Genomic DNA, 55,899 nt, shown 5'->3' with positions numbered 1-55,899 from the left:
CTCAGGGAGAAGAAGGTCTCGAAGTGGTGGGCACCCTGCAGTCCCTTGACCTGGTCGATGAGGTCCTGCGAGGCCTTGCTCGGGTGGCCGCCGACCTGCAGCAGGGCGAGGACGAGGGAGGTGAACTCGTGGCCCATCGGGATGCCGGCGAAGCGGACGGAGACGCTCGGGTCGGACACCCGGGTGATCGCGAAGGAGGGGACGCGCTCGTCGCGCTCGCCCCCTTCGGCCACGCGGCGGGTGATCTGCGCGCTCATGCCCTCGATCTCGACGAGCAGCGCGTCGAGCTCCGCGGACTTGGCCCCGTCGTCGAGGGAGGCGACGAGCTCGATCGGCTCGCGGAGGTTCTCGAGGTAGGCCTTGAGCTGGGTGGCGAGGTTCGGGTCGAGGGCCATGGTGTGGAGCGACTCCTGTCGGGACGAAGGGGACGGCGCGAGGTGGTGCGCGGGTGCAGGGTAGGGGGCGACGGCAGGGCGCCGTCGCCCCCCTTCCGGATGCGGTGCCGGGCACAGCCCGGCGATCTGTCAGGGCTCGATCAGATCTTGCCGACGAGGTCCAGGCTCGGGGCGAGGGTCTCGGCGCCCTCTTCCCACTTGGCCGGGCAGACCTCGCCGGGGTTGTTGCGGACGTACTGGGCGGCCTTGACCTTGCGGACGAGCTCGGCGGCGTTGCGGCCGATGCCCTCGGCGGTGATCTCGAGGAACTGGATCACGCCGTCGGGGTCGACGAGGAAGGTGCCACGGTTGGCCAGGCCCTCGTCCTCACGCAGGATGTCGAAGTTGCGCGAGATGGTGGCGGTCGGGTCGCCGAGCATCGGGTAGGTGACCTTGCCGACGGCCTCGGAGGTCTCGTGCCACGCCTTGTGCGTGAAGTGCGTGTCGGTCGAGACGGAGAAGACCTCGACGCCCAGGCCCTTGAGCTCGGCGTCGTACTGGCCGGCCAGGTCCTCGAGCTCGGTCGGGCAGACGAAGGTGAAGTCCGCCGGGTAGAAGAAGAAGATCGCCCACTTGCCGGCGATGTCGGCCTCGGAGAAGTCCTTGAACTCACCGTTGATGTAGCCGGTGGCCTGGAAGGGCTTGATCTGGGTGTTGATGAGGGACATGCGTTGAGCTCCTGTGCATCTCGGGGTCAGTGGCTCCGACCCGCGTCGCGCTTGAGCGCTCCGTGGATTGGAACGATTCCAATCTAGCGGATGACCCCCGAGGGCGCAAACCGGGGCCGGGAAAATCCGGGTGAACTGCGCGGGGCGACTGGCGCGAAGTCCCCCGCGGGAGGTCAGCACGCGGCGTGCGCCGGCCTCGGATTCCGCCACCCGGCTCCGGATTCGGTCAGGTCCCGTGGCGCAGGTCACCCGGGGCGGCACCTTCGACTCACCGAGCCGGACACCCCCGGCCACACCAAGGAGACGCCATGACACTGCGCAGCACCCTGTCCCTCACCGGAGCCCTCGTCGGCGCCGGCGTCATGCTCACCCCGGCTGCGACCGCGGCCCCCGTGCCCGACGACGGGATCAACCGGGCCGACCCGATGACGTCGTACGTCATGCAGCGCGACGGCAGGACGCAGGCCGAGGCCAGGAGCTACCTCGCGACGAAGGAGCGCAAGCAGGCCTCCCTTCGCTCGCTCGAGGCGAAGGGGGTCGACGCCGACGGGGCATGGTTCGAGGGGACCCAGCTCGTCGTCGGCGTGGGCACCGCCCGGGACGCCGCCAGGGTGCGCGCCGCGGGGCTGCGCCCGAGCACGACCGTGAGCCAGAGGGCCCTCGACCGGGTCGCGGCCACCGTGCTCAGGCGGGCCGGGTCGCAGTCGGGACACGTCGTCACCGTCGGCCCGAACCTGCAGCGCGGCGTCGTCGAGGTGCGCATCGCCGAGGACGCGCCGACCGCGCTGCGCCAACGCATCGCCGCCATGGACCGGGTCACCGTCACCACCGCCGACGCGCTGAGCACCCAGGCCGATGTCGTGCCGGGCCGGATCATGGACCTCTCCCCCCGGCACCAACTGCAGCCTGGGCTACCCGGGCAGGACCTCCAGCGGCAACAACGTCCTGCTCACCGCCGGGCACTGCGTCGAGGGCCTGCCCGCCGTCCTCGACGCCAACGGCACCCACATCGGCAGGGGCACGCACAGCCGCTTCCGCGAGGGGTACAGCAGCGTCGACATGGGCCTGATGGACATCGACGCCGAGGACGTGGGCCAGCCCTACGTCGACAGCCGCGGCCACTCGGGCTACTACGCCGTGCAGGGCGCGAGCAAGAACGCCGTCGGCTCCGAGATCTGCAAGGCCGGCAACACCACGGGCTGGACCTGCGGCACGATCAAGGCCTACAACCGCACCGTCAACTACGGCGGCACCATCGTCTCCGGCCTCGCCGAGGCGAGCGTCTGCACCGAGGGCGGCGACTCCGGGGGCGCGTACATCGGCGTCGGCAACCTCGCCCAGGGCATGACCTCCGGCGGCCCGGTCGGCGTGGAGTGCGGGTACAACCGCGGCTACGCGGCCGGCTCGTACAGCTTCTACCAGCCGGTCGTCGACGCAGCGAGCTACTACGGCGTGCGGATCGACGTCGCCAACTGACCCCGGTCCGACGACGGCGAAGGGGGTGGGCCGCCCGGTCCACCCCCTTCGTCCTGCCCGGCGGTCAGGCGTCCTCGGCCAGCGGACCGCGGACGAGGCTGTCGCCCGAGTGCTCGGGACGGTCGTCGAAGGCCTCGTGGGAGATGTCGACGATCACGTAGCCCTCGTCGAGCAGCGACTGGGTGATGGGGAAGCCCGGAGACCTCCTGGACGGCGAGGTCCAGGTTGTCGTCCTCGGCGGAGCCCCACGCGTACACGATCGTGTTGGTGCCCTCCTTGAGCGTGACGTCGGCCGGGCCGATGACGACGTCGTCGGTGCCGGCGAGGACCACGTCGGCCGAGACGGTCCCGGCCGCGAGGTCGGTCGTGCCCTCCTTGGGGTTCGTCACGTCGGCGAAGGCGACCTCACCGTTGGCGCGGACGTCGACCGCCGGGGCCGCGGCGGTGTGCCGGACGGTCAGGCGGGCCTGCCCGGGCTCGGTGGCGGACACGTCGTTGGCGAAGGGGGTGAGGACAGGGGTGCCGTCGGCGTCCAGGTGGGCCGCGACGGTGATGTTGGTCCCGGCCTCGACCGCGACGTCGTCGGCCTGGATGACGGCGTCGCCGTCGGCGCCGGCACCGGCCGCGGTGACCTTGAGGTCGTACTCCCCCGCGGGCAGGGGCATGGGGTCGGTGATCGTGCCGGGCTCGAAGCCTTCGAGCAGGACGTCGCCGTTGGCGTAGACGTCCACCGTGGCGCCCGGCACCCCGTGCAGGATGCTCACGGTGGCGTCGCCGTCGGCGGCGAAGGCCGGGGCGCTCAGGGCGGTGACGAAGCCCGTGGACAGTGCGGCGATGGCGAGCGGTCGGGTGAGTCGCATCAGGGTGCTCCTGGTCTGGGTGGGGAGACGCTGCTTTGCGTCCTGCCCTTACTTCGCCCCACCCCCCTCGCAGGGATGCACTTCACCGGAAGTTTTTTTGGCGACGGCCGACCGGGGTCGTCGTCGCGGGTGCCCGCGGACCCTCAGCGGGCGCGGATCGTCTTGAGCGTCAAGGGTCTGCGCACCCGCTCGGCGAGCTCGGCCACCTGGGCGAGGTACAGCTCGGCGCAGCCCAGGGCGTCGGCGAGCGGGTCGTGGGGGCGGTAGCGAGGCAGGCCGAAACGCTCCCGCGAGGTCTGGAGCCGCAGCTCACCCGCCCGGGGCTCGGGGCCGGTGCCGAGTGCCCCAGCGAGGACCCGGCGCTGCAGGTCCAGGGTGTCGACGCACGTCGTGGCGAAGGGGGCCGCGAAGACCCGGTCGCAGGCAGCGGCGAGGAAGGTGGTCTCGATGGAGGCGTGGTGGGCGAGCAGGACCCGTCCGGTGAGCGCGGCGAGCAGCTCGGTGAGCGCGTCGGCCTCCGGTTGGCCGGCTGCGACCGCGTCGTCCGTCAGGCCGTGCACGGTCGCCGACTCCCCGACGCCGGCGTCCGCAGCCACGACGAGACGCCGCGCTCCCCCGAGGTCGACGGCCGGCCCGTCGACCGGCACCCAGGCCATCGCGACGATCCGGTCGCTGCCGGCGTCCAGGCCGGTCGTCTCCAGGTCGAGGGCGAGCAGGGGCAGCTCGGCCACCGGGGTGTCGGGCGAAGGGGGTGGCACCGCCAGGTGGTCCCGCAGCGGGCCGGCCGGGGCCCGGCGCGCGGCGGCCTCGCGCCGCCGGGCCGAGCCGCCGCCCGGGTCACGCCACCGGATCATGCGAGGTGCTGCCCGGGGTGACGCTGCGCCAGGCCCCGCTGGGCCTCGCGGACGATGTGGAAGGCCTCGCGCAGCGCGCGGCGCTCGAAGGTCGTCAGCTCGTCCGGGGAGAGCCAGGACGTCGGGCGGAGCCCGGCGACCTCCCTTCGGGACTGGTGGGCCAGACGCACGTGCGAGATGAACTCGAGCGCGTCGACGAGGCCCTCCGCCGTCTCCGGGGAGAGCCCGCCGGGCCCGGCCACGGCGCGCAGCCGGGCGCGAGTGTTGACGACGGTCAGGCCCGAGCCCAGCGCGTGGACGCGGGCGAGGTCGACGATCGCCCCGACGCCGCCGCGCTTGAGGTCGAGCATGTCCTTGTGCTCCCCGCTGCGGGCGAGGACGAAGCCGCGGAAGAACCCGAGCGGGGGTTCGTTGGCCACGGCCTGGGCGGCCAGGTGCGCGAGGAGGTTGCGGGCCTGCGGCACCCGGGCGGCGACCCCCTCGACGAGGCGGGCGTGCAGCTCGTGGTCGCCGGCCAGCGGTCGGGAGTCGAAGAAGATGCTGGCGCCGAGCACGGCATCGGGGACCGGTTCGTCGAGCCACTGGCGGAACTCGGCGCGCCAGCCCGAGAGTCGTTGGTGCCAGCGGGTGTTCGTCGCCATGACGTCACCGGGGCAGCGCGGGTGCCCGGCCGCCTCGAGCCCCGCCACCACCTGCGCGGCCAAGGCGGCGACGTACTCCTCGGCACCCTCCGGGGCGTCGTCGGCGATGATCACCGCGTGGTCCTGGTCGCTGCCGAGGGCCTGCTCGTGCCGGGCGCGGGAGCCGAGGACCATCCAGCACATCCGGGGCGCGGGGCCGAGCCCCCGAGAGGCGAGGTCCTCGTGGGCGAGGGCGATGAGGCGGCGCTCCACCGCGTCGCCGACCGAGGTGACGACCCGGGTGATGCCGTCGGCGCTCACGTCCTGCTCGAGCAGCTGCTGCACGAGCCTCGGTGTGCGGGCAGCGATCGCGACGACCCCGTCGACGTCGGGCTGCTTGGTCACCTCGCCGACGATGTGCACGGCGTTGGCGCGCTCGAGCCGCATGAGGTCGGTGGCGGTGACCACGCCGACCGGGCGGCGCCCCTCGACGACCGGCAGGTGGTGGACGTTGGCCCGCGTCATCGTCAGGAGCATCTCCAGCGCCGGGGCGTCGACGGGCGCGACGATCGGCTCGCGCGTCATCACCTCGCGCACCGGACGCGCCGGGTCGACCCCGGCGGCGACCACCCGGCGCCGCAGGTCCCGGTCGGTGAGGATGCCGACGAGCACGTCGTCGTCGACGACGAGGAGGCTGGAGACCCCTTCGTCCGTCATGACGCCCGCCGCCTGCGCGATGCCCGTCCCCGACCCGACGGTGATGGGGGCGCGGTGGACCAGGTCACGGGCGGAGGTGCGCATGATCGCCTCGCCGTGCCGACTCGTCGCGACCGCCGTGGCCGCTGCGCGCAGCAGGCCCGCCCGCTGCACCTCGAAGTGGTCGGCGAAGCGCGGCTGCTCACGGCGCAGCTCGTGGAAGACCTCCGCCGGCATGTGCAGGCCGAGCGTGTCCTCGATGGCAACGACGTCGAAGCGCGACGGGTTGCTGCCCACGAGGGTCGTCGAGCCGCTGGCCCACCCCTCGGCGCCGCGGCTGACGAGCCGTCCTTCCGCGTCGCGGGTCTCGACGGCTCCCGAGCGGATGATGATGAGCTCGTCGCTGTCCCGCCCCACGGTGATGAGGTGGCTGCCGCGGCGGTGGTAGCGGACCCTCAGGCGGCGCGCCAGGTCCCGGCGCACCCGGTCCGGCAGCGCGTCGAAGGGGGCGTGCTGCGCGAGGAAGTCGACGACCTCGGTCAGCTCGGTCTCGGCCATGCCCCCATGGTGGCAGCCCGGTCCCCCGCATTCCCCTAGGGCAATGCGCAGGTCGGCGACCGCTCGTCTGCATTGCCCTAGGGGAATGCAGCGTCTCGGGTCAGGGCGGGCGCCGCCGGATCAGGCGGAGTGGGTCAGGCGCCCGGCGACGAAGGTCGCGAGGACCCGGGTCGTGCGCAGCAGCGCGGCCTGCTCGGCGGTGCCGGACAGGCCGGCGGGGCGGGCGCCGTCGTCGACGAGCGCGAGGTCGGCCGGGCCCCCGACGGCCGGCTCGGCCACTCCGTCCGTCGAGGCGAGCAGGGCCTCGCGCGGGGTGATCGCCTGCTCGGGAGCCCACGGCTCGCGCTCGTCGGCGCTGCGGTGGACGGCGGCCGACATGGCCAGCCACGGGTCGAGCGGCGCGACGGGCGCGTCCGAGCCCAGGCGAAGGGGGATCCCCGCGTCCGCCATCGACCGCAGGGCGAAGCAGCGCTCCAGCCGGTCGGGCCACAGGGCCTCCGTCGAGTCGCGGTCGTCGAGCAGGTGGGCCGGCTGCACGCTGGCGACGATCCCGAGCTCGGCGAAGCGGCCGAGCGCCTCCATGCGCACGAGCTGGGCGTGCTCGATGCTGCCGCGCGCGCCGCTGGCCGCGTAGGCGTCGAGGGCGTCGAGCAGGGCCGCGTCGCCGATGGCGTGCACGGCCCCGTCGAGGCCGTGGGCATGTGCCCGGGCGAGCATCGCGGTCAGCTCCTCGGGGTCGACATTGCGCTTGCCCCGTGGGTCGCGGAGGTCGTCGTCGGTGACGAAGGGCTCGCAGCACCACGCAGTGCGGGTGTTGAGGGAGCCGTCCGTGATGACCTTGAGCGGACCCATCGTCACCAGGCCGGTGGCGTCGAGGACGTCACCGGTGCGGGCACCGGCGGCGATCGCGTCGTCGAGCCCCTCCGGGTACGTGCACGTGCGCACCCGCAGCAGGTCGAGTCCCGCCGCCGTGCGGGCCGGCCACTCCAGGCGACCGGTCTCGAACTCCATGTCGGCGACGCCGACGACCCCCTTCGCCGCGGCCGCTCGCATCGCGCCGTCGAGGCTGGCGCGCACGACGGCCGGGTCCTCCGGCAGGTCCGCGAGGCGCGAGTAGATGGGGAACCAGTCGTCCTCGTCGAGGTGGCCCTCGCGCACCGGCAACCCGAGCGCGCGGAAGGCGGCGCTGCTCAGCCAGCCCGCGTGGCAGTCACCGCTGATGAGGATGACCGGTCGGTCGCCGACGACGGCGTCCAGCTCCGCGGTGCTCGGGAGCCGGTCCCAGCCGGCCACCCGCCACCCGAAGCCCTGCACGACCGCGCCCGGCGCCGGACGCTCGATCGCGAGGTGTCGCGCGACCCTCGCGGTGACCTCGTCCGGGCTCTCGGTGTCCGAGACGTCCACCCTTCGCGCCATCGCGGCCCACTGGCCGAAGTGCACGTGACCGTCCCACAGACCCGGGATCACCATCGCTCCCCCGGCGTCGTGCACGGCCGCGCCGCGGGCGGCGAGACCGGGGCCGATCTCCACGATCCGCCCTGCGTCCATCCGGATGTCGACGGGCGGGGCGTCGGGTCGCAGCCGGGCGCCGGTGAGCAGCGCGTGCGGGGCGAAGGGGGTCATGCCCGGCACCCTACGACGGTTACCGTGGCGCCATGCACCTGCTCGTCGTCGCTGCGATCGCGGCCGAGGCCGCCCACGTCCCCGAGGACGTCGAGGTCCTCCTCACCGGCGTCGGCAAGAGCCTCGCGGCGGTCGCCGTGACCCGTGCGGTCTGCGAGCACCCGCACCGCGAAGACCTCGTCGTCGTCAACATCGGGACCGCCGGTGCGCTGCGCCCGGACGTCACCGGGCTCCACGAGATCGGCACGGTGCTCAACCACGACCTGTCGGCCGAGCCGATCCGCCGGCTCGGCCTCGACCCGCGGGAGCGGCTCGAGCTGGACCCCGCTCACCCGACGACGCTCGCGAGCGGGGACCTCTTCGTCACCGACCCCGCGGTCCGCGACCGGCTCGCCGAGCAGGCCCACCTCGTCGACATGGAGGGCTACGCGATCGCCCTCGCCTGCCAGGAGCTCGGCGTCCCGGTCCATCTCGTGAAGATGGTGAGCGACAACGCCGACGAGACCGCGCACGACTGGTCGGCGGCCGTCGACGGGTGCGCGCGCGAGCTCGCGGCGTGGCTGGCCGACTTCGCCGGGTGATGGGAATGGTTCTCGACTCGTCGGGGTTGAGCACCACATGATGACGCGCAACGACACCCTCTACGGCTTCGAGCGGTACGAGCGCGCGAAGCACGCCTTCGATGCCGCCCGGTACACCGATGCCGCTCGCGAGCTCGAGGACTTCCTCATCGACCTCGCCGCGGCGCGCGCCGGTGGCGACGCGGACCCGATCGGCCACGGCACGGCCGAGCTGCACCTGCTGCTCGCCCGCGCCTACTTCCACTCCGCGCAGCTCGGGCGGGCCGAGTCCGCCTGCCGCCAGGTCCTCGTCGAGGCCCCCGACGACGCCTACGCGCACCTGCTGCTCGGCCGCACCCTCCAGCGGGCCGGGCGCCACGACGAGGCGCGCGGCCCCCTTCGCCTCGCCGAGCTGCTCGGTGACTACGCAGCGCCTGCGGACGCTGCCGCCGAGGTGGCCGACGAGGGCTTCTGAGCTGGCGCCCCACGTGTCCCACGATTCTCGGGTGACCCGAGAATCCTCGGGTTTGCAAGAGTTTAAAACGCTTGCGAACCCCGGGAAAGTCGTGCTCAGCGGCGCACGTCGTCCGCGTGCGGTCGGTCAGGACGTCTGGGCCCGTCCACGACGAAGGGGAGGGGAGACGACGCGTCTCCCCTCCCCTTCGTGCTGCCGGCTGGGCGTCAGCCGGCGCTCGGGTGCGTCATGTCGGCCGGGACCACCCAGGCGTCGAAGTCCTCGCCGGAGATGTCCCCGGAGGCGAGTGCCGCCTCGCGCAGGCTCGTGCCCTCCTTGTGCGCCTTCTTGGCGATCGCCGCGGCCTTGTCGTAGCCGATGTGGCGGTTGAGGGCGGTGACGAGCATGAGGTTGCGGGCGAGGTTCTCCTCGATCTTCTCCGTCACCGGCTCGATGCCGACGGCGCAGTTGGTGTCGAAGGAGACGCACGCGTCGGAGATGATCCGGATCGACTCGAGGACCGCGTGGGCCATGACCGGCTTGTAGACGTTGAGCTGGAAGTTGCCCTGGCTGCCCGCGAAGCCGACCGTCGCGTCGTTGCCGAAGACCCGCGTGGCGACCATCGTCATCGCCTCGGCCTGGGTCGGGTTGACCTTGCCCGGCATGATCGAGGAGCCCGGCTCGTTCTCCGGGATGGCCAGCTCGCCGATGCCGTTGCGGGGGCCGGAGGCGTACCAGCGCACGTCGTTGGCGATCTTCATCAGGGCCCCGGCGAGTGTGCGCAGGGAGCCGCTCACCTCGACGAGCGCGTCGTGGGCGGACAGCGCGGCGAAGAGGTTGGGGGCCTGCACGAAGTCGTGCCCGGTCTCGGCCGCGATCTTGGCGGCGCAGAGCGCGCCGAACTGCGGGTGGGCGTTCAGGCCGGTGCCGACCGCGGTGCCGCCGATGGCCAGCTCGCGGGCCCGCTCGTCGGCGTGCCTGACGGCGTCGAGGGCGAAGTCGATCTGCGCGACCCAGCCATCGATGACCTGGCCGAGGGTGACCGGGGTGGCGTCCTGCAGGTGGGTGCGCCCGACCATGACGACGTCGGCGTACTGCGTGGCCTTGGCGGCGAAGGTCTCCCGCAGCTGCGTGACGGAGGGATAGAGGCGCTCGGCGAGGTCGAGGACGATCGCGATGTGCATCGCGGTCGGGAAGGTGTCGTTGCTCGACTGGCCGCGGTTGACGTGGTCGTTGGGGTGGACCGGGGTCTTGGATCCCATCTCGCCGCCGGCCATCTCGATGCCACGGTTGGAGATGACCTCGTTGGAGTTCATGTTGGACTGCGTGCCCGAGCCGGTCTGGAAGACGACGAGCGGGAAGTGCGCGTCGAGGTCACCGGCGATGACCTCGTCGGCGGCCCGGGTGACGAGGTCCGCGACGTCCTGCGGGAGCTCGCCGAGCTCGGCGTTGGCCAGGGCGGCCGACTTCTTCAGGACACCCAGGGCGCGGATCATCGAGCGGCCCCACACGAAGGTGTCCCGACCGATGTCGAAGTTGCCCAGCGAACGCTGCGTCTGCGCCCCCCAGTACTTGTCCGCGGCCACCTCGATGGTGCCCATGCTGTCCTTCTCCGCGCGCATCTCAGTCATGGAGCCAACGCTACTCGGAGCGCTCAGGTGAGCGACCGGAGCACCCGGGTCCCGACCCCGCGGGCCTCCAGCCCCTCGAGGGCGGAGTCCAGGTCGGTCGCCACGACGATGTCGTCCAGGCTCGCCGGCGACATGAACCCGGCCTGCGAGATGCCGCGGAGGGAGTCCAGCAGCGGCGTCCAGAAGCCGTCGACATCGAGGAAGCCCACCGGCTTGTCGAGCAGACCGATCTGCCGCCAGGTCCACACCTCGAAGATCTCCTCGAGCGTGCCCATGCCGCCCGGCAGCGCGAGGAAGGCGCTCGTCAGGTCCGCCATCAGCGCCTTGCGCTCGTGCATCGTCTCGACGACGTGTACCTCCGTGAGGTCGTCGCGGCCCCACTCGCGCTCCACCATGAAGGAGGGGATCACACCGATGACCTCTCCCCCCGCGTCGAGCGCACCCTGCGCGAGCGCGCCCATGAGGCCGGACCCGCCCGCGCCGTAGACCACGCCGATGCCGCGCCCAGCGAGGTCGGACCCGACCGCGTGCGCCAGCTCGACCCACCCGGGGTCGTTGCCGGGGGTGGAACCGCAGAAGCAGGTCAGTCGCTCGATCACCCGTCGACCCTATGCGGCCCTGTCTGCGCGCACGGCTACTCTCCGCTCATGCGCCGCTTCCTGAGCCTCGTCGTGCTGGTCCTCGTCGGCGCGCTCGCCCTGGTCCTGTGGCGGCCAGCGCTCAACCCCTTCACCCCTGAAGAGGAGCCGGCCAGCAGGACGGTCCTCCAGTCGTTGACCGACATGAGCGAGTTCCACGCCGTGAGCGGGTACTACGAGACCGTCGTCCTCCTCGAGGACGACTCGCGCGTCCCTGACTTCCTCACCGGCGACCGCCTCGTCTACGTGGGCAAGGGCAACGTCGACGTCGCCGTGGACTTCGGCGGCCTGGACGAGGACGCGATCACCACGACGGCAGACCGCACGTCGGCCACCATCCGTCTGCCGGAGCCGAGCCTGAGCAAGCCCTCTCTCGATCTCGAGGAGAGCAAGGTCTTCACGCACGAGCGAGGACTGATCACGAAGTTCAAGGGCTCCGACCGCGAGCGCAAAGCGCAGATCAAGGCCGTCGAGCAGATCACCGCCGCCGCCAGCGCGGAGGACAAGCTCGTCGAGCAGGCCAAGAAGAACACGAGCGCGATGCTCGACGACCTGCTCGGCGGGCTCGGCTACACCGACGTGACCGTCCTGTGGGGCGCGGAGCCGGCAGACGGTGAGTGACCTCGTTCGTCACGCTCGCACGAGTCGTCGCAGCGCCATCCGCGCGATCGGCGCATAGGCGAGCGCGAGCGGCCGCGGCGCCGCGATCTCGACCCACGCGCTGCTCCCCCTTCGCCCTGCGTCGACGCCGTGCCGCATCCGCACCCGGAGCGGGGCCGGCCCGGGCATCCAGACCCAGCGCATCTCCTCGTCGTCGACCGCCTCCACGACGAAGGGGACGCGGAGCCCGAGCGGGCCGCGCACGACCCCTTCCCCACCGGCGGTGATGCGTCCGGGCGGGTGGTCGACGCCCCGGATCTGCGGTGCCCAGCCGGCCCACAGGGCGGGCGTCGTGTACCTGCGCCACACCTCGTCGACGGCCGCGGAGCCGTCCGCCCGGACGCGAAGGGGGCGCCCCGGACCGCTCGTCATCGTCGACCTGCACGGGTGGCCATGCGCCCGACACTACGGCCGACCGGGCGACCGTAGGCTGAGCGAGTGGCCCCGGATCCCCGCACCCTCACCGCACGGACGGTCGGCGCTGCGCAGCGACGTCTGGCCACGGCGCTGCGCAGCCGGGTCGCGGGCCCCGACGCGCACGAGGCCGCAGCCCGCATCTGGGACACCCCCGGACCGCGCTGGTTCACCCGCGAGGACCCGATCTGGCGGGTCCACGGGGACGCGTCGATGTTCACCGGGGGCGTCGCCGCCCTGCTGCTGCAGTCGTTGCACCCCTCGGCGATGGCGGGCGTCGCCGGGCACAGCGGGTTCCGCGGCGACCCGTGGGGCCGGCTGCAGCGCACCAGCCACTACCTCGCGACGACCACGTACGGCACGGTCGAGCACGCCGAGCAGGCGATCGACGTCGTGCGGGCGGTCCACGCGCGCGTGCGCGGCACGAGCGACCTGGGCGTCCCGTACGCCGCGGACGACCCGCACCTGCTGCGCTGGGTGCACGTGGCGGAGGTGTGGTGCTTCCTGCGCGCGCACCAGCTCTTCGGGGCGCGGCCCCTCACCGTCGAGGAGGAGGACACCTACGTCGCCCAGACCGCGGTCCCGGCGCTCCGCCTCGGCGCCCGCGACCTGCCGATGTCGGTGGCCGAGCTCGAGGTCCAGCTCGCCGACTACCGGCCCGAGCTCGTCGTGACCGAGGCGGCCCGGGACGCGGCGACCTTCCTCCTGCGCGAGCCGCCGCTCCCGCTGGCCGCCCGCCCCGGCTACGCCCTCATCGCCGCCGGCGCCCTCTCGGTCCTGCCGCCCTGGGCGGGCGAGATGCTCGAGCTGCCGGCGACCCGCGGGGGTCGGCGCACGCTCGCCCGCGCCGCGGGCCACACCTCCACCCGCTTGGTGCGGTGGGGCATGGCCGGGAGCTGACCTAGGTCACCCCCGCAGCGTGACGACGGCCAGCAGTCGCGCGAGCCGCTCGGCCATGTCCTCGGCGGTGTGGTCCTCGTGCTCCTGCCACCACGTCACCGCGGCGTCGACGATCGACTCCCAGATGTGGTCGAGCAGGTCGTGGTCGAGTGGGTCCTCGAGCCCCGCCGCGGCGAGCACGTCGCGGGTGCCGACCGTGCCCATCGTGCGCAGCCGGACCCGGTGGTCCATGGCGAGCGCGGCGGCGGCGGAGCCGGCAGGCAGGGTCTCGTCGTTGATGAGGGCCCAGGCGTGCCGGTGCTCGGCCATCGCGGAGAAGATGGCGGTGAAGGTCTCCTGCGCCCGCCGGCCCGGGTCGCTGGCCGTCTGGGCCGCGGCGATCGAGGAGACGAGCGGGGGCCCGACCTCCTCGAGGCAGGCGGCCGCGAGGTCGGCCTTGGACCCGAAGACGTTGTGCACCATCGCCTTGGACACGCCGGCCCGCTCGGCGATGTCGGTCATCGAGGCGCCGTCGTAGCCCTTGCGGCCGAGCTCTTCGACGGCGGCCTGCACGAGCTGCCGCCTGCGCTCGGCGCGGGCGACCCCCTTCGTCCCGATCGTGCTCACCGGACCTCCTGTCGTGGTGCGGCACATCTTGTCACCGACCCGAACTGACTCTATGGTCAGTTCGTCCCGTCCCGAGGCGAAGGAGCCCCGACATGGCACGACCCGACCTCACCGTGCTCGCCATCCCGGCCTTCATCGGCGCGATGGGCGCCGAGCTGTGGTGGCAGCGCCGGCACCCGGCCGCACCGGGCGAGGAGCGTGCGGGCGACTACGAGCTGGGCGACACGATCGCCTCGCTGACGATGGGAGTCGGCAGCCTCGTCGCCCCCTTCGTCACCGGCCCGCTCCTGCGTCGCCTCACCCCCGGCAGCACGAAGGGGGGCACCGCCCTCCTCGCCCTCGGCGCCGCCGCGGGCGCGGCCACGACGGTCGGGGACGTCCTGCGCCGCCGCCGCGAGCACGGCGGCACCCTCCCGGAGGCCGGCACCCTGCCCTCCGACGCGGCACCACCGGTCACCGTGCGCTCCCGCGCCGACGCCCTCGGCCTCCTGACCGCTGGCTCGGCCGTCGCCGCGGTCGCCTCGACGGCCGTCGCCGCCGCCACCGTCTGGACCGCTCAGACCTCGGCCACGCGGCTGGCGCGGCTCGCCCCCTTCGGCCTGCGCACGGGTGCGGCGAGCTACCTGCTCGGGATCGCCGGCTGGGACTTCATCTACTACTGGAACCACCGCCTGTCCCACGAGTCGCGCTGGCTGTGGGCCGTGCACGTCGTGCACCACAGCAGCGAGCGCTACAACCTCTCGACCGCCCTGCGGCAGCCGGTCGCCGAGGGCTTCACGATGGCCGTGCCGTACGGGCTGCTCGCCCTCGCCGGCGTGCCGCCGAGGTACATCGAGGACGCGCGGGCGCTCAACCTCATCTACCAGTTCTGGATCCACACCGAGGCGGTGCGCTCGATCGGCTGGCTTGAGCGGGTGCTCAACACCCCGAGCCACCACCGGGCCCACCACGGCAGCCAGCGGCAGTACCTGGACATCAACCACGGCTCGATCCTCATCCTGTGGGACAAGCTCTTCGGGACCTTCGAGCCCGAGGTCGAACGCGTGCGCTACGGGCTGACCCGCAACATCGAGACCTTCGACGTCAGGACGATCGCCACGCACGAGTGGCGGGACATCGCCACGGACGTCGCCACGGCCCCGACCTGGGCCGACCGCTTCGGGTTCCTGCTGCGCGGACCCGGGTGGGCCTACGAGCGCCGTGCCGAGCTGGCCCCTGTCGCGGAGCCGGTCAGCCGGGTGTCGGAGCCGGTGGCGGGCTGAGCGGGCCGGCACGGCCTCACCCCAGGAGCAGGTCCCGCATCGACACCTCAGGGTCGGCGAGCCGGGTCCGGTCGAGCTGCTGCCCGTGGTGCAGGGCCCGCCGCCCGACCATGAAGTCGCGAGGCCGGTTGACCGTGGCGACCCCGCGGAAGCTCCCGTCCTCACGGAAGGCGAGGACCGCCAGGTCATCAGCGCCCTCGCGCACGACACAGTCGTCACCCGGACCGACGATCCCGGCCATCTGCAGGTGCAGATCGGCCTGGTCCGACCAGAAGAACGGCACGGTCGCGTACGGCTGCTGCTGCCCGAGGATGGACGCGGCGACCGTCTTGGCCTGGTCGATGGCGTTCTGGACCGACTCCATCCGACCGACGAACTCGACGTGCCCGCCGTTGGTGCAGTCGCCCGCGGCGTACACACCCGGCAGGGTGGTCCGGGCGAACTCGTCGACGACGATTCCCTGGTCGACCTCGGCGCCGATCGCCTCGGCGAGCTCGGTCCGCGGGGCAGCACCGACACCCACGACGACGAGGTCCGCCGGCAGGCTCGCGCCGTCCTCGAGCACCACCTCGAGCCCGCCGTCGGCCTGCCGCAGCCCGGCGATCCGCGCGTCGAGATGGAACTCGATCCCGCGAGCCTGATGGTGCTGCTGCACGAACGTCGAGATCTCCGGTGGTGCAGCCCGCCCGAGCAGCCGCGGCGCCGCCTCGAGCACGGTGACCGCACACCCACGGGCTCGAGCGACGGCGGCCGCCTCCAGCCCGATGAACCCGCCACCGACCACGACGACCCGCTGCGCGCTCGCCAGGCCCTCGGCGAGCCGGTCGGCGTCCTCGAGGTCCCGCAGGACGTGGACCGCGTCACCGGTGAACCCGGGCAGGGTGAGCGACCGGGGCGCTGCGCCGGTCGCCAGCACCAGGTGGGCGAAGGGGAGGTCCGCGCCACTGGCCGTCGTGGCGCGGCCCCCTTCGCCCGGGTCGAGGGTGAGCGTCTCGACCCGGTCACCGGTGATGACCGTGATGTCCTGCGCCTCGTAGTACGAGTCGTCCCGCAGGACCAGGCTCTCCCGGTCCGCCTCGCCGGCGAGGTAGGCCTTCGACAGCGGCGGGCGCTGGTACGGGGAGATCGCCTCCTCGCCGACGATGACGACCGGGTCGGGGTAGCCCCCTTCGCGCAGTGACTGCGCGACCTGGGCGCCCGCCTGGCCCCCGCCGATGATGACGACGCCGGCGCTCATTCCTGCTCCGGCGCGATCGTGACCGACAGTCCCTCGAGCTCTTCGCTCAACTTGATCTGGCAGGACAGGCGGCTCGTCGGCCGCCGCGGGGCGACGGCCTCCTCGAGCATCTCGTCCTCCCAGTCGTCCGCTCCGCCGACCTGCGTCGCGAACTCCTCGTCGACGTAGACGTGGCAGGTCGCGCAGGAGCAGGCTCCGCCGCACTCCGCGACGATGCCGGGCACCCCGTGCTTGACGGCCGTCTCCATGAGGGAGCTGCCGGGCCTGCCGACGACCTCGTGGAGCTCGCCCGAGGGGGACGTGAGCCGGACGGTGATCATGATCGTTCTCCTTGGTTGTGCGGGTCAGAACTTCTCGAAGTACTCGCGGTGCTCCCAGTCGGTCACGCCGTTGACGTCGGCCTCCCGGTCGGGGTTGCTCGCGACCCACTCCTCGTACCGCCCCACCTCGAAGCGCTTCATCGTCACCAGGTAGTCGATGAAGCTGCTGCCGAAGGCCTCCCGGAAGAAGGAGTCGCTCTCGAGGGCGTCGATCGCGCTGCCGAGCGACTGCGGCAGCTGCGGCACGTCGGCCGCGTAGGGGTCGATGCTCGCGGCGCCCGGGGCGGTCTTGCGGCGGATGCCGTCGAGGCCGGCGGCAACCTGCGAGGCGATGTAGAGGTACGGGTTCGCGCTCGGCTCCCCGACGCGGTTCTCCACGTGAGAGCTCGGGTCGCCGGGGTTGGAGATGACCCGCATGAGGGCGGCCCGGTTGTCGTTGCCCCAGGTGAGCCGGTCGGGGGCCAGGGAGTACGGACGGCGACGACGGTAGCCGTTGACGGTCGGCGTGGTGAAGACCGAGGCCGCCTGCGCGTGCGCGAGGGTCCCGCCGATGTAGTGCATGCCGACGTCCGAGAGTTCCTGGCCCTCCCCCGGGACGAAGGCGTTGGCGCCGGTGACATCGTTGAGCGAGGTGTGCAGGTGCCACCCGCTGGCGTAGAAGCCCGCGATCGCCGGGGTGCACATGAACGACGCCAGGTGCCCGTTGCGCTTGGCGACCTGCTTGACCGCCATCCGGAAGAGGGTCACCGAGTCGGCCGCCTCCAGACCGGGCAGCACGTCGAATGTCGACTCCACCTGGCTGGGTGCCCACTCGTCGTCGGTGGAGCGCAGCGGCAGCCCGAGCGCCTGGACCGCGCGACGGATCGGGCGCAGCTGCTCGTCGATCTCGTCGAGGTGGTCGTCGAGCAGGTAGCTGTACCCGCGGGCGACCGGCGCGACGATCGGGGCGTCGGCGGCGATGCCGGGTGCTCCGAGCGAACCGTTCACCACGTTGTCGTCGAGCAGCCGGGTGAGGTACCACTCGATCTCCAGACCGGTGACGAGGTCGTACCCCTCGCTCTTGAGGTCCGCGAGGGTGCGCTTGAGGATCGAGCGCGGCGAGAACGGGAACGGGGACCCGTGGCGGGAGTACAGGTCGCACATCACCCAGCCGGTGCCCTCGGCCCACGGCAGGACCCGGAAGGTCGGGATGTCGGGGACCATGACGACATTGGGTGAACCCGCCAGCTCGGGGATGCCGAAGCCACCGTCGGGCGAGAACGGGTTGAACACGATCCCGTTGGCCGTGTCGAAGAAGTACGGCGCCATGGTGATCTCGATGCCACCCTTGAGTGCGCTCTCGAAACCGTCGCGAGACATGCTCTTGCCGCGCAGCTGACCGTGCTGGTCGGGCCAGGTCATCCGGATCGCGTCGAGACCGAGCTCGTCGATCCGCGCGAGGAGCTCGCTCGCCGCGGCGCGCTGCTCCTCCGAGTAGATGCCGTGCCGCTCGATGAAGTTGCTGGTTGCACTCATGTGGGTCTTCTTTCGTGGGGAGATGGGTCGCCGTCCGGCCGCAGGTGGGCCGGCTACCGGTGGGTCGAAGGGGGGAGGTCCAGCCAGCCGCCGATGAGGGCGGCCGCCGCGGCGCGGGAGGTCGGGGCGGCGGCCTCTGCGTCGGCGAGCATGGCGTCGACGTCGAGCCCCGCCGCGCGCAGCTTGGGGCCCTCCCGGGCGATCAGGTCCCGGATGCCGTCCGGGGAGATCTCGGGATGGAACTGCACCGCCAGCGCGCTCCCGAGGGACCACGCCTGCGGGTAACGGTCGCTGGTGGCGAGGATGTCGACCCCCGGCGGAGGCTCGAAGGTGTCGCTGTGGAACGAGAAGAAGGTCCCGTCCATGGCATCGGACAGGGGGTGCTCGACGTCGGTGCGGCGCACCTGCGTCTGCCCGTACTCCAAACCCTGCGTGCCCGGCACCGCCGCCCCGCCGAGCACGTGCGCCAGGATCTGCGACCCGAGGCAGATGCCGAGGGTGGGGGCGCCCGCGTCGATCGCGGCGCGGATCCACTCCATCTCTGCGACGAAGGGAGGATTGTCCAGCTCGTCGTACACGCTGGTCGGCCCGCCCAGGACGACGACCCGCTGCGGGTCGTCGGGCAGGGTCTCGCCGCCGAAGGTGTGCACGATCCGGTGCGGCATCCCGCGAGCGTCGAGCTCCTCGATGATCCACGCGACGTCGGGGGTGTCGATGTGGCTGATGATGATCGTCTCGTCGGTCACCGGGTGTGCTCCACCGTGGTGTGCCAGGGGCGCCAGTGGTCGACCTCGGCGAGGGCGCCGAGCAGCCCGACGGCCTCGTCCCGGTCGACCGCCACGAAGCTCTCGTCGGGGACGACCTCGTAGACCGAGTGGTCCCAGAAGTGCATCGCCCGGACCTGGACGGCGAGCTCGTCGAGCGCGACGAGGCGCCGTCCCTGGCGCTCGACGACGGCTTCGAGCGCGGCGCACCGGTGGCGCAGACGTTCCGTCTCCGACCGCAGCTGTGCGATGGCGTCCTGCAGCTCGTCGGACATCACAGCACCAACGTGAGGTTCTCGTGGCCGTGCTCGGAGTCGAGCAGGTTGGTCTGCTTGAGCACGATCTCCCAGCCCTCCCCCTTCGGCCGCAGCACGTGGCCGCACCATCCGGAGTAGAGCTTGGTGACGCCGGCGCGGAACTCGGTGACCAGGACGTTGGAGCGGATGAACCGCAGCCCGCTGGTGGTGTCGTCGAGGACCTCGACGTTGGTGATCAGACGACGGGTGCGCGATCGCGGGATCTGGCAGTAGGCCAAGCCGGTGCGCAGCCAGTGCACCCGGTCGGTGAGCCGGCGGCGGTCGTCGAAGGCGTGGCTGACCTCGCGACGCGGGTCGCCGGAACCGGCGGTGATCGGCACCCAGTAGAGGCAGTCGTCCGAGAAGAGGTCGATCCACTCGTTGAACCGGCCCTCGTCGACGTACCGCGCCTCCCGGTGCAGGTAGGCCGCCGCTTCCGCGGTCGTCGTCGGGTCGGCGATCGGCCAGTCCTCGCCGAGGGTGGCGACGAACCCGGTGAGCCGCTCGTACCAGACCTCGTCGACGTGGTACGACCAGCGGGAGGTGTCCGAGTAGTCGGTGGCGGTCATCGGCCGGCTCCTTCCATGAGGCGGGTCCACTCGGCGTAGTACCCCCGCATGTGCAGCTCGTCGGTCACGGGGCTGAGTCGGCGACCGTGCTCGTCGGTACCGTCCCAACCATCGACACCGAGCCCGCGGTTCATGAGGATCCACTCGACCTCGCCGATCCCCAGGCCGATCTGGGCCTCCTCGAAGTTGGCCTGGTCGTCCGGCTCACCGAAGGCGGGGAAGTCCTCCTGGGTGCGCATGCGCATGGTGTTGACCAGCTCCGGGACACCCTCGACGGTGCTGGCCCACCAGACGAGCTCGGTCTGGTCGATCGCCAGCGGTTCGACGACCTGCACCTGGTTGCCGATGATCAGCAGGTTGGGGAAGATGCTGAGGTTGATCATCGAGCCCGAGCACAGGTCGAGGTACTGGTCGGCCTCGTCGGGGTACCGCTCCCGCAGGGTCTCCTCGATCCACTCGCGGCCCGGCTGGGGACGCTGGTTGCGCCAGATGTCGCCGGGGGCAGCGAAGTTGGTGCGCTGGTCGATGACGCTGTGCCCGTTGCCGAGCTGACGGACCGTCATCGTCCCCTCGTCGGGGCTCTTGCCGAAGTAGGCCATGTCCTTGCTGTCACCGAGGCGACCGGCCATGTCGAGCAGCGAGCGGTGCGAGAACGCAGGGTGGTACCCGTCGCCGGCGTTGTCGAAGGCCAGCTTCCAGTTGCCGCGGTAGGCCATCCGGTGGGCGGCGCTGCGCAGCTGGACCTGGCCGGTGGGCGCACGGTCGATCCAGTAGTCGAGCCATTCGGTCGCGCCGGCGAGGTGCTCGGTCAGCGACGGCGCGTCCATCGAGAGGGTGCCGAAGATGAAGCCGCGGTAGGACTCGACGCGCGGGACCGCCGTGAGACCGAGCTCGGACTTGTCGAAGTCCTCTCCATAGCCCCCGGGCCAGGGCACCCCGACCAGCTCGCCGGTGTTGCGGAAGGTCCAGCCGTGGTACGGGCACTGGAACTGCTTGGCGATGCCCGAGTCCTCGCGGCAGACGGTCGCGGCGCGGTGGGAGCACCTGTTGAACAGTGCCCGGATCTCGCCCTTGCGGTCGCGCGTGATGAGGAGCGGGCGGAGGCCGAGCTTCGCGCGGAAGAACGAGTTGGGCTCGGGGAGCTGGCTCTCGTGGGCGAGGTAGACCCAGGTCTGCCCGAAGATCACCGCCATCTCCCGGGCGAAGACGGTGGGGTCGGTGTACAGGTCCCGATGGACCCGGTCGGGCTTGACCAGGTTGGACCAGGACCTCGTCGAGGTCTCACGCGTGAGGGTCATGCAGGCTCCTTGTCAGGCTGACGACCGAAGGGGTTCGTCACGGCCGGTAGGCCTATGACGGTGTCCCACGTCCGGCCCGGCGTAAAGGAAGAAAACTTGCCGTAAGGGGGAGCGGAACGGTCGGGTGCCTGCCGGCCGGCACCGAGTAGCCTGCAGGCAGTCGTCTGGTGAGCGAGAGGTGGCTGCGCGATGATGCGCGGAACTGGCGAGGACCCGAGCTCCCCTGCGCCCCAGGGCAATTCGCCTCCCGTCGAAGTGCGCCCGCTCGACCCTCGACTCAACCGCAAGGTGCAGAGCGCGGTCCAGCAGATCTCGACCTTGCTGACGGAGTCCATCCTCGACGGCTCGTTGCGTCCCGGTGACCGGTTGCCCTCCGAGGACGTCATGGCCGAGAACCACGGAGTGAGCCGACCGACGATGCGCCTGGCGCTGCGAGCGCTGCGCGTCAAGGGGGCCATCCGGGTGGTCCGGGGGCCGAAGGGAGGGCACATCGTCGAGGACATCGACCCCGCCGTCATCGCGGACGGGTTGAGCGGTCGGATGAGCCTGGCGCTCGACGGGGCGGAGCTGACCTACGACCAGATCTCAGAGGTCCGCGACGAGCTGGAGCTGTTGTCGGCGCGGCTGGCCGCGCAACGCCGGACAGACACCCAGCTGGACGACCTGCTGGCACTGGACGAGCAGCTCGGGCTGTCTCCGGCGGACCGGGGGGGCGGCCTGGAAGATGCGGTGCGGTACGACATGCACTTCCACCGACGGTTGGCGGAGTGCAGCAACAACCCCCTGCTCGTCGCCTTCGCGAGCGGCTCGATCATCGCCTTCCAGGACCGCGACATCGCCCCTCTGGGCCTCGACGGCGAGAAGCTCCTGGTGCACCTGGACCTCGTCCGGGCGGCCGTGGTCGCCGGCGACCCGGTTGCTGCCGAGGCCGCGATGGGCCGCCACCTGGCCGACGCCCGTCCGCCGCGCGCGCGGTTCGAGGCATCCGAGTAGGCGCGAGGCGCCCCTGCCGGAGGGACCTGCCCGGCTGGCGGCGGGTGGTCTCAGCCGAGGCCTGTGGCCCGGGGAGAGACCGCGGCAGCGGCCTCACACAGCCGCTCGGCGGCGTCTGCCAGTTTCTTGCGCGTGAGGGACTGGGCGTTGACCGTGACGGACAGTGCCCCGACACCGGTGCCGGACCAGCCGCGGATCGGGCAGGCGATGGTGCGGGTCTGTGGACCGGCCTGGTCGGAGACCAGGTATCCCTGCTCGCGCGCCCGGGCGAGGAGCACCGCGAGTCCCGCACGAGCGTCTTCCGGCGCCTCGTCCGCCGCGAGGCGGGTCGCGTCGGCTGGGCAGAGGATGTCGTCGCACTCGGCGGCCGACATCGACGCCAGGACCACCTGGCCCTCGACACAGGTGTATGCGGGGCAGCGGGTACCCAAGCCGCCCACCCGGTGTGCCGTCACGTCCCCGGTGCGGTACAGGACGACGATCCATCCGCGCGGGACGTACTGGCTCACGCTGACGCAGGCGTAACCGGCCCGTTGGAGCTGGTCCACCTGCGCGCGCGTCGCCTCGACCAGCCCCATCCGCTCGAAGGCCTGCGCCCCGAGCCACGCCTGGGCCGAGCCGAGCTGGTAGCCGCCACCCGGCAACGCTTCCAGCATGGAGACATGCGCGAGGGTGGCGCAGAGCGAGTGACAGGTACTCCGTGGGATCCCCGACCGGGCGGCGATCTCGCGCACCGTGAGCGGGCCCGTGTTGGGTCCGAAGACCCTCAGCACCTGGTAGGCCCTCAGGACTGACTGCACAAGCTCTGCCATCTGGCGTCCTCCTGCATGTCGGCACCACGCTGTGCCGCTCCGGGACGGGCGCGAAGGGGGACGCGTCCATGCCGTAGGAAGCAGGGTAGGACTGCGCCCGAGGACTGGCCAAGGCCGTGTCCGGCTCTGGGGGACACGGCCTTGACCAGTCGGCCCGGGTCAGGCGCGCAGGTGCGCCGTCGCCGCCTCGTCGAGGCGGCCGTCGTCGGTCACCTCCACGCCGTAGTCGCGCCGGGCCGCCGCAGCGGAGATGTACCCGCGCCGGACCTCCAGGGCGACGAGCTCAGCCGAGCGCTGTCTCGGGTCGCCGTATCCGCCACCGCCCCCGGCCACCTGCCGGTAGATCGTGCCCTCGGGCAGATCGGAGACGAGATCCTTCAGCTCCGGCGTGATGACCGTGCCGTCGGGCAGGATCAGCTCCAGCTCGTTCGGCGAGCCGTTCAGGCCCCCTCGGAGACCGGCCGCAGCCGTCTCAGGCGTATCGCCGTCGCCGAAGACACTGGCCTGGATCCCGCCGGTGGTCAGCCGCATCCGGGTCTCGACTCCGAGGCCACCGCGCCACTGACCTGCGCCGGCCGAGTCCGGCACGTACTCGAACCGCTCGAGGAAGACCGGGTTGGTGTGCTCGAACATCTCGGGGTCCTGGGCACCGAGGGCTCCGCCAGAGGCGATGAGGCCGATGTGGTCGAACCCGTCGGCGTCCTGGGTCCCACCCCCGCCTCCCTTCAGGGCGTTGATGAGGATGTCGACGAAGGGCTGGTCACGACGCGGGTTCCAGCCGTTGATGATGGTGCCCAGCAGCGGGTTCCACCCGGCGGTGACCCGGGAGGGGAGGACCTCACTCAGGGCCGCCATGATGACCGAGCAGATCTGGTCCGAGAGGTGGTTGCCGAACCCGGAGGCCGCCGGGTACGAGCAGTTGAGGATGGTGCCCTCCGGGACGGACACGTCGATGCAGCGCATGATGGCGTCGTTGTGCGGGACATCACCCTCGACGAGCATGAAGAAGGTGATCATCACCGAGGACAGGGTCACGGCCAACGGCGCGTTGACGTACCCGGGACCCTGGGCGCTGGTGCCGGTGAAGTCGAACTTCATGTGGTCGCCGTCGACGGTGATCTCGACCACGATCTCCATCTCGGCCTCGTGGTCGAAGCCGTCGTCGTGGCAGATCCACGACGACGCGTACACACCGTCCGGGATCGAGGCGATCATCCGGCGGGTGAGCAGCTCCGTGGAGTCGAGGACCTCCTCGACGACGGTCTGGAAGGTCGGCAGGCCGTACTTCTCGACGAGCCGCTCCAGCTCCCGCTCACCGACGGTGCAGGCACCGATCATGGCGGTGACGTCCTCGGCGACGACGTCCAGACGCACATTGCCGAAGATCAGGTCCCACACATCCTCACGGATCTCACCTGCCTCCATGACCTTCACCGCAGGGATGCGCAGGGCCTCCTGCCACAGGTCCGTCGCCTTGGGGTTGTACGAGCCCGGGACGGCTCCACCCACATCCGCCTGGTGTGCCGAGATGACGACCCACGCGAAGTGCTCGCCCTCGTGGAAGACCGGCTTGAGGATCTTCCAGTCAGACGCCTGGTTGCCACCGGTGTAGGTGTCGTTGTGCAGGAGCGCGTCCCCGCGGGCGACGCGGCCCTTGAACTTCTGGGCGATGTGCCGCATGGCCGGGGCGGCGGCGTACCCGAGGATCGGGATGTACTCGGTCTGCTCCAGGAGCCGCCCCTCGATGTCGTAGATGCCGAGCGAGAAATCGCGGCCCTCGACCAGCAAGGGCGAACGTGCGCTGCGTTCGACGACGCGGCCCATGCGCTCACCAACGGCACGCAGCCGGCTGGAGATGACGGAGGTGAGGATCGGGTTGGTCTGTGTCGTTTCCATCGGTTTCACCGGGCCCCTTCCAGGCTCGCCGTCGCTCGCAGCTCGTCGAGCGAGCGACCCTTGCGGTACATCACATAGCTGCCGCTCGCGTGCAGCGCGAGGTTGTAGTCCTCAGGCACGAAGATCGTGGTCTGGGGCTCCTCGACGACGCACGGACCGGTGAGGTCAGCGCCGGGGACGAGACGGTCTCCGTCGTAGATGTCGACCTCGACCAGGCCCCCTTCGCTGCGCAGGTAGACGGCGCGCCTGCCGCGGTGGGCGTCGACCTCGTCGCCGCCGACGACCGGTGCCGCGGCGATTCCGTCTCTGCGACCGATGGCCGTCACGCGCAGGCTGAGCATCTCGATCTCGGCAGCCGGGTTGGCAAAACCGAAGAGCTCCTCGTGGCGGCGGTGGAAGGCCGTGCTGATCTCGGTTCGCGCGCTCTCGTTGCTCGCAAAGGCCGTTGCGGGGAAGCTGAGGATGATCTCGTGGTGCTGCCCGGCGTACCGCAGATCCGCGGACACGACGATCTCACGTCGGTCGTCGGGGGATCGTTCGTCATCGAGCAGCGCGTGCCCCTCCTCGACCATCTCTGCGATGAGGGCCGTGGCAGCCTCGTGGTCGAGATCGGACACCACCGCGTCGAAGCTGCGCACGAAGTCGTGGCGCAGGTCGGCCATCAGCATCCCTGACGCGCAGATGACCGAGGACAGCTTGGGGATGAGCAGGAAGGGGATGTCCAGCTCGTGGGCGATCATGCCGCTGTGCACGGGACCGGCCCCGCCGGCGACCACCATCGGGAACTCCCGCGGGTCGTGGCCGGCCTCGACAGAGACATTCTTCGTCCCAGCGGCCATCGCCAGGTTGACCATCTCGTACATACCCGCAGCCGCCTCGACCACGGTCAGACCGAGGGGCTCGGCGATGTGGGTGCGGATGGCGTCCTCGGCGAGGTCCTTGCGCAGCTTCATGCGACCGCCGAGGAAGGTGTCCGGGGCGAGGTAGCCAAGGACGAGATCGGCATCGGTCGTGGTCGGCGCAATGCCACCGCGGCCGTAGCAGGCCGGTCCGGGGTCGGCGCCGGCACTGGCCGGACCCATCCGGAGCAGGCCGCCGTCGTCGATCCAGCCGATCGAGCCGCCGCCGGCCCCGATGGTGTGCACCTGGGTGGTCGGAAGGGCGATGACGTGCCGGTTGATCTCCCCTTCGCGGGTCACCTGCACCTCACCGTCGGTGACGAGAGAGGCATCGAAGCTCGTGCCGCCCATGTCCACCACCGTGCAGTCCTCCATGCCGAAGGCGGAGACCGCTGCCAGGCCGGCGACCGGCCCGGCCGCGGGACCGGACATCGCGATCGACGCCGGCAGGCTCCCGACAGCGGCGGGCTGGGCGACGCCGCCGTTGGACTGCATGATCATCAGGGTGCCGACGAAGCCGCTGTCGGCGAGCTGGTCCACGAGGTGGGTCATGTACCGGGCGACGACCGGGCCCAGGTAGGCATTCATGGCGGTCGTGCTCACCCGCGGGTACAGCCGCATCTGGGGCAGCACCTCGGAGGAGACCGACAGGAAGGCATCGGGGAGCATCTCGCGGACGACCTCGGCCGCACGCCGCTCGTGCTCGTCGTTGCGGTAGGAGTGCATGAAGCACACCGCGACGGCATCCACTTCGGCCTCGGCGAGCTGCTGGACGGCCGACTTCAGGCTTTCCTCGTCCAGCGGGGTAACGACGCCACCGTCGACGTCGACCCGCTCGGTCACGGTGGCGCGCAGGTCACGGTGGATCAGCGGCGCGGGCGCGACGTACTTGTTGTCGTAGAGGTGGTCACGATCACGGATACCACGGCGCATCTCGAGGATGTCGCGGAATCCCTCGGTGGTGAGCAGACCCGTGCGCGCCCCGTTGTCGGTGAGGACGGCATTGGTGGCGACCGTCGTGCCGTGCACGATGACCTCGATCTCAGCGAAGAAGTCGTTGACCTCTCGACCCAGGAGCTCGGCCAGTTCGCTCAGTCCGGTGAGCACGCCGTCAGCTGGGTTGGCCGGGGTCGTGGGTGTCTTGTGCGGGGTGAGCTGTCCTGCGTCATCCGTGACGAGCAGGTCGGTGAAGGTTCCCCCCACGTCGATGCCGACGAAGTAGGTCATCAGATGGTCCTCTCGATGGGGCGGATCTCTTGCGAGATCTGCGAGATGGTCTCGGCTCCGTCGGGGCCGAGGATGTAGGTGTCCGCGACGCTGGCGCCGACGGTTTCGCTGGGGTCGGTGAGGTTCGGGTGAATGCTGATGACCATCCCTTCGGCCAGAGGGGTCTGATCACCGCGGGTGATGACCGGGGTGTCGTGGTCGATGCCGACCCCGTGGCCGTGCCAGATCCCGGGCAGAGCGCCCAGCTCGGCGGTCTCCGCCTCGAGTGCGGTGGCGACATCGGCGGCGGTGGCGCCGACGGTCAGCGCGTCCTTCGCGGCGGCGTGGGCGCGCAGGCAGGTCTCCCCATACTCCCGGCGCAGTCCGTCGACGGCGCCGACGGTGAAGAGCCCGGCGCGCTCGACCCAGCAGCCCGTCGGGCCGGTCGCCTCGACGTACACGCTGACCAGGTCCCCGCGCTGCAGGGGCTGCGCCGACGGCCAGTCGAGGAAGTACGGTCCGGTGCCGATGAAGATGAGCAGCTCACGGGCACCCGCGCTGCGGACCGCGCGGGCCATCTCGCCGTAGAGGTCCCATCCGCTGACGCCGGCAGCGGCGTGTGCCATGAAGGCCTCGATGCCCACATCGGCCACCCGTCCGGCCAGGCGCACATCGGCCAGCTCGGCCTCGGTGTGGATGGTCTTGATCTGCTGCAGCAGATCGGTGGCATCGCTCATCCGGGCCATCGGCAGAGCACCGCGCAGCGCGTCCCATTCGCCCGCTGGGATGATCTGCCCGACCCCGACCACGCCGATCCGGGCGCTGCCATGGCCCTGCTCGGTGAGGACCGCGGCAACGCTCGCGGGGACGACATTGCCCTCCCCCACGACATCGCCCTCGCCGGCGACACGGGTGTCGAAGCCGTTGGCCTGGCGGGAGAAGTAGGCATCGGACCGGGTCGACATGACCACGATCGGCTCACGGCCCGGCGTGACGACGGCATAGCCGTGACGCACGACCGGGCAGTAGCCCGTGAGGTATTCCAGGTATCCCCAGTGGGACACCAGCCCGCGCCCGGCCACGACGAGGGCGTCGATCCCCTGGTCGGCCATCGCCGCCCAGGTCGCCTGGAGGCGGTCGTCGAGGCGGCCAGCCAGCTCGTCGCCGCGGTGCGGGCCCGGCGAGCCGGAGCCATGGACTGAAGGTTTGCGAGTAGTCGTCGTTGACATGACCGGAACGTTAGGAACCAGCTCGGGGTAACCCAACAGCCGTGTCCGGGAGGACCGGACGTGGCGCTGTGAGCCGGTGACCGCCCGGCGCAACGCTACCCCGCATCCCGCTCCCTCCTGATCTCAGGACCGGAGCGTCCACCGGATGAATGGAGTCATCATGGATGAATCAACTGCCACTGCAGAGCGTGTCGTGCAGCGAGATCGCTCGCTGGTGGCGCGGACCGAGGACCACGCGCTGACAGCGGTGCCGGCCTCGGAGCGACGGGGCGGCTGGGCCTTTCGCATGAACGGTGTCGGGCTCGTGACCACGCTGCTGCAGATCTCGATCGGCGGGACGGTCACCCTGATCACCGGCGTGGGCTGGGGCCTGGTCGCGGGCGTCGTCGTCGTGCTCTTCGGCGGGACCCTGGGGTGGCTCGTCGGGCATGTCGCCTATGTCTCGGGCACGTCCAGCACCGTCACGACCCGGTTCTACGGACTCGGGGTGCGCGGCTCCGCGATCGCCTCGCTGATCTTCGCCTTCATGATCCTCGGCTTCCTCGCACTCGAGAACGCGATCCTCTACTACGGGACCCTCTTCATGCTGGGCTGGGACGCGACCGTCGGTAACGCCATCGCGATCTACGGGGCGTTCACCCTCGCGTGGATCCTCTTGGCCATGTTCGGGATGACGATCGTCCAGAGGACCTCGGTCATCTTGTTGCCGGCCTTCCTCGTCCTGGTGTTCGTGGTCGCCGGGATGGCTGTGGCTTCGTCAGACGTGTCCCTGGGCGAAGCCCTGTCCAGGGGACCGGTCGTCCCAGGCTTCGACGGCGGCTGGCAACGGTTCACCGCCGCCCTGTCGATCATGGCCGGCTCCGTCGGCGCTCTGGCCCTGGTCAACGCCGACTTCGCCCGCTACGCGCGCTCGACGAAGGATGTCGGCATCCTCGCCTTCGCTGGCGCCATCATGATGGACATCGTCCTCGTCGCTCTGGGATCGGTGGTCCTGGGCGCCGGCGGCCCGCTCGTCGCTGAGTACCTGGGCAGCCGCCCCGAGGTCGCCGGGAGCCAGGGCGGCGTCACCATCGCCGACAAGGTGGCGTGGATGGCGACCAACAATGCCGGCGCCTACTTCATCGTGCTGGCCGGCATCCTGGGGTTCGCGTTGATGTACGCAGCCCAGGTGAAGTCCCAGGTCATCAACACGTACTCGGGATCCCTGGCCCTGTCGAACCTGTTCGACGCTCTTCTTGGGCGCGGCGCGGGACGGTTCGCCATGGTGGTGATCGGCAACATCATCGGACTGCTCATGGTCGCCGGCAACATCCTCGGGCTGATCCACAGCTATCTCGGAGCCCTCGGCATCACCACGACCGCTGTCGCAGGTGTCATCATCGCTGACTTCTTCATCGTCCGGCGGGGTCGAGCCGCGAGCGACGGTCGGGTCGAGGCGGTGAACTGGGCAGGCGTGTCCTCAGTGACGGCCTCCGTCGTGATCGGGCTGTGGCTCACCTCCCAGGGCGTGACGCAGCTGGGCTTTCTCGTCAGCCTCGTGCTGGTCCTGGTCCTGTACCCGGCGATGCGGCTCTACGTGGTGCGAGAGGGCGTCGGGACCCACTTCATGTCGACCCACCAGACGATGGAGGAGGCCGGCTGAGCGCTGCTCGACCCCCGTCGAACATCGGATGGTCCGCAATGCCGTCCCCTCGCAAGGATTGTGGTCCCTTGCGAGGGGACGTTCCTCCTGCATCACGGGAGAGGCACACCGGTGGCCTCCCGACGCAGGTCACCTCCCCCGCGACTCAGTAGTACACGGCGAGAGGGCCGTTGGGCCCGGCGATCACCTGCACGTCGGTGTCGAAGACCCGCGTGAGCACCTCGTCGGTCATGATCTCCTCCGGCGTGCCGAACTCGACGACCCGCCCCTCCTTGACGGCGCAGATCCGGTCGGCGTAGTGCCCGGCGAAGTTGATGTCGTGGAGCACGACGATGATCGTGCGGCCCAGCTCGGTCGCTGCCCGACGCAGCAGGCGCATCATGTGCACCGAGTGCTGCATGTCGAGGTTGTTGAGCGGCTCGTCGAGCAGCACGTAGTCGGTGTCCTGCGACAGGACCATCGCGACATAGGCCCGCTGCCGCTGCCCGCCGGAGAGCTGGTCGAGGTAGCGGCCCTCGAGCTCGGTGAGGTCGAGGAAGTCGATCGAGCGGGAGATGACCTCCTCGTCCGCGACGGTCAGCCGGCCCTGCGAGTGCGGGAACCGTCCGAAGCCCACGAGCTGGCGCACCGTGAGCCGGGTGATGAAGTGGTTCTCCTGCCGCAGGATCGAGATGATCTTGGCCAGGTCCTTGGACGCGGTGCTCGCGATGTCGTAGCCGGCCACCTCGATGCTGCCCTCGTCGAGGTCGAGCAGGCGCCCGATCATCGTCAGCAGCGTCGACTTGCCCGCGCCGTTGGGCCCGACGAGCGCGGTGACGCCCCCGGCCGGGATCTCGAGGTCGACCGGGCCGATCGTCACCTCGCTCCCGTAGGTCTTGCGGACATCGGTCAGGGTGATCACAGGCGCCCCTTGCGGAGGATGACGACGAGGAAGACGGTGCCACCGACGAGCTCGATGATGATCGAGACGACGCCCTGCGCGTAGAACACGTGCTTCATGACGACGTAGGCCCCGCAGAGCACGACGAAGCCGGTGAGCACGGCGACGGGGAAGATCCGGCGGTGGTCGTAGGTGTCGGCGAACTGGTAGGCCAGCGTGGCGACGAGGAACCCGAGGAAGGTCATCGGCCCGACGAGCGCGGTCGAGACGGCCATGAGGACCGAGACGAGGAGGAGCGTCGTCATGAGCTCACGGCGGTGGTCGAGCCCGAGGTTGGTCGCGTCGTCGCGGCCGAGGGCGACGACGTCGAGCCGGTGGGACCGCCGCCACAGCAGCGCGGCCGCGACGACGCACAGCGGGATGGCGACGGGGAAGTACCCCGGGTCGGCATTGGCCATCGACCCGAACATCCGCGCGGTGAGGACGTCGAACTCGCTCGGGGTCAGCATCCGCCGCATGAAGGAGGACACCGACGCGAGCCCACCACCGATCACGATGCCGATGAGCAGCATGATCTGGACGTTGCCGTAGCGCCCGGAGAGCAGCCATCCGTAGAGCGCGAGCGAGAGCCCGACCATGACGGCGATCTGCAGGACGAACTGCGGCAGCCCCGTCAGCATCCCCAGCCCGGCGACGCCGAGGAAGTAGACGGCCGCGGTCTGCACCGCGACGTAGAGCGACTCGAACCCCATGATCGAGGGCGTGATGATCCGGTTGTTCGTCACCGTCTGGAAGCTCACCGTGGCGATCGCCTGGCAGACGGCGACGACGGCCATGGCCACGAGCGAGCTCGCCCGCAGCTCGGCGACGAGCCAGAAGCCCCGCGACCCGACCGGCATCGGGTTGTCCCACGCCAGGTGCCCGAAGGCGGAGCCGAGGGCGAGGACGACGAGCACGGCGAGGACGACCCGGTAGCGCCGGCGGGCGCGGACTGTGGGAAGGGGGCCGGACGCACGTCCGCCCCCGGTCACCACCGGCTCGGTGGTGACCGGGGTGACGCGGGCCCGTGCGGGTGCCTCAGCCACGACGGCGCTGCCTGAGCAGGAGGGCGATGAAGACGCCCGCCCCGACGACGCCCAGGATGAGCGAGACCGGCACCTCGAAGGGCGCGATGATCGTGCGGCCGACGAGGTCGCAGACCGTGACGATGCCGATGCCGAGCAGGCAGACCCACGGCAGGTTGCTGCGCAGGTCGTCCCCGCGGAACATCGAGACGATGTTGGGGACGATCAGCCCGAGGAAGGGCAGGTTGCCGACGACGACGGTGACGACCCCGGTGGCGACGGCGATGAGGCAGGTGCCGATCAGGATGACCCGGTCGTAGTCGAGCCCGACGTTGGTCGAGATCTCCTCGCCGAGCCCCGCGACGGTGAACCGGTCGGCGACGACGAAGATCGCGACGGCCACGAGGGCGACGACCCAGAGCACCTCGTACTGCCCACGCAGGACCGAGGTGAAGCTGCCCGCGAACCAGATGCCGAGGTTCTGCAGCATGTCGGTCTGCAGCGCGACGAAGGTCGAGACCGACCCCACGACTGCACCCAGCATGATCCCCACGATCGGGACGATGAGCGAGGACCGGAGGGTCACCCTGCGCAGGAAGAGGAAGAAGACCATCGTGCCGATGAAGGCCGCGACGACCGCCCCGACCATCCGCTCCATGAGGCTGGCGCCCGGGAAGAGGATCATCACCGTCAGCAGGCCCAGCCCGGCCCACTCCGTGGTGCCGGTGGTCGTCGGCTCGACGAAGCGGTTCTGCGTGAGCAGCTGCATCACCAGGCCAGACATCGCCATCGCGGCACCGGCGAGGACGAGCGCGACCGTGCGCGGGATGCGGGTGATGGCGAACATCTCACCGCCGCGCTCCCCGCCGAAGATGTCGTAGACGCCGGTGAAGAGGGACAGGACGAGGAGCCCGCCCACGGCGAGGGCGCCGAGGGCGAGCTTCGCGTCGAGGAGGCGCCCCTTGGTGACGGCGCGCCCGGCGGTCGTCGTGCTCAGCTCTTGTCCTCGAGCGCGTCGGCGAAGGTCGTGAAGAACTCGGTGAAGGTCTGGATGCCCTCGTTGGTGTAGCTGTCGGCGGGCATGAAGACGACCTGGCCCTCGGAGACCGCGGTGACGTCCCGCAGCGCCTCCGAGTCCTCGATGAGCTGCTTCGCGGGCGTGTAGCCCTCCTCGTCGGCGGCGACGGCGGCGTCCCGGTCCATGACGAGGATCCAGTCGGGGTCGGCCTTCGCGATCGCCTCGACGGAGACCTCGTCACCCTGGTGGTCGTCGCTCGCGCCCTCGACCTCGAGCGCCGGCTCCAGGTCGAAGAGGTCGAAGACCGGGCCGAGGGTCTGGCCGACGGTCGGCGCGATGTAGCCGAGCTCGCCACCCGAGGTGTTGATCGCCATGACGGTGTCGCCGGGCTGGTAGGCCGCCTCGACCCGGGCGACCTGCGCGTCGAGGTCCCGGCCGAGCTCCTCGGCCTCGCTCTCCTTGCCGAAGACCTCACCCAGGACCTCGGTCTGGCGCTTGAGCTCGGCGTCGAGCGGCTCGCCCTCGCGCGGGTCGAGGTTGAGGAAGGCGGCGTCGGGCGCGAGCTCCTTGAGCTTGGCCTCGTGCTGCGTGAAGCGCTGGCCGTTGATGACGAGGTCCGGCTCGGCCGCGACGATCGCCTCGAGGTCGGGCTCCCGGTGGGTACCCAGGTCGACGATGGCGTCGTCCTCGACGTACTCGATGGTGTCGGGCATCAGGCTCACGGCGGCGGCGGAGAGGTCGATGCCCCAGTCCGAGAGCGTCTCGAAGGTGCGGTTGTCCGTCGCGACGACCGAGGTCGGCGGCGCCGGGACCTGCTGGGTGCCGTGGTTGTCGGTCACCTCGATGGTCTCGCCGGAGCCTCCCCCGGCGGCGTCGGTCTGCCCGCCGCAGGCGGAGAGGGTGAGGGCGAGGCCGCCGACGAGGGCGAGCGAGCGGGTGCGCGTCAGCACGAAGGGAGGTCCTTCCGGAAGGGCGTCGCCGCACGGCCACGCCACGAGGCGATCAGGTTGTGTGAGGTTAGCCTAACCAATCCTCGCGCTCGCACCCCGGTCCCGCACTGCGGGACACCGGTCAGCCGATCGGGGCGCCCAGGATCGCCACGAGCCGCTCGTGGACGCCCTCGTCGCCGTCGACGGCGAGGGCGTCCTCGATGCCCCGGTGCCACAGCCACAGGTCGACCTGCTCGGCGCTGCCACGGACCGTCACGTCCGCGGAGCCCGTGTGCTCGTGCAGGGCGGGGTCGAGCACGGCGAGGTCGTCGACGTCGACGACCTCGCCCGAGCGCGGGTCGCGCCCGGCGAAGCGCCCGAGCCCGACGAGCAGTCGCCGTCCGACGTCGGTGAGCTCGATGACCACGCGCGTGCCGTCGGGCGTGAACCGCCCCCACCGGGGGTGGGAGCCGTACATGACGTCGAGGCACTCGAGCACCCCGTCGGCCGCGAGCGCCGGGTCGAGCGGGGTCCGCGCGCCCACCGTCAGCTCCGCGTCGACGCGGTGGACCAGCGCCTCGTGCGCCTGCCGACGCATCGTGAAGCCGACGGTGTGCAGCCGCGGGTCGGCACTCCAGGACCAGGCACCGTCGGCCGGGTCGGCGTTGCGCAGGCGCAGCAGCAGGTCCTCGTGCGCCTGGTCGTAGAAGGCGAGCACGCCCGCGTGGCCGCCCGGCCGGTGCGGCTCGGGGTAGGACTCGGGCCCCTCGGGTCGCTGGGCGATCACCCACGCCCAGAAGTGCTGCACGTCCCCGCCCAGGTGCCACAGCAGGTCCTCGGCGCTCCAGTCGGGGCAGCTCGGCACCCGCAGGTCCGGGTCGGCGTCGGCGAGGCACTCGCGGAACCGGCGGCTCTCCCGCTCGATCGCGTCCAGGTAGCGGTCGAAGGGGAGCCAGTGGGCCTGCACGTCGGCGTTCATGGGGCGAGACTTCCCCCCTTCGGGCTCGTCGGCAACCGGGGTGACGGCGCGCCGGTGCACGATGGTCCGGTGACGACCACCGTCTTCTTCCACGCCCATCCCGACGACGAGGCCAGCGGGACCGCCGGCTCGATGGCCCTCGCCTCGCGCGCGGGGGGCCGGGTGGTCGTCGTCTACGCGACCCACGGCGAGCACGGCACCGTCCCCGACGACCTGGGCGAAGGGGGGAGCCTCGCCGAGCACCGCCGGCGCGAGGCCGACGCGTCCGCGGCGATCACCGGCACGGCCCGCGTCGAGTGGCTCGGGTACGCCGACTCCGGGATGACCGGGTGGGAGCAGAACGGTCACGAGAGCGCCTTCCACTCCGCCGACCTCGACGAGGCCGCCGGGCGGCTGGCCGCGGTCCTCGACGAGGAGGACGCGGACGTGCTCGTCGGCTACGACTGGCACGGCGGCTACGGCCACCCCGACCACGTCAAGGTCCACCACGTCGCCCACCGCGCCGCCGAGCTCGCCGCCCGCCGGCCCCGTCTGCTCGAGGCGACCATCAACCGCGACCGCCTGCGCGAGCAGCTCGCCGCGGCCCGCTCGCTCGGCATCGACCCGGGGTTCGACGCCGACGCCCCCATGGACGACGGCAACCCGATCGGCCTGCCGCAGCACGAGATCCACCACGCCGTCGACGTCACCGAGGTCATCGACCTCAAGCGGGCCGCCCTGGCCGCCCACGGCTCGCAGTCCGACGTGCAGGAGATGCTGGCGATGCCGCCGGAGGTCTTCGCCGAGGCCTTCGGCGTCGAGCACTACGCCGAGCCGGGCCGCCCCGAGGGGATGGCGCGCGACCTCCCCTTCGTCTGAGCGGTCAGCGCAGGCGCACGCGCACGCGGCCGTCGACGACCTCGAAGGTCACGTCGGCCAGCGAGTCCACGACGAGGTCCGCGTCCGCGAGGGCGTCGGCGCCACTCGTCGTCGTCACCGCGAGGACCGCGCAGCCGGCCGCCCGGGCCGCGGCGACGCCGCTCGGGGCGTCCTCGCAGACGAGGCACTCGGTCGGGTCGACCCCCAGACGCTGCGCCGCGAGGAGGAAGGGGTCGGGGTGCGGCTTGCCGCGCTCCACGTCGTCGAAGGTCACCACCTCGTCGATGCCGATCTCGGCGGCGGTGAGGCGGACCCGGGCCAGCTCCCGGGTGGCGGAGGTCGCGACGGCGACCGGCACGTCGACGAGCGCCGCGAGCGCGTCGTGCACACCGGGGAGCGCGAGGACGTCCTCGACGTCGTCGACCTCGAGCCGCTCGATCCGCGCGAAGGCGTCGTCGGGGTCGAGGTGGGGCGCGACCGAGGCGATGATCGCCGGCGCGGGCATCCCGTGGTGACCGACGAGGGCCACCGGGTCGACGCCGTGCTCGATCGCCCACCTCACCCACGACCGCTCGACCGAGCCGGTGGAGTCGACGAGCGTGCCGTCGTTGTCGAAGATCACCGCGGCGAAGGTGCGGCCGTCGAAGGGGGTGGAGTCCATGGCACGACCTTAGGGAGACCCTAGGGTGGACCCGAACCACGGAGGTCACCATGTACGCGTCTTCATCCGGGTCGAGCGCCGAGGACCAGCCCCGGCGGGCCGCCATCGGGCCCGACTCCCGCGGCCTGTGGCTCATGGGCAACGACGTCGACCTCGCCCGGCGGCTCGCCGGCACGGGCTTCGACTGGCTGGCGCTCGACGCCCAGCACGGGGCGATCGACCGCTCCGCCCTCGTCGACCTCGGACGGGCCCTCGGCGACGTCGGCGCCAACTTCGTCGTCCGGGTGCCCGGGGTCGACCACGCCTGGATCGGGGCCTCCCTCGACGCCGGCGCCGCGGGCGTCGTCATCCCCTCCGTCGCCTCGCTCGAGGACGCGCGCGCCGCGGTACGGGCCGCCTTCTACCCGCCGCTCGGCGAGCGCAGCTGGGGCCCGCTCACCCCGATGTGGGACGGCTACGCGCCGGACGCGGAGCGCGCCAACGCCCAGGTGCAGTGCGCCGTGATGATCGAGACCGCCGGGGCGCTCGAGGCGGTCGAGGAGATCGCGGCCGTCGACGGGGTCAACCTCCTCTTCCTCGGACCGGTCGACCTCTCCCTCGCCCTCGGCGTGCCGATGGCGCAGATGCTGGCCGACACCTCCCCGAGTGGTCCGGTGCCCCGGATCCTCGCGGCGGCCCGCCGCCACGGCACCGACGTGGCGGCCTTCGCCGGCCACCCCGACCACGTCCCCGCGCTGCGCGCCCTGGGCATCACCCGGGTCGCCGTCGCCACCGACATCGCCCTGGTCGCCCTGGGCGCCGAGGCGGTCCTCGACCTCACCTGAGCCACGTATCCTCGGACGTCGTGAGTGACGTGCAGCTGGACCGTGCCGTGGACGGCGTCGACCCCGATGACCTGGCCACCACCCTTCGCGTCCTCGGGATGCTCCACGAGCTGCCACCCGGCCACGAGGACATCGCCACGGTCAAGCGCGCCGCGGGCTCGATGTACAACCGGGTGAAGAAGGCCCGCCGGCGCGAGGCCCGGCAGGCCGAGCGCGGCCCCAAGATGGCGCACGACCAGGCGATCCTCGACCGGACCGCGACCGGCTCGCCGATGCGCATCGACGACGAGACGAAGGGGATCCCGCTCGCCCCGACGAGCGAGGGCCGCTTCGTCGGGGAGCTGCAGATCCCCCGCGGCTGCTACATGTGCCACGCGGACTACACGCTCGTCGACGCCTTCTACCACTGGCTCTGCCCGGACTGCGCGGCCCGCAGCCACGTCCGCCGCGACCAGGGCACGGACCTGCGCGGCCGCCGCGCGCTGCTCACCGGCGGCCGGGCGAAGATCGGCATGTACATCGCCCTGCGGCTGCTGCGCGACGGCGCCGACCTGACGATCACCACGCGCTTCCCACGCGACGCCGCGCGACGCTTCGCCGAGCTCGCCGACTCCCCCGAGTGGATCGACCGGCTGACGATCATCGGCATCGACCTGCGCGACCCCACCCAGGTCGTCGCCCTCACCGACGAGGTCGCTGCCGCAGGACCGCTCGACATCCTCATCAACAACGCCTGCCAGACGGTGCGCCGCTCCCCCGGCGCCTACTCGCACCTCGTCGACGGCGAGTCGCAGCCGCTCGAGACCGGTGGCGTCACACCGCGGATGCTGACCTTCGACCGGGTGAGCGAGGCACACCCGGCGGCCCTCATCGGGACCCTGGGCTCGCACCCGGTGCCGCACGCCGACGTCGCCACGCAGAGCGCCGCCGACCTCACCCGCCTGGCCCTCTCCGCCGGCCACGCCTCGCTCGAGGCGCACCTCGCGGGCACCGCGGTGGACGCCGGCGGGCTGCTGCCCGACGTCGTGGCGACCAACTCGTGGAAGCAGACCGTCGACGAGGTCGACCCGCTCGAGCTGCTCGAGGTGCAGATGTGCAACTCGGTCGCCCCCTTCCTCCTCGTCTCCCGGCTCCGGCCGGCGATGCGTGCGGCGGTCGAGCGCCGTCGTGCCGAGGTCGGCGACGCGGCCCGGGCCTACGTCGTCAACGTCTCCGCGATGGAGGGGCAGTTCTCCCGGCGGTACAAGGGCGCCGGGCACCCCCACACCAACATGGCCAAGGCCGCGCTCAACATGCTGACCCGCACGTCGGCGGGCGAGATGTTCGAGACCGACCGCATCCTCATGACCGCTGTCGACACGGGGTGGATCACCGACGAGCGCCCGCACCACGAGAAGCTCGAGATCGCGGCGCAGGGCTGGCACGCCCCGCTCGACCTCGTCGACGGCGCTGCCCGCGTGTACGACCCGGTCGTGCGCGGCGAGCGCGGCGAGGACCTCTACGGTGTCTTCCTGAAGAACTACGAGCCGTACGCTTGGTGAGGCTTACTTCGTGAGGCGAGTTGTTCACTCACGAGCATCACCCGCCCTCATTCAGGCCGCGTCAACACATCGAGAAACTCGTGGTTGACGAAGAGACGCTCCCTGCCAACCTTCACGTCACTGAGGAGCCCAGCGTCAACCAGTGCGTGTAGCCAAGAGGAGGCGGTCTGACGGGAGATGTCGCATCGCTCGGCCACAGTGTTGATGCGGCAGTAAGGCTGTTCGAAGAGGACGGCCAAGAAGTGCGCGTCTTTCCCACCCGGGGTGGCCGCTCGAGCACGCTCAGCAATGTCCTCCTGGCACGTACGGATGGACCCGATCTTCTGCGTGGTCGACGTCGCCGACTCCCTTACGACGTCAAGCATGTAGAGGATCCATTCGATCCAAGCACCCTCGGCCGTCACAGCGCGCAGCAGTCGGTAGTAGTCATTCTTCCGCGCGATGATCGCGCGGGAGAGATAGAGGATGGGGTCGTGGAGGAGACCCGCCTCGATCAACATCAGGATGTTGATGACGCGACCAGTGCGGCCATTGCCGTCGTGGAAGGGGTGGATCGCCTCGAACTGGTAATGAGCCACCGCCATGCGCACCAGCGGATCAAGATCGTCTCCGGAATGAACAAAGCGCTCCCACTCCGAGAGCTTCCCCCGGATGAGGTCGGCTCCCTCGGGTGGGGCATACACGATTTGACGCGTGGCCGGGTTCACGATTCTTGTGCCGGGCACTGCGCGAACAGCCATGTCGCGCCCCTGCAACTCAGAGCAGATTCGAGCGGCTGTCGTCGCAGTGAGGGGCCGGCTCCTGATCGATTCAACCCCAGCGAATAGGGCGCTGCGGTATCTCAGCGCCTCTTTGGTGGCATGGTCTCCCCCACCCGAGTCGACGTGCTTGAAGAGTTCATCGGCCGTGGTCACGATGTTCTCGATCTCGGAGCTGGCTTGGGCCTCGAGCAACGGGACGGCGTGGATCAGGATGTTCGGGTTTGGGAGCACCAGTCCGGCTTGGGCAAGTGTCGCCAGCGCCGTCCGGGCTTCGACGGTCGCCTTGAGCACAGCCTTGGGCTCAAGGTCCAGGTCCGCTGGGGGCAGGGGCGGGAGGTCGTTGAAGGGAGTTTCAGGGCTCCACGTCACGTGTCGCTCCTTTCACCGTATCCGCACAACGCGTTAAGAATTTTCGTGAAACCTAACATGTTTTCGGGATGTGTCAGGGAACCTGACACGTGGACTCGCAGCGGCGCTCGGCCAGCGGGGTCTCACCCTCAAGGCGTGCCCCCTGGTAGCCCGTCGCGTGGTGTTTGACGCTACGGTGAAGGGCGTCACACCACGTCGACGAAGGGAGCAGCGGCCATGGCACCGAAGGACTCGACCTTCCTGGGCTGGCCCGTGCTGCGTCAGCTGGCATCGGGCGACTTCCTCGGCCGCGGCAACGCGGTCACCTCGCGCAGCACGAGGGAGATGGAGCCGCGCACCTCGACGGCCGACCGTGTCGTGCAGAGCGTGTGCCCCTACTGCGCCGTCGGCTGCGGCCAGCGCGTCTTCGTCAAGGACGAGCGGGTCGTGCAGATCGAGGGCGACCCGGACTCGCCGGTGAGCCGAGGGCGCTTGTGCCCCAAGGGTGCCGCGAGCGAGCAGCTGGTCAACTCCCCTTCGCGTCAGACCCACGTGCTCTACCGCGCGCCGGGCGCCACGGAGTTCCAGCGGATCGAGCTCGACGAGGCGATGGACATGGTCGCCGACCGGTATCTCCAGGCCCGCGCCAACAAGTGGCAGGAGGTCGACGACCAGGGTCGTCGGCTGCGCCGCACGATGGGTATCGCCTCGCTCGGGGGAGCCACCCTCGACAACGAGGAGAACTACCTCATGAAGAAGCTGTACACGGCTTCGGGAGCGATACAGATCGAGAACCAGGCGCGTATTTGACACTCCGCCACGGTTCCCAGTCTGGGATCCTCCTTCGGGCGCGGCGGCGCCACCCAGTCCCTCCAGGACATGGCCAACGCGGACTGCATCATCATCCAGGGCTCCAACATGGCCGAGTGCCACCCCGTGGGGTTCCAGTGGGTGTCCGAGGCGAAGGCACGCGGCGCGCGCGTCATCCACATCGACCCGCGCTTCACCCGCACCTCGGCGATCGCCGACACGCACGCCGCGATCCGCGCCGGCACCGATGTCGTGCTCCTCGGCGCCCTGATCAACCACGTCCTGGCCAACGACCTCTACTTCCACGACTACGTCGTCGCCTACACCAACGCGGCCACGCTGGTCAGCGAGGACTTCGTCGACACCGAGGACCTCGACGGCGTCTTCTCCGGCTACGACCCGGAGACCGGCACCTATGACATGTCCTCGTGGGCCTACGACGAGCGACCTGCCGAAGGGGGCGGCACCAGCGACGAAGGGGGCGCAGGCGGCGATGACGTCGGCGGACCCTCCGGGGGCCACGAGCACGGGGCGCACAAGAGTGCCCGCGCGGCGGGCGACCAGCACGGAGGTGCCGGACCCGCGCTCGAGCACGCCCGGGTCATCCGCGACGACACCCTGCAGCACCCGCGGTCGGTCTTCCAGGTCCTCAAGCGTCACTACGCCCGCTACACGCCGCAGATGGTCGAGGACCTCTGCGGCATCCCCCAGTCGCAGTTCCACGAGATCGCCGACGCCCTGACGGCGAACTCCGGTCGCGAGCGCACCACTTGCTTCGCCTATGCGCTGGGCTGGACCCAGCACAGCCTGGGCGCGCAGTTCATCCGCACCGCAGCGATCCTCCAGCTGCTCATGGGCAACATGGGTCGGCCCGGTGGCGGGATCATGGCGCTGCGCGGGCACGCGAGCATCCAGGGCTGCACCGACATCCCGACGCTCTTCAACATCCTGCCGGGGTACCTGCCGATGCCGACCGTCGGTCTGCACGACACCTACGAGGACTACCTATCCAGCATCAGCTCTCCGCTGCAGAAGGGCTTCTGGACCGAGGCGCCCTCCTACACCGCCAGCTTGCTCAAGGCGTGGTTCGGTGACGCCGCCACACCGGACAACGACTTCTGCTTCGACTACCTGCCCCGTCTGACGGGTGCCCACGGGACCTACCAGACCGTCATGTCGATGATGGACGACGAGGTCGAGGGGTACTTCATCCTCGGGCAAAACCCAGCGGTCGGCTCGGCCCACGGCAAGATGCAGCGGCTGGCGATGACGCACCTGAAGTGGGTCGTCGTGCGCGACTTCCAGCTCATCGAGTCGGCGACCTTCTGGAAGGACTCCCCCGAGATCGCCAGCGGCGAGCTGAGGACGGAGGACATCGACACCGAGGTCTTCTTCTTCCCGGCCGCCAACCACGTCGAGAAGTCCGGGACGTTCACCCAGACCCAGCGGATGCTCCAGTGGCACCACCAGGCGGTCCAGCCGCCCGGCGATGCCCGCAGCGAGCTCGAGTTCTTCCACGAGCTCGGCGTGCGCATCCGGGAGCGCCTCAAGGACTCGACCGACGAGCGCGACCGCCCGCTGCTCGACATGACCTGGGACTACCCCAAGGACGAGTTCGGCGAGACCGATGCCGAGGCGGTCCTGAAGGAGATCAACGGCTACTACCTCACCGGTGAGCGCGCGGGCCAGACCCTCGACAAGTTCGCCGACATGCGCGCGGACGGCTCGACCTCCGGCGGGTGCTGGATCTACACCGGCGTCTTCGCCGGCGGGGTCAACAAGTCCGCCAACCGGGTCCCCGGGCGCGAGCAGGACGAGACCGCCCTCGAGTGGGGCTGGGCCTGGCCGATGAACCGCCGCATCCTCTACAACCGCGCGTCCGCTGCCCCGGACGGCACGCCCTGGAGCGAGCGCAAGAAGTACGTGTGGTGGGACGCCGACGCCGGGAAGTGGACGGGCAAGGACGTCCCCGACTTCCCGGTCGACCGCGACCCGTCCTTCCGGCCCGACCCGGAGCAGGGCGGTCCGGCGGCGATCGCCGGCGACGACCCCTTCATCATGCAGGCCGACGGCAAGGGCTGGCTCTTCGCACCCAAGGGGATGGTCGACGGTCCGCTGCCGACGCACTACGAGGCGCAGGAGTCACCGGTCGACAACCCGCTGTACTCGCAGCAGCGCAACCCGGCCCGCCTGGTGTACCCGCGCAAGGACAACCTGTGGAGTCCCTCGGGCGACGAGCCGGGGGCGGAGGTCTACCCCTTCGTCTTCACGACCTACCGGCTCACCGAGCACCACACGGCCGGCGGCATGAGCCGGTGGCTGCCGTACCTGTCCGAGCTGCAGCCCGAGATGTTCTGCGAGGTCTCCCCCGAGCTGGCCGAGCAGCAAGGCCTGGTCAACGGCGAGTGGGCGACGATCGTCTCCGCGCGCAGCGCGATCGAGGCCCGCGTGCTCGTCACCGAGCGGATGACCCCGCTGACGATCCGCGGTCGCACGGTCCACCAGATCGGGCTCCCGTACCACTGGGGTGTCGGCCGCGACGCGGTCGTCGAGGGCGACGGCGCCAACGACCTGCTCGGCATCGCGCTCGACCCCAACGTCCAGATCCAGGAGTCGAAGGTGGGTTCCTGCGACATCATCCCGGGCCGCCGGCCGCGCGGCGAGGAGCTGCTGCGCTTCGTCGCCGAGTACCAGTCCCGCTCGGGCACGACGGTCGAGACCGGCAACACCCGCCGCGACGAGCAAGGAGCGCACTGATGGGCTACCTGTCACGCCAGCTCTCGGGGGAGACCAACCCGGCGGTGGACGCCGGGTGGGCCGACGCCCCGGAGCGCAAGGGCTTCTTCACCGACACCTCCATCTGCATCGGGTGCAAGGCCTGCGAGGTCGCCTGCAAGGAGTGGAACGGCATCCCGCTCGACGGGCTGGCCATCACCGGCAACTCCTACGACAACACCGGCGACCTGGGCGCGAGCACGTGGCGGCACGTCGCCTTCGTCGAGCAGACCAAGGACCGCATCGAGGCCGCGCGCGAGTCCGGCCGCAAGCTCGTCGACCTCGGGATGCCCGCGCTCGGCGCCCCCACGGCCGACCCCCCTTCGGGCGGGGCCCCTGCGGGCTACGGCACGCTCCCGGCACCGATCGAGGGCCACGGGCCGGCGCTGGGCGACATGCTCACCGAGAAGGCCAACATCGAGGCCGGCGGCACCGGTGACCACGGGCTCACCGTGGACGGGGTGCCGATGGTCGGGCCGGTCCCGGAGTTCCGCTGGCTGATGTCCTCCGACGTGTGCAAGCACTGCACCCACGCGGGCTGCCTCGACGTCTGCCCGACCGGCTCGCTCTTCCGCAGCGAGCACGGGACCGTCGTCGTGCAGGCCGACATCTGCAACGGGTGCGGCTACTGCGTCGGGGCCTGCCCCTTCGGGGTCATCGAGCGCCGCAACGACCAGAGCGTCTCGGTGACGGCCGACGACCACGTGCCACACGTCGGCGTCGCGCAGAAGTGCACGCTCTGCTACGACCGGCTCGGCCACGACCAGACGCCCGCGTGCGCGCAGACCTGCCCGACGACGTCGATCAAGTTCGGCGCGCACGACGACATGGTCGCGACCGCTCGCGAGCGCGTCGTCCAGCTGCACGAGCAGGGCTTCACCGAGGCGCGCCTGTACGGCGCCAACGAGCAGGACGGCGTCGGCGGCACCGGCTCGGTCTTCCTGCTGCTCGACGAGCCCGAGGTCTACGGGCTCCCGCCGGACCCGGAGGTGCCGAGCAAGCGGCTGCCCGAGATGTTCCGGGCCGCCGGCTTGGCCGGTGTCGGGCTCCTCGGCGCGGTCGCCGTCTCCTTCATCGGGGGCAGGTCGTGACCACCTCCCCCTTCGACGCCTACCGCCCGCCCGAGGAGGGCCGCCGCAAGCGCCGCCGTGACTCCGGCGTCCGTGGCGCGGTGACCGGCGCGGCCCGGGACCTCGCGAAGGGCGGTCAGCGCAGCTGGCTCTCCCGCGACGGTGGTGGCCGGCGCGAGGCGCCGGCCGTCCCGGACGCGGAGTTCTCCAGCTACTACGGCCAGCCGATCGTCAAGCCGGTCCCGTGGGACCACAAGATCTCCGCGTACCTCTTCGTCGGCGGCATCGCCGGCGCCTCCGGCATCATCCAGGCGGGTGCCGCAGCCACGGGCAACACGGTCCTGCAACGCAGCTCGCGCCTGACCGCGATGACCTGCGTCGCCCTCAGCGGTGCCGCGCTCGTCGCCGACCTCGGCCGGCCGGAGCGCTTCCTCAACATGATGCGCACGGTCAAGCTCACCTCGCCGATGTCGGTCGGCACCTGGATCCTGTCGGCCTACGCGGGATTCGCCGGGGTGACGACCGCCTCCGAGGTCCTCCGGCTGCTCCCTTCGCGCGGCCCGGTCGCGGCCCTCACCCGCGTCACCGACGTGCTCGGCGTCCCGTCGACGATCGGGCAGGCCGCCTTCGGCGCGCCGCTCGCGGCGTACACCGCGGTCCTGCTCTCCGACACCGCGCACCCGGTGTGGCACGAGAGCCGGCGGGAGCTCCCCTTCGTCTTCGTCGGGTCGGCGGCACTCGCCTCCGGCGGGATCCAGATGGTCCTCAACCCCACCGGCGTCGCAGGGCCGGCTCGCCGGCTCGCCCTGGTGGGGGCGGCGACGGACCTCGCCGCGATGCACCGGCTCGAGGAGCACCTGGCGCACCTCGACATCGACGAGCCGGTGACGTCCGGGCAGGGAGCCGGCAAGCTGCGATTGGCCAAGGGGCTCGTCATCGCGGGCGGGCTCGGCACGCTGCTCTCCGGGCGCAGCCGTCTGCTCGCCATCGCCTCCGGCACGGCCCTGACGGCGGCCTCCGCGCTCACGCGCATGGGGGTCGTCGAGGCCGGGATCGAGTCCGCCAAGGACCCCAGGTACACCGTCCGCGTCCAGAAGGCTCGCCTCGAGGCGCGGCGCGAGCAGGGGATCGTCCACGACAGTGCCGTCACCGTGCGGTAGCACTCACGCACCAACACACCGGGAGGTTCCATGAGCACGGAGACCGAGCAGGCCCCCACCACCGGGGTGGGCAACCGCTGGATCATCCTGGCGGGAGGTGTCCTCGTCCAGCTGACGATCGGCGCCGTCTACGCCTGGAGCACCTTCAGCAAGGCGATCCAGAGCGACACCTCGGCGATCGAGCTGTCCAAGGTGCAGGCGACCATCCCCTTCGAGGTGGCCATCGGCATGCTCTTCCTCGGCACCTTCCTCGGTGGCCGGATCCAGGACAAGCAGGGGCCGCGCATCGTGGCCCTCACCGGCGTGGTCATCTACTCCATCGGCATCATCGTCGCGAGCTTCACCCGGGACGCCTCCGACCTGTGGCTGCTCATCCTCGGCTACGGCGTGCTCGGCGGCTTCGGTCTCGGCCTGGCCTACATCGTGCCGATCGCGATGCTGCAGAAGTGGTTCCCGGACAGGCGCGGCCTGATCACCGGCATCGCCGTCGGTGGCTTCGGCTTCGGTGCCGTCATCACCTCCCCCCTCGCGCAGCGGATGATCTCCGGGATCGAGGGCTACGACGTCCACCCGACCAAGGCCTTCCTGTGGCTGGGCATCGCCTATCTCATCTTCGGTCTCATCGGCGCCTCGGTCTTCAAGAACCCGCCGGCGGGCTACGTCCCGCCGGGCGTGGCCAAGGCGCACGCGCAGCACGACACCAAGCGGGAGGAGCAGGTCAGGAGGGCTGGCCGCGACTTCACCCAGCAGGAGGCCCTGAGCACCCCGCAGTGGTACATGCTCACGCTCATCCTGACGATCTCCGTCACCGCCGGCATCTCGCTGATCTCGGTCGCCGCCGGTACCGCCACCGACGTCGCCGGGATGAGCGCCGCCGCCGCTGCGACCCTCGTCGGCATCATGGGTCTGTTCAACGGTGGTGGCCGCATCCTGTGGGCCGCGATCTCGGACAAGATCGGGCGCATGCCGGCCTTCCTCGGCATCCTCGGCCTGCAGGGCCTGGCGCTGCTCGCCATCCCGCACGCGGGCAACGCCGCGCTCTTCTACGTCCTGTGCGCGGTCGTCTACACCTGCTACGGCGGCGCCTTCGGCACCATGCCCTCGACGGCCGGTGACTTCTTCGGCGTGAAGAACTCGGGTGGCATCTACGGCCTGATGCTCATCGGGTGGTCGATCGGTGGCGTCGTCGGCCCGCTGCTCATCTCGTGGCTCATCGGCGAGGACCAGGCCTACACGATGGCCTTCACCGTCATGGGCATCATCGCCCTCGTGGGCCTGGTGATCCCCTTCATCGCCAAGCCGCCGAAGCACGCCTGAGCATCCCGGTGACCGTTCGCCTGCACTGCCCCGTGGCAGTGCGGGCGAACGGTCACTGCTCACTCGCGGACGTCCGCCGGGCCGTCGTGCAGGGGCAGGCCGCAGGCGGTCCAGGCCTCCACCCCTCCGATGACGTCGGTCGCGTCGACCCCTAGGGAGCGAAGGGAGACCGCCGCCAGTGACGAGCTGTAGCCCTGCCGGCACAGGACGATGACGCGGGTCCCGGGCATCGCCTCGGGGATGCGGTGCGGGCTGGTCGGGTCGAGCCGCCACTCCAGGACGGTCCGGTCGATGACGAGCGCCCCCGGCACCTCACCCTGACGGGTGCGCTGCGCGGTGGTGCGGGTGTCGACGAGGAGGGCTCCCCCCCTTCGCCGCGTCGTGGGCCTGCTGCGGGGTCAGCCGGACGAGACCGGCCCGGGCGGCTGCGAGGACGCGATCGACCGCGCTCACGCCACCTGCACGAGGACCCCGTGCCCGAGCGTGCCCGCGGCGACGGTCTCGCCGACGACCGGCGCACCCGGCACCTCGCCGACGACGAGCAGGCCCCCGGAGGTCTGCGCGTCGGCGAGCAGGATGAGCTCGTCCTCGCTGGTGCCGTCGGCGGACAGGTGCGGGCGGACCCAGTCGAGGTTGCGCTTGGAGCCGCCGGGGACGTGGCCCGCCGCGAGCGCCTCGCGCGCGCCTGTGACGTAGGGGACGGCCGCGGCATCGATCCGCGCGGCCACCGACGAGGCCCGGCACATCTTGTACAGGTGACCGAGCAGGCCGAAGCCGGTGACATCGGTCGCCGCCCGCACCCCGGCCGCCAGCGCGGCGCGGGAGGCGTCGCGGTTGAGTGCGACCATCGAGGCGATCGCCTCCTCGCTGCGCTCACCGGTCGCCTTGTGCCGGTTGTTGAGCACGCCGACACCGAGCGGCTTGGTGAGGCTGATCGGCAGGCCGGGCTCGGCGGCGTCGTTGCGCATCAGCCGCTGGGGGTCGGCGGTCCCGGTGACGGCCATGCCGTAGATCGGCTCGGGGGCGTCGATGCTGTGGCCGCCGAGTACCGGGAAGCCCGCCTCGGTCGCGACGTCGAGACCACCCCGCAGGACCTCCCGCAGGAGGTCGGTCGGGAGCAGCTCACGCGGCCAGGCGACGAGGTTGATCGCCATGACCGGGTCGCCGCCCATCGCGTAGACGTCGGAGACGGCGTTGGCGGCGGCGATCCGGCCCCAGTCGTAGGGGTCGTCGACGACGGGCGTGAAGAAGTCCGCGGTCGAGAGCACCGCCCGGCCGCCCTCGATGCGCACGGCCGCCGCGTCGTCGCCGTCGTCGAGGCCGACGAGGACGTCCGCGCCGGGGGGCGCCGCGACGTGCAGCCCGGCGACGATCTGCTCGAGCTCTCCGGCGGGGATCTTGCAGGCGCATCCTCCGCCGCGGGCGAACTGGGTCAGTCGGACCGGCTCCATGGCCTCACCCTAGGACGCCGGTCCCACCGAGGGGCGGCAGGGGCTCAGCCGAGGACGACGAGCGCCGCGCCCGCCGCGAGGCCGGCGGCGGTGACGACACCCGCGGTGACCGCCGTGACCCGCCAGGTGAGAGCGCGGCCCACCATGACCAGAGAAGGGAGGCTCACGGCCGGCAGCGCGATGAGGACGAGCCCCAGCACCCACGGGCTGGCACCGACGGCGGCCAAGGCGAGGAGCACCGGGATCTCGCCACCGGTCGGGATGACGAGGAGGACCACGACGGCAGCGACGGCCACCAGGGCGAACCCCCCGCCGGTCACCCACGCCGCCTCGAAGCTGAAGACGTGCGCGGCCGCGCCCACGAGCGCGACGACGACGAGGTACTCCGGCACGAGGGTGAGCGTGAACCGCACGAGCGAGCGGACGAACCGCCCCAGCGAGGGCCCGTCCTCGTCCACGGTCTCCGGTGCGATGTCCGCGACGGCGGGGTCCACCCTTCGTCCCTGGGCGAGGCGGGCGGCGAGCGCCGCCGCCCCCAGGACCAGCCCGACCCCGACGACGAGCCGGGTCGCGGCCCACTCCCACGGCCCGACGAGCGCGAGGAAGACGAGGACGGCCGGGTTGAGGACCGGGTTGCCGAGCCAGTAGGCGACGACCGACGGGAGCGGCACCCCGCTGCGGCGCAGCGAGACCGCCACCGGCGAGGCGCAGCAGGTGCACATCATGCTCGGCAGCGAGGCAGCGCCCGCGATGGCCGCGCCGGAGGTGGAGCCGCGGCCGGCGAGGACCCGGCGCAGGTGCTCCCGGGGCAGGAGCGCGTCGATGGCCGCGGCGACGAGCAGGCCGACGAGCAGTGCCTTCCAGACGGCCAGGCTGTACGCGAGCGTGAAGTCCCAGGCTCCCTGCCACCACGTCGGCGCGTCACGCGCGACGTCGACGAGCGCACCCCCGTCCCACGCCCGGCTGCCGACGAGGCCGTCGATCTTCAGCGCGTAGGGCCACCACTTGGCCCAGACGAGACCGACGACGAAGACCAGGGCGGTGATCGCGACCCCGAGGACCCAGCGGTCGAGGTGTCGCGGCCGGCCGGGAGACGGTGCGGTGCTCACGTCGTCACCGTAGGAGAAGGACGCTCCGGTGTCTCGGGGGACGACCTGTCCTAGGGTGGGCGGCGGAGGCGTCTGGGTTCCTGGTGGTCCCCCCGGTCTTCAACACCGGTGAGGCCGAGCATCTCGGTCTGGCGGGTTCGATTCCCGTCCGCCTCCGCCACACGTCCGACCCGAAGGGAGCACGGTGACCGACCCCCGGCGGGCCATCCCGCGCACCGACACGCTGCTGGCCTCGGCGCCCTTCGTCGCCGCGGCGGAGCGACTCGGGCGGGATGTCGTCCGGGTCGCGATCACCGCCGCCCAGCAGCAGGCGCGCGACGGAAGCATCGGCCCCGACGAGGTCCCCGCCACCGCACTCGCCGGGCTCCCGACCCGGGCCAGCTCGCTCACCGCGGTCCTCAACGCGACCGGCGTCGTGGTGCACACCAACATCGGCCGGGCCCCCTTGTCCCCCAGCGCGATCGAGGCCGTCGTCGACGCCGCCGGCTACGTCGACGTCGAGATGGACCTGGCCACGGGAGCGAGGAGCCGACGCGGCGCCGGGGCACTCGCCACCCTGCTCGACGCCGTCCCCGACGCGACCGGCGCGCTGGTCGTCAACAACGGCGCGGCCGCGCTCGTGCTCGCCACGACCGCGCTCGCCGCCGGGCGCGAGGTCGTCGTCTCGCGCGGGGAGATGGTCGAGATCGGCGACGGGTTCCGCCTGCCCGACCTCATCGCCTCGACCGGCGCTCGGCTGCGCGAGGTCGGCACGACGAACCGGACGCACCTGAGGGACTACGCCGACGCGATCGGTCCGGGCACCGGGTGCGTGCTCAAGGTGCACCCGAGCAACTTCCGCGTCGACGGGTTCACGGCCGAGGTGGGCCTCGGTGAGCTCCGCGGGCTGCGTCGGCCCGACGGCTCCCCCGTGCCGGTCGTCGCCGACATCGGGTCCGGCCTGCTGCGGCCCGACCCGCTGCTGCCCGACGAGCCGGATGCCACGACGTGGCTGCGCGCGGGCGCCACGATCGTCACCGCCAGCGGCGACAAGCTCCTCGGCGGCCCGCAGGCGGGTCTCGTCCTCGGCGACGCGGACGTCGTCGAGCGGTTGCGCCGCCACCCGCTCCAGCGCGCCCTGCGCGTCGACAAGCTGACCCTCGCCGCGCTCGAGGCGACCCTGCGCGGATCGGTTCCACCGGTCACCGCCGCGCTGCACGTCACCGCCGACGAGCTGCGGCCGCGGGTCGAAGCCCTCGCCGCCGCCCTCGGCCGTGGGGTCGTGGCGGTCGAGGGCCGCGTCGGCGGCGGCGGGGCGCCCGGCGTGCCCCTGCCCGGCTGGGCCGTCGAGATCCCCGCGGACGCCGTCGAGCGCCTGCGCGTCGGCGAGCCGGTCGTGCTCGCCCGGGTCGAAGGGGGGCGCGGCCTGGTCGACCTGCGCTGCGTCCCGGCCGATCGGGACGGTGACGTCGAAGCGGCACTGCGGGCGGCGCTCGGCGACGACGGGCCCGACCCGGGGACGCCCACCCCATGAGGCGCGTGCTCGCCACCGCCGGGCACGTCGACCACGGCAAGTCGACGCTCGTGCGCGCGCTCACCGGGCGTGACCCCGACCGGCTGCGCGAGGAGCGCGAGCGCGGGCTGACCATCCAGCTCGGTTACGCCTGGACGACCCTGCCGAGCGGGGCCGAGGTCGCCTTCGTCGACGTGCCGGGGCACCAGCGGTTCCTCGGGACGATGCTGTCGGGGCTGGGGCCGGCGCCGGCGGTGGTCTTCGTCGTCGCCGCTGACCAGGGCTGGCAGGCGCAGAGCAGCGAGCACCTCGCCGCCGTGCAGGCGCTCGCCATCACCGACGGCCTGCTCGTCATCACCCGGTGCGACCTGGCCGACGACGAGCAGCGAGCCGACGTGCTCACCGAGTCGCGGCGACACCTGGCCGAGGCCGGGCTCGACCTCCCTGCCGTCGAGGTCTCGGCGGTCCGGGGCGACGGGATGGACTCCCTTCGCGCGGCGCTCGACGAGCTCGCTGCCCGGCTGCCGGAGCCGGACGCCCGGGCGCCGGTGCGGCTCTGGTCCGACCGCAGCTTCTCCGTCTCCGGCGCGGGGACGGTCGTCACGGGCACCCTCGGCGCGGGCACGGTCCACGTCGGCGACCGGCTGGTGCTGCTCGACCGCGGGTCCGCACGCGAGGTGACGGTGCGTGGCCTGCACAGCCAGGACGAGGCGCACGAAGCCGTCGGCCCGGTCTCCCGGGTCGCAGTCAACCTGCGCCGCGTGGACGAGGTCGGCCGCTCCGTCGCGCTGCTGACGCCCGACGCCTTCGCGCTCGCGTCGGTCGTCGACGTGTCCGCCACCGAGCTGCATTCCCCTAGGGCAATGCAGACGAACGGTCACGGGAGCGCGCATTCCCCTAGGGCAATGCAGATGGTCGAGCAGGGGACGCTGCACGTCGGGTCGGTCGACGTCGAGGTGCACGTGCGCCCGCTCGGGCCGGACCACGCCCGCCTCTCGGCCGCGACCGTCCTCCCGTGGCGCGTGGGCGACCGGGCGATCCTGCGCGACGCGGGGAGTCGTCGCCTGTGGGCCGTCCGAGTCGTGGACGTCGACCCCCTGCCGCTCACCCGCCGCGGTGCCCCAGGGCGAAGGGGGCAGGCCCTCGCCTCTGCAGGCGCGGACCCCGCCGACCTCGCCACCGCTCGGCTGCGCTCGCGCGCAGCCGAGCGGGCGGACGTGCTCGACCGGCTGGGTCTCCCCGCGCCAGCGGGTGCCGTGCGGCACGGTGACTGGTGGGTCGACGCGGGGGCCGTGAGCACGTGGCGCGACCGGCTCGGCGGGGCCGTCCGCCGGCACCACGCCGCCGACCCGCTCAGCGCCGGGCTGCCCGTCGCCGAGGCGGCCAGGTCGCTCGGCCTGCCCGAGCACCTCCCTGCGGTGCTCGGACAGGCCCTGGTACCGGGACTGGCCACCGACGCCGGCCTCGCCGTCGCCGACGGCCGCGTCCACGACCCGAAGGCTGGAGGCCTCGGAGCCGCGGAGGCCGGGATCGCGGCTCTCGAGGCACGGCTGGGGGCCACCCCCTTCGTGGCGGCGGAGCGGGGTGAGCTCGCCGAGCTCGGTCTCGGGACCGCGGAGCTCGCGGCCGCCGAGCGCCTCGGACGGGTCATGCGTCTGCCCGACGACGTCGTGCTGCTCCCCGACGCGCCGGCGCGGGCGATGCGGGTGCTCGCCGGGCTGGAGCAACCCTTCACCCTCAGCCTCGCGCGACAGGCGCTCGGGACCACCCGGCGCGTCGCCGTGCCCCTGCTCGAGCACCTCGACGCCCGCGGGTGGACCCGGCGGGTGGACGGGAGTCTGCGGCAGGTCGTGCGCTAGGCCGCGCTCAGGCAGCGACCTCGAGGCTCGTCGTCACCGGCACGCCGTGCGTGAGGTTGTCGAGGACGGGGCAGTGCTCGGCGACGGCCTGCTCGAGGCGGCGGTACTCCCCTTCGCTCTCCGGGCCGCTGACCGTGATGGCCAGCTCGATGCCCTGGAAGCCCGGACGCACCGACTCGTCCGTGCCGAGGAACCCGGCGAGGTCCAGGTCGCCGCGCAGGTCGACGTCGATCGTGTCGACCCGGAGGCCGAGCTTGTCGGCCCAGACCTGGTAGCTGATGACGGTGCACGAGGCGAGGGCGGCCAGCAGGTGCTCGACCGGGTTGGCGCCCTTGTCGGTGCCGCCGAGGGCCGGCGGCTCGTCGATCGTGTAGCTGAACTGGCGGCTCGTGATGGCGACCTCGGTCCCCGTGACGAGCGCGCCCCGGGTCGTGACCTCGAGCAGCGTGGTGGGTGCGGTGGTGGCAGTCATGGACGGCTCCGTGGATCAGGGGCTCTCGTGAACCCGCGCTTGGCGCGGCCGGTCGGCCGACGCCCAGGTCGTCACCCGGGGCACCCCACCGAGGGTGGAGGGTTGCCGCCCAGCAAGCCGGGGCTTCGCGCTGGGACTCATGACCTGGCCATAAGATGACACACAGCAATCCATAACGTCCAGTTATGTATCAGGAAGTGGGACCGCGCCTGAGGTCGACCGTGAAGAGCGGCAGGAAGAGCTGGGCCAGCGGCCCGATGGCGAGCGCGTAGAGGAAGGTGCCGACGCCGACCGTGCCGCCGAGCAGCCACCCGACGACGACCACCGTGACCTCGATCCCCGTGCGCACCAACCGGATCGAGTGGCCGGTGAGGCGCGCGATCCCCGTCATCAGGCCGTCGCGCGGACCGGGCCCGAACTGCGAGCCGATGTACATGCCGGTCGCGATGCCGTTGAGCACCACGCCCCCGACGAGGAGCACGATGCGCCAGCCGAGGTCGCCCGGCTCGTCGAGGTGCGCGAGGACGAGGTCGGCGGAGGGGCCGATGAGCAGAGCGTTGCCGATCGTGCCGACGCCGGGCTTCTGCCGCAACGGGATCCACCCGAGCAGCACGAGCAGCGAGACGCCGACGACGATCGTGCCGAAGCTCAGCGGGACGTGGCGCGAGACGCCGACGTGGAGCACGTCCCAGGGGATCTGGCCGAGCGTCGCGCGCAGCACCATCGCCATCGACGCGCCGTAGAGGAAGAGGCCCGCGAGGAGCAACGGCAGCCGGACCCCGAGGCGCCCGGCACGCAGCTGCTCGAGGGGGCCGATGTCGGCGAGCTGTCGCCCGCGGGGTGGCGCGTCGTCGGTCACCGGGTCAGCGTAGGGCTCGACGAGATCAGTCGCCCACGGTCTGCTTGCCGCGGGCGACGACCTTGCGGTCGGGCGCGTAGACGATCTGGGTGTCCTTGTCCTCGTAGTCGAACTGGTTGAGGAAGAAGCGCATGGCGTTGATCCGGCCGCGCTTCTTGTCGTTGGACCTGATGACCGTCCAGGGCGCGTGCTTGGTGTCGGTCCGCTCGAACATCGCCTCCTTGGCGGCGGTGTACGCCTCCCACTTGTCGAGGCTCTCGAGGTCCATCGGGGAGAGCTTCCACCGGCGCACCGGGTCGATCTGGCGGATGGCGAAGCGGGTGCGCTGCTCCTGCTGGGTCACGGAGAACCACAGCTTGGTGACGTGGACCCCGGCGTCGATGAGCATCCGCTCGATCTTCGGCGCCTGGTCCATGAAGCCCTCGTACTGCTCGTCGCTGCAGAAGCCCATGACCCGCTCGACGCCGGCGCGGTTGTACCAGGAGCGGTCGAAGAGGACGATCTCGCCGCTCGTCGGCAGGTGCCGCAGGTAGCGCTGGAAGTACCACTCGCCCTCCTCCCGCTCGCTCGGCCTGGTGAGCGCGACGACCCTGGCGCCCCGGGGGTTGAGGTGCTCCGTGAAGCGCTTGATCGTGCCGCCCTTGCCGGCGGCGTCACGGCCCTCGAAGAGGACGACGAACTTGCGGCCGGTGTCCTGCGCCCAGTACTGGAACTTCAGCAGCTCGATCTGGAGCAGGTACTTCTCGACGTCGTAGTCGTTGCGGGTCATGAGCTCGTCGTACGGGTAGTTCTCCCGCCACGTCTCGACGGCCAGGCCGTCGGGTCGGATGAGCATCGGGTCGTCACCCTGGTCGTCGCGGACGGTGTAGCCCTCGTCGATGAGCCGGTCGATGTACTCGCGGAGGTTCTGCTTCTGCATGGGACGTGGGTACCACGTGGACCTGTCGCGCGGGTGTCGGAGCGGGTGGCGGAGACTGGAGTCCATGGCCAGGAGGACGAAGGGGGGCGGCGCCACCCCCGCGACGCGGGCGCTGGCGGCGGCCGGGGTGGCGTACACGGAGCACCCCTACGAGCACGACCCGGCGGCGCCCTCGTACGGCGTGGAGGCCGCCGAGGTGCTCGGGGTCCCACCCGAGCGGGTCCTGAAGACCCTGCTCGCCCAGACCGACCTGCCCCGCGACCACGGACTCGTCGTGGGCATCGTCCCCGTCGCCGGGCAGCTGGATCTCAAGGCCCTGGCCGCGGCGGTCGGCGCGAAGCGGGCGAGCATGGCCGACCCGGCGCTCGCCGAGCGGACCACCGGCTACGTCGTGGGCGGGATCAGCCCGGTCGGTCAGAAGCGCGCCCTCGTCACGGTCCTCGACGCCTCTGCGCTCGGGCACGACACGGTCCTCATCAGCGGCGGGCGACGAGGGCTCGACCTGGAGCTGGCCCCCGCGGCCCTCGTGGAGGTGACGGGCGCGGTCGTCGCGGCGATCGGGCGGGCCTGATCACGGCCGGAGGCGGTCCACCTGGCTGACGCAGCCCACCGGCAGGTCGCCGCCGTAGACGTGCGGGAAGAGCTCGGTGTCGCTGCCGACCGGCGTGCCGGGGACGGCCGGCTCGAGCCGGACGGTGAGGCCCCGGGCGGCGAGGGACTGCGCGTCGAGCGTCAGGAGCAGCAGCGGCTCGGTGACGTCGGCGTAGAAGCGGGCGAGGACCCCTTCGAGCTGGGCAGGCGACCCGCTGCAGTGCATGAAGCCCTCCTGCGAGATGAGCCGCCCGCGCGTCGAGACGGGGTAGGTCCCGGACGCCTGGGCGGCCTGCCAGTCGGACTCGAGGGCGATGTGCTGGAGGGTCATGCAGCCATCATCCCGCGCGCCGCGCGTGGATTCGAGGGGTTGCCCTGAGCGCGCGGGAGGAGCAGAACCGCCGCCTGCTGCGTGGCCCCGACACGATGGGCCGTGACCACGGCAGCCCGCTGGACATCCCTTCGCTCACCCCTCGGCAACCCGGTGCGGGTCACCCAGCGGCCGAGGGCTCCGCGCAGGAGGGTTCGGGGCCTGACCACTCGACAAGAGAAACCTCGCCTC

At 71.5% G+C, this 55,899-nt stretch carries 54 protein-coding genes, 1 tRNA gene and 1 riboswitch (1 of these 56 only partly in view); of the genes, 19 read left to right on the top strand and 36 right to left on the bottom strand.

What is annotated here, in order from left to right; all coding sequences use genetic code 11:
- The 3 genes from ahpF to ABC138_RS13835 form a co-directional block, all read right to left on the bottom strand.
- Positions 1–395, bottom strand: partial view of an alkyl hydroperoxide reductase subunit F gene (gene ahpF / locus ABC138_RS13845; protein ID WP_345914053.1) — the 5' end (the start) only. 1,285 nt of this gene lie to the left of the window's left edge; 395 of the gene's 1,680 nt are visible here — the first part of the coding sequence; it begins with the start codon at positions 393–395; its stop codon lies beyond the left edge, outside the window.
- 140 nt (positions 396–535) lie between these two features.
- The gene (gene ahpC / locus ABC138_RS13840) at positions 536–1,102 is read right to left on the bottom strand and encodes an alkyl hydroperoxide reductase subunit C (RefSeq protein ID WP_345914051.1); all 567 of its coding nucleotides are present in this window, start codon (positions 1,100–1,102) and stop codon (positions 536–538) included.
- A gap of 478 nt (positions 1,103–1,580) precedes the next feature.
- Complete coding sequence (locus tag ABC138_RS13835) at positions 1,581–1,979, bottom strand: hypothetical protein (protein ID WP_345914049.1); 399 nt, start codon at positions 1,977–1,979, stop codon at positions 1,581–1,583.
- On the opposite strand from ABC138_RS13835, the gene ABC138_RS13830 reads away from it, so the two are divergent.
- Positions 1,958–2,578, top strand: coding sequence for a S1 family peptidase (locus ABC138_RS13830; RefSeq protein WP_345914047.1), 621 nt, complete (start codon positions 1,958–1,960; stop codon positions 2,576–2,578). The two genes, ABC138_RS13835 and ABC138_RS13830, sit on opposite strands and share 22 nt — an antisense overlap.
- Here the strand turns inward: ABC138_RS13830 and ABC138_RS13825 are convergent.
- From ABC138_RS13825 to ABC138_RS13810, 4 genes are all read right to left on the bottom strand, one after another.
- Positions 2,548–3,438, bottom strand: a complete 891-nt coding sequence (locus ABC138_RS13825; protein ID WP_082807703.1) for a DUF4397 domain-containing protein — start codon at positions 3,436–3,438, stop codon at positions 2,548–2,550. The two genes, ABC138_RS13830 and ABC138_RS13825, sit on opposite strands and share 31 nt — an antisense overlap.
- A 143-nt stretch (positions 3,439–3,581) precedes the next feature.
- The gene (locus ABC138_RS13820; protein ID WP_068426631.1) at positions 3,582–4,292 is read right to left on the bottom strand and encodes an exonuclease domain-containing protein; all 711 of its coding nucleotides are present in this window, start codon (positions 4,290–4,292) and stop codon (positions 3,582–3,584) included.
- Positions 4,289–6,166 (bottom strand): DUF294 nucleotidyltransferase-like domain-containing protein, encoded by a 1,878-nt coding sequence (locus ABC138_RS13815; protein WP_345914046.1) that lies wholly within the window; start codon positions 6,164–6,166, stop codon positions 4,289–4,291. Before ABC138_RS13815 ends, ABC138_RS13820 begins: the two co-directional genes overlap by 4 nt.
- Before the next feature lie 120 nt (positions 6,167–6,286).
- Positions 6,287–7,789 carry an amidohydrolase family protein gene (locus tag ABC138_RS13810; RefSeq protein ID WP_345914045.1) on the bottom strand — a complete coding sequence of 501 codons (1,503 nt, stop codon included), beginning with the start codon at positions 7,787–7,789 and terminating at the stop codon, positions 6,287–6,289.
- Between the two features lie 32 nt (positions 7,790–7,821).
- Between ABC138_RS13810 and ABC138_RS13805 the strand changes: the two genes are divergently transcribed.
- Entirely contained in the window at positions 7,822–8,370 is a 549-nt protein-coding gene (locus ABC138_RS13805) for a nucleosidase (protein ID WP_068328316.1), read from the top strand.
- Between the two features lie 40 nt (positions 8,371–8,410).
- A complete protein-coding gene (locus ABC138_RS13800) occupies positions 8,411–8,824 on the top strand; it encodes a tetratricopeptide repeat protein (protein ID WP_345914044.1) in 414 nt (137 codons plus the stop codon).
- A gap of 206 nt (positions 8,825–9,030) precedes the next feature.
- Here ABC138_RS13800 and fumC read toward each other — a convergent pair whose 3' ends face one another.
- Together fumC and ABC138_RS13790 are read right to left on the bottom strand one after the other, a co-directional pair.
- Entirely contained in the window at positions 9,031–10,434 is a 1,404-nt protein-coding gene (gene fumC, locus ABC138_RS13795) for a class II fumarate hydratase (RefSeq protein ID WP_068328298.1), read from the bottom strand.
- Positions 10,435–10,457: 23 nt separating this feature from the next.
- Positions 10,458–11,033 (bottom strand): TIGR00730 family Rossman fold protein, encoded by a 576-nt coding sequence (locus ABC138_RS13790; protein WP_345914043.1) that lies wholly within the window; start codon positions 11,031–11,033, stop codon positions 10,458–10,460.
- A 48-nt stretch (positions 11,034–11,081) separates the two neighbouring features.
- Between ABC138_RS13790 and ABC138_RS13785 the strand changes: the two genes are divergently transcribed.
- The gene (locus tag ABC138_RS13785) at positions 11,082–11,693 is read left to right on the top strand and encodes a DUF4230 domain-containing protein (RefSeq protein WP_068328295.1); all 612 of its coding nucleotides are present in this window, start codon (positions 11,082–11,084) and stop codon (positions 11,691–11,693) included.
- A gap of 9 nt (positions 11,694–11,702) precedes the next feature.
- On the opposite strand, the gene ABC138_RS13780 is transcribed toward ABC138_RS13785, so the two are convergent.
- Positions 11,703–12,104: an SRPBCC family protein gene (locus ABC138_RS13780; protein WP_345914042.1), complete on the bottom strand. Its 402-nt coding sequence runs from the start codon at positions 12,102–12,104 to the stop codon at positions 11,703–11,705.
- A gap of 66 nt (positions 12,105–12,170) precedes the next feature.
- On the opposite strand from ABC138_RS13780, the gene ABC138_RS13775 reads away from it, so the two are divergent.
- On the top strand, positions 12,171–13,046 hold the full coding sequence (locus tag ABC138_RS13775) for an oxygenase MpaB family protein (RefSeq protein WP_345914041.1): 876 nt from the start codon (positions 12,171–12,173) through the stop codon (positions 13,044–13,046).
- A gap of 6 nt (positions 13,047–13,052) precedes the next feature.
- On the opposite strand, the gene ABC138_RS13770 is transcribed toward ABC138_RS13775, so the two are convergent.
- Positions 13,053–13,652: a TetR/AcrR family transcriptional regulator gene (locus ABC138_RS13770; protein WP_345914040.1), complete on the bottom strand. Its 600-nt coding sequence runs from the start codon at positions 13,650–13,652 to the stop codon at positions 13,053–13,055.
- 92 nt (positions 13,653–13,744) lie between these two features.
- On the opposite strand from ABC138_RS13770, the gene ABC138_RS13765 reads away from it, so the two are divergent.
- A complete protein-coding gene (locus tag ABC138_RS13765; RefSeq protein ID WP_345914039.1) occupies positions 13,745–14,914 on the top strand; it encodes a sterol desaturase family protein in 1,170 nt (389 codons plus the stop codon).
- Between the two features lie 16 nt (positions 14,915–14,930).
- Here the strand turns inward: ABC138_RS13765 and ABC138_RS13760 are convergent, their stop codons facing one another.
- Genes ABC138_RS13760 through ABC138_RS13730 form a run of 7 tightly spaced genes read right to left on the bottom strand, consistent with a single transcriptional unit; the run spans position 14,931 to position 20,913 of the window.
- Positions 14,931–16,151 (bottom strand): FAD-dependent oxidoreductase, encoded by a 1,221-nt coding sequence (locus ABC138_RS13760; protein WP_068328275.1) that lies wholly within the window; start codon positions 16,149–16,151, stop codon positions 14,931–14,933.
- Positions 16,148–16,471: a 2Fe-2S iron-sulfur cluster-binding protein gene (locus tag ABC138_RS13755; protein WP_068328271.1), complete on the bottom strand. Its 324-nt coding sequence runs from the start codon at positions 16,469–16,471 to the stop codon at positions 16,148–16,150. The genes ABC138_RS13760 and ABC138_RS13755 overlap by 4 nt, the downstream gene beginning before the upstream one ends.
- A 24-nt stretch (positions 16,472–16,495) precedes the next feature.
- Positions 16,496–17,986, bottom strand: a complete 1,491-nt coding sequence (locus ABC138_RS13750) for a glutamine synthetase family protein (protein ID WP_068328268.1) — start codon at positions 17,984–17,986, stop codon at positions 16,496–16,498.
- A 53-nt stretch (positions 17,987–18,039) separates the two neighbouring features.
- A complete protein-coding gene (locus ABC138_RS13745) occupies positions 18,040–18,732 on the bottom strand; it encodes a gamma-glutamyl-gamma-aminobutyrate hydrolase family protein (RefSeq protein ID WP_068426353.1) in 693 nt (230 codons plus the stop codon).
- Positions 18,729–19,025: a hypothetical protein gene (locus ABC138_RS13740; RefSeq protein ID WP_068328263.1), complete on the bottom strand. Its 297-nt coding sequence runs from the start codon at positions 19,023–19,025 to the stop codon at positions 18,729–18,731. Before ABC138_RS13740 ends, ABC138_RS13745 begins: the two co-directional genes overlap by 4 nt.
- Positions 19,025–19,615 carry an aromatic-ring-hydroxylating dioxygenase subunit beta gene (locus ABC138_RS13735; RefSeq protein WP_068328260.1) on the bottom strand — a complete coding sequence of 197 codons (591 nt, stop codon included), beginning with the start codon at positions 19,613–19,615 and terminating at the stop codon, positions 19,025–19,027. The genes ABC138_RS13740 and ABC138_RS13735 overlap by 1 nt, the downstream gene beginning before the upstream one ends.
- Positions 19,612–20,913, bottom strand: a complete 1,302-nt coding sequence (locus ABC138_RS13730) for an aromatic ring-hydroxylating dioxygenase subunit alpha (protein ID WP_068426354.1) — start codon at positions 20,911–20,913, stop codon at positions 19,612–19,614. Before ABC138_RS13730 ends, ABC138_RS13735 begins: the two co-directional genes overlap by 4 nt.
- Positions 20,914–21,168: 255 nt before the next feature.
- Here ABC138_RS13730 and ABC138_RS13725 point away from each other — a divergent pair, with 255 nt between their 5' ends.
- Positions 21,169–21,906 (top strand): FCD domain-containing protein, encoded by a 738-nt coding sequence (locus ABC138_RS13725; protein WP_345914038.1) that lies wholly within the window; start codon positions 21,169–21,171, stop codon positions 21,904–21,906.
- 50 nt (positions 21,907–21,956) lie between these two features.
- Here ABC138_RS13725 and ABC138_RS13720 read toward each other — a convergent pair whose 3' ends face one another.
- The 4 genes from ABC138_RS13720 to ABC138_RS13705 form a co-directional block, all read right to left on the bottom strand.
- The gene (locus ABC138_RS13720; RefSeq protein ID WP_345914037.1) at positions 21,957–22,718 is read right to left on the bottom strand and encodes an IclR family transcriptional regulator C-terminal domain-containing protein; all 762 of its coding nucleotides are present in this window, start codon (positions 22,716–22,718) and stop codon (positions 21,957–21,959) included.
- Positions 22,719–22,877: 159 nt separating this feature from the next.
- Positions 22,878–24,614, bottom strand: coding sequence for a hydantoinase B/oxoprolinase family protein (locus tag ABC138_RS13715; RefSeq protein WP_345914036.1), 1,737 nt, complete (start codon positions 24,612–24,614; stop codon positions 22,878–22,880).
- Between the two features lie 5 nt (positions 24,615–24,619).
- Complete coding sequence (locus tag ABC138_RS13710) at positions 24,620–26,740, bottom strand: hydantoinase/oxoprolinase family protein (RefSeq protein WP_345914035.1); 2,121 nt, start codon at positions 26,738–26,740, stop codon at positions 24,620–24,622.
- Entirely contained in the window at positions 26,740–27,948 is a 1,209-nt protein-coding gene (locus ABC138_RS13705; protein WP_345914034.1) for a M24 family metallopeptidase, read from the bottom strand. The genes ABC138_RS13710 and ABC138_RS13705 overlap by 1 nt, the downstream gene beginning before the upstream one ends.
- 304 nt (positions 27,949–28,252) lie before the next feature.
- Here ABC138_RS13705 and ABC138_RS13700 point away from each other — a divergent pair, with 304 nt between their 5' ends.
- Positions 28,253–29,590: a cytosine permease gene (locus tag ABC138_RS13700; protein ID WP_345914033.1), complete on the top strand. Its 1,338-nt coding sequence runs from the start codon at positions 28,253–28,255 to the stop codon at positions 29,588–29,590.
- Between the two features lie 145 nt (positions 29,591–29,735).
- On the opposite strand, the gene ABC138_RS13695 is transcribed toward ABC138_RS13700, so the two are convergent.
- The 5 genes from ABC138_RS13695 to ABC138_RS13675 form a co-directional block, all read right to left on the bottom strand.
- Positions 29,736–30,491, bottom strand: a complete 756-nt coding sequence (locus tag ABC138_RS13695) for an ATP-binding cassette domain-containing protein (protein ID WP_068328252.1) — start codon at positions 30,489–30,491, stop codon at positions 29,736–29,738.
- Positions 30,488–31,504 carry an iron chelate uptake ABC transporter family permease subunit gene (locus ABC138_RS13690; protein ID WP_345914069.1) on the bottom strand — a complete coding sequence of 339 codons (1,017 nt, stop codon included), beginning with the start codon at positions 31,502–31,504 and terminating at the stop codon, positions 30,488–30,490. The genes ABC138_RS13695 and ABC138_RS13690 overlap by 4 nt, the downstream gene beginning before the upstream one ends.
- Before the next feature lie 43 nt (positions 31,505–31,547).
- Positions 31,548–32,453, bottom strand: coding sequence for an iron chelate uptake ABC transporter family permease subunit (locus ABC138_RS13685; protein WP_245634847.1), 906 nt, complete (start codon positions 32,451–32,453; stop codon positions 31,548–31,550).
- A 74-nt stretch (positions 32,454–32,527) separates the two neighbouring features.
- Entirely contained in the window at positions 32,528–33,502 is a 975-nt protein-coding gene (locus ABC138_RS13680) for an ABC transporter substrate-binding protein (protein ID WP_345914030.1), read from the bottom strand.
- 121 nt (positions 33,503–33,623) lie between these two features.
- Entirely contained in the window at positions 33,624–34,460 is an 837-nt protein-coding gene (locus tag ABC138_RS13675; protein ID WP_345914029.1) for a maleylpyruvate isomerase N-terminal domain-containing protein, read from the bottom strand.
- Between the two features lie 69 nt (positions 34,461–34,529).
- Here ABC138_RS13675 and ABC138_RS13670 point away from each other — a divergent pair, with 69 nt between their 5' ends.
- Complete coding sequence (locus tag ABC138_RS13670; RefSeq protein ID WP_345914028.1) at positions 34,530–35,318, top strand: PIG-L family deacetylase; 789 nt, start codon at positions 34,530–34,532, stop codon at positions 35,316–35,318.
- 4 nt (positions 35,319–35,322) lie between these two features.
- Here ABC138_RS13670 and ABC138_RS13665 read toward each other — a convergent pair whose 3' ends face one another.
- Entirely contained in the window at positions 35,323–35,979 is a 657-nt protein-coding gene (locus ABC138_RS13665) for an HAD-IA family hydrolase (protein ID WP_345914027.1), read from the bottom strand.
- A gap of 50 nt (positions 35,980–36,029) precedes the next feature.
- Between ABC138_RS13665 and ABC138_RS13660 the strand changes: the two genes are divergently transcribed.
- Both ABC138_RS13660 and ABC138_RS13655 read left to right on the top strand, forming a co-directional pair.
- Positions 36,030–36,803, top strand: coding sequence for an aldolase/citrate lyase family protein (locus tag ABC138_RS13660; RefSeq protein WP_345914026.1), 774 nt, complete (start codon positions 36,030–36,032; stop codon positions 36,801–36,803).
- A gap of 20 nt (positions 36,804–36,823) precedes the next feature.
- Complete coding sequence (locus ABC138_RS13655) at positions 36,824–38,344, top strand: SDR family NAD(P)-dependent oxidoreductase (protein ID WP_169702026.1); 1,521 nt, start codon at positions 36,824–36,826, stop codon at positions 38,342–38,344.
- 47 nt (positions 38,345–38,391) lie between these two features.
- Here ABC138_RS13655 and ABC138_RS13650 read toward each other — a convergent pair whose 3' ends face one another.
- Complete coding sequence (locus ABC138_RS13650) at positions 38,392–39,474, bottom strand: Fic family protein (protein ID WP_068328212.1); 1,083 nt, start codon at positions 39,472–39,474, stop codon at positions 38,392–38,394.
- Positions 39,475–39,690: 216 nt separating this feature from the next.
- On the opposite strand from ABC138_RS13650, the gene fdh reads away from it, so the two are divergent.
- Genes fdh through ABC138_RS13630 form a run of 4 tightly spaced genes read left to right on the top strand, consistent with a single transcriptional unit; the run spans position 39,691 to position 46,585 of the window.
- Positions 39,691–43,020, top strand: coding sequence for a formate dehydrogenase (gene fdh, locus ABC138_RS13645; protein ID WP_345914025.1), 3,330 nt, complete (start codon positions 39,691–39,693; stop codon positions 43,018–43,020).
- Complete coding sequence (locus tag ABC138_RS13640; RefSeq protein ID WP_068426379.1) at positions 43,020–44,129, top strand: 4Fe-4S dicluster domain-containing protein; 1,110 nt, start codon at positions 43,020–43,022, stop codon at positions 44,127–44,129. Before fdh ends, ABC138_RS13640 begins: the two co-directional genes overlap by 1 nt.
- Positions 44,126–45,268: an NrfD/PsrC family molybdoenzyme membrane anchor subunit gene (gene nrfD, locus ABC138_RS13635; protein WP_345914024.1), complete on the top strand. Its 1,143-nt coding sequence runs from the start codon at positions 44,126–44,128 to the stop codon at positions 45,266–45,268. The genes ABC138_RS13640 and nrfD overlap by 4 nt, the downstream gene beginning before the upstream one ends.
- Positions 45,269–45,298: 30 nt before the next feature.
- The gene (locus ABC138_RS13630; RefSeq protein WP_068426388.1) at positions 45,299–46,585 is read left to right on the top strand and encodes an OFA family MFS transporter; all 1,287 of its coding nucleotides are present in this window, start codon (positions 45,299–45,301) and stop codon (positions 46,583–46,585) included.
- A 59-nt stretch (positions 46,586–46,644) separates the two neighbouring features.
- Here the strand turns inward: ABC138_RS13630 and ABC138_RS13625 are convergent, their stop codons facing one another.
- The 3 genes from ABC138_RS13625 to ABC138_RS13615 all read right to left on the bottom strand — a co-directional run bounded on the left by ABC138_RS13625 (position 46,645) and on the right by ABC138_RS13615 (position 49,145).
- Positions 46,645–46,896: a rhodanese-like domain-containing protein gene (locus ABC138_RS13625; protein ID WP_345914023.1), complete on the bottom strand. Its 252-nt coding sequence runs from the start codon at positions 46,894–46,896 to the stop codon at positions 46,645–46,647.
- Positions 46,897–47,034: 138 nt separating this feature from the next.
- Positions 47,035–48,036, bottom strand: coding sequence for a selenide, water dikinase SelD (selD, locus tag ABC138_RS13620; protein WP_068328194.1), 1,002 nt, complete (start codon positions 48,034–48,036; stop codon positions 47,035–47,037).
- 44 nt (positions 48,037–48,080) lie between these two features.
- Positions 48,081–49,145 (bottom strand): permease, encoded by a 1,065-nt coding sequence (locus ABC138_RS13615; protein ID WP_345914021.1) that lies wholly within the window; start codon positions 49,143–49,145, stop codon positions 48,081–48,083.
- Between the two features lie 64 nt (positions 49,146–49,209).
- Between ABC138_RS13615 and ABC138_RS13610 the strand changes: the two genes are divergently transcribed.
- From ABC138_RS13610 to ABC138_RS13600, 3 genes are all read left to right on the top strand, one after another.
- Positions 49,210–49,305, top strand: a tRNA-Sec gene (locus ABC138_RS13610).
- Positions 49,306–49,329: 24 nt separating this feature from the next.
- Positions 49,330–50,658, top strand: a complete 1,329-nt coding sequence (gene selA / locus ABC138_RS13605) for an L-seryl-tRNA(Sec) selenium transferase (RefSeq protein ID WP_068426397.1) — start codon at positions 49,330–49,332, stop codon at positions 50,656–50,658.
- Complete coding sequence (locus tag ABC138_RS13600; RefSeq protein WP_345914020.1) at positions 50,655–52,496, top strand: SelB C-terminal domain-containing protein; 1,842 nt, start codon at positions 50,655–50,657, stop codon at positions 52,494–52,496. Before selA ends, ABC138_RS13600 begins: the two co-directional genes overlap by 4 nt.
- 7 nt (positions 52,497–52,503) lie before the next feature.
- Here ABC138_RS13600 and ABC138_RS13595 read toward each other — a convergent pair whose 3' ends face one another.
- From ABC138_RS13595 to ppk2, 3 genes are all read right to left on the bottom strand, one after another.
- Positions 52,504–52,968, bottom strand: coding sequence for an OsmC family protein (locus ABC138_RS13595; protein ID WP_068328185.1), 465 nt, complete (start codon positions 52,966–52,968; stop codon positions 52,504–52,506).
- A 30-nt stretch (positions 52,969–52,998) separates the two neighbouring features.
- Positions 52,999–53,113, bottom strand: a riboswitch (SAM riboswitch).
- 45 nt (positions 53,114–53,158) lie between these two features.
- Positions 53,159–53,827 carry a hypothetical protein gene (locus ABC138_RS13590; protein WP_068328182.1) on the bottom strand — a complete coding sequence of 223 codons (669 nt, stop codon included), beginning with the start codon at positions 53,825–53,827 and terminating at the stop codon, positions 53,159–53,161.
- A 25-nt stretch (positions 53,828–53,852) separates the two neighbouring features.
- On the bottom strand, positions 53,853–54,746 hold the full coding sequence (gene ppk2 / locus ABC138_RS13585) for a polyphosphate kinase 2 (RefSeq protein ID WP_169702024.1): 894 nt from the start codon (positions 54,744–54,746) through the stop codon (positions 53,853–53,855).
- Positions 54,747–54,810: 64 nt separating this feature from the next.
- On the opposite strand from ppk2, the gene ybaK reads away from it, so the two are divergent.
- A complete protein-coding gene (ybaK, locus tag ABC138_RS13580; RefSeq protein ID WP_068426403.1) occupies positions 54,811–55,317 on the top strand; it encodes a Cys-tRNA(Pro) deacylase in 507 nt (168 codons plus the stop codon).
- Here ybaK and ABC138_RS13575 read toward each other — a convergent pair whose 3' ends face one another.
- Positions 55,318–55,668, bottom strand: a complete 351-nt coding sequence (locus ABC138_RS13575) for a DUF952 domain-containing protein (RefSeq protein ID WP_068328173.1) — start codon at positions 55,666–55,668, stop codon at positions 55,318–55,320. It abuts the gene before it with no gap.
- Positions 55,669–55,899: the final 231 nt, after the last annotated feature.

This window comes from Janibacter sp. LM (assembly GCF_039631275.1).
In the GTDB taxonomy this organism is placed as follows: Bacteria; Actinomycetota; Actinomycetes; order Actinomycetales; family Dermatophilaceae; genus Janibacter; species Janibacter terrae.
This window is presented reverse-complemented; position numbering and strand designations above follow the sequence as displayed.

What these genes read in the sequence shown, in the direction of transcription:
- ahpC (WP_345914051.1), bottom strand. Translation starts at nt 1,102, where the DNA reads ATGTCCCTCATCAACACCCAGATCAAGCCCTTCCAGGCCACCGGCTAC.
- ABC138_RS13830 (WP_345914047.1), top strand. Translation starts at nt 1,958, where the DNA reads ATGTCGTGCCGGGCCGGATCATGGACCTCTCCCCCCGGCACCAACTGC.
- ABC138_RS13835 (WP_345914049.1), bottom strand. Translation starts at nt 1,979, where the DNA reads ATGATCCGGCCCGGCACGACATCGGCCTGGGTGCTCAGCGCGTCGGCG.
- ABC138_RS13825 (WP_082807703.1), bottom strand. Translation starts at nt 3,438, where the DNA reads ATGCGACTCACCCGACCGCTCGCCATCGCCGCACTGTCCACGGGCTTC.
- ABC138_RS13820 (WP_068426631.1), bottom strand. Translation starts at nt 4,292, where the DNA reads ATGATCCGGTGGCGTGACCCGGGCGGCGGCTCGGCCCGGCGGCGCGAG.
- ABC138_RS13815 (WP_345914046.1), bottom strand. Translation starts at nt 6,166, where the DNA reads ATGGCCGAGACCGAGCTGACCGAGGTCGTCGACTTCCTCGCGCAGCAC.
- ABC138_RS13810 (WP_345914045.1), bottom strand. Translation starts at nt 7,789, where the DNA reads ATGACCCCCTTCGCCCCGCACGCGCTGCTCACCGGCGCCCGGCTGCGA.
- ABC138_RS13805 (WP_068328316.1), top strand. Translation starts at nt 7,822, where the DNA reads ATGCACCTGCTCGTCGTCGCTGCGATCGCGGCCGAGGCCGCCCACGTC.
- ABC138_RS13800 (WP_345914044.1), top strand. Translation starts at nt 8,411, where the DNA reads ATGACGCGCAACGACACCCTCTACGGCTTCGAGCGGTACGAGCGCGCG.
- fumC (WP_068328298.1), bottom strand. Translation starts at nt 10,434, where the DNA reads ATGACTGAGATGCGCGCGGAGAAGGACAGCATGGGCACCATCGAGGTG.
- ABC138_RS13785 (WP_068328295.1), top strand. Translation starts at nt 11,082, where the DNA reads ATGCGCCGCTTCCTGAGCCTCGTCGTGCTGGTCCTCGTCGGCGCGCTC.
- ABC138_RS13780 (WP_345914042.1), bottom strand. Translation starts at nt 12,104, where the DNA reads ATGACGAGCGGTCCGGGGCGCCCCCTTCGCGTCCGGGCGGACGGCTCC.
- ABC138_RS13765 (WP_345914039.1), top strand. Translation starts at nt 13,745, where the DNA reads ATGGCACGACCCGACCTCACCGTGCTCGCCATCCCGGCCTTCATCGGC.
- ABC138_RS13760 (WP_068328275.1), bottom strand. Translation starts at nt 16,151, where the DNA reads ATGAGCGCCGGCGTCGTCATCATCGGCGGGGGCCAGGCGGGCGCCCAG.
- ABC138_RS13755 (WP_068328271.1), bottom strand. Translation starts at nt 16,471, where the DNA reads ATGATCACCGTCCGGCTCACGTCCCCCTCGGGCGAGCTCCACGAGGTC.
- ABC138_RS13750 (WP_068328268.1), bottom strand. Translation starts at nt 17,986, where the DNA reads ATGAGTGCAACCAGCAACTTCATCGAGCGGCACGGCATCTACTCGGAG.
- ABC138_RS13740 (WP_068328263.1), bottom strand. Translation starts at nt 19,025, where the DNA reads ATGTCCGACGAGCTGCAGGACGCCATCGCACAGCTGCGGTCGGAGACG.
- ABC138_RS13735 (WP_068328260.1), bottom strand. Translation starts at nt 19,615, where the DNA reads ATGACCGCCACCGACTACTCGGACACCTCCCGCTGGTCGTACCACGTC.
- ABC138_RS13730 (WP_068426354.1), bottom strand. Translation starts at nt 20,913, where the DNA reads ATGACCCTCACGCGTGAGACCTCGACGAGGTCCTGGTCCAACCTGGTC.
- ABC138_RS13720 (WP_345914037.1), bottom strand. Translation starts at nt 22,718, where the DNA reads ATGGCAGAGCTTGTGCAGTCAGTCCTGAGGGCCTACCAGGTGCTGAGG.
- ABC138_RS13715 (WP_345914036.1), bottom strand. Translation starts at nt 24,614, where the DNA reads ATGGAAACGACACAGACCAACCCGATCCTCACCTCCGTCATCTCCAGC.
- ABC138_RS13710 (WP_345914035.1), bottom strand. Translation starts at nt 26,740, where the DNA reads ATGACCTACTTCGTCGGCATCGACGTGGGGGGAACCTTCACCGACCTG.
- ABC138_RS13705 (WP_345914034.1), bottom strand. Translation starts at nt 27,948, where the DNA reads ATGTCAACGACGACTACTCGCAAACCTTCAGTCCATGGCTCCGGCTCG.
- ABC138_RS13675 (WP_345914029.1), bottom strand. Translation starts at nt 34,460, where the DNA reads ATGAACGCCGACGTGCAGGCCCACTGGCTCCCCTTCGACCGCTACCTG.
- ABC138_RS13665 (WP_345914027.1), bottom strand. Translation starts at nt 35,979, where the DNA reads ATGGACTCCACCCCCTTCGACGGCCGCACCTTCGCCGCGGTGATCTTC.
- ABC138_RS13660 (WP_345914026.1), top strand. Translation starts at nt 36,030, where the DNA reads ATGTACGCGTCTTCATCCGGGTCGAGCGCCGAGGACCAGCCCCGGCGG.
- ABC138_RS13640 (WP_068426379.1), top strand. Translation starts at nt 43,020, where the DNA reads ATGGGCTACCTGTCACGCCAGCTCTCGGGGGAGACCAACCCGGCGGTG.
- ABC138_RS13630 (WP_068426388.1), top strand. Translation starts at nt 45,299, where the DNA reads ATGAGCACGGAGACCGAGCAGGCCCCCACCACCGGGGTGGGCAACCGC.
- selD (WP_068328194.1), bottom strand. Translation starts at nt 48,036, where the DNA reads ATGGAGCCGGTCCGACTGACCCAGTTCGCCCGCGGCGGAGGATGCGCC.
- ABC138_RS13600 (WP_345914020.1), top strand. Translation starts at nt 50,655, where the DNA reads ATGAGGCGCGTGCTCGCCACCGCCGGGCACGTCGACCACGGCAAGTCG.
- ABC138_RS13595 (WP_068328185.1), bottom strand. Translation starts at nt 52,968, where the DNA reads ATGACTGCCACCACCGCACCCACCACGCTGCTCGAGGTCACGACCCGG.
- ppk2 (WP_169702024.1), bottom strand. Translation starts at nt 54,746, where the DNA reads ATGCAGAAGCAGAACCTCCGCGAGTACATCGACCGGCTCATCGACGAG.
- ybaK (WP_068426403.1), top strand. Translation starts at nt 54,811, where the DNA reads ATGGCCAGGAGGACGAAGGGGGGCGGCGCCACCCCCGCGACGCGGGCG.
- ABC138_RS13575 (WP_068328173.1), bottom strand. Translation starts at nt 55,668, where the DNA reads ATGACCCTCCAGCACATCGCCCTCGAGTCCGACTGGCAGGCCGCCCAG.